Annotated in this window: 34 protein-coding genes (1 of these 34 running past the window's edge); 12 read left to right on the forward strand and 22 right to left on the reverse strand. The window is 38.4% G+C overall.

From position 1 onward, the window contains the following. The 3 genes from AO843_RS10260 to AO843_RS10270 form a co-directional block, all read right to left on the reverse strand. On the reverse strand, positions 1-1,162 hold the 5' portion of the coding sequence (locus AO843_RS10260) for a pyridoxal phosphate-dependent aminotransferase (RefSeq protein WP_054611027.1). The gene continues 32 nt to the left of window position 1, outside the view; the window shows 1,162 of its 1,194 coding nt (coding positions 1-1,162); the start codon lies at positions 1,160-1,162; its stop codon lies beyond the left edge, outside the window. A gap of 16 nt (positions 1,163-1,178) precedes the next feature. Beyond that, on the reverse strand, positions 1,179-1,661 hold the full coding sequence (locus AO843_RS10265; RefSeq protein WP_054611028.1) for a cell wall elongation regulator TseB-like domain-containing protein: 483 nt from the start codon (positions 1,659-1,661) through the stop codon (positions 1,179-1,181). A 501-nt stretch (positions 1,662-2,162) separates the two neighbouring features. Then, complete coding sequence (locus AO843_RS10270) at positions 2,163-3,623, reverse strand: tetratricopeptide repeat-containing diguanylate cyclase (RefSeq protein ID WP_231630116.1); 1,461 nt, start codon at positions 3,621-3,623, stop codon at positions 2,163-2,165. A 252-nt stretch (positions 3,624-3,875) separates the two neighbouring features. Here AO843_RS10270 and AO843_RS10275 point away from each other — a divergent pair, with 252 nt between their 5' ends. Further along, positions 3,876-5,735 carry a multicopper oxidase family protein gene (locus tag AO843_RS10275; RefSeq protein WP_054611029.1) on the forward strand — a complete coding sequence of 620 codons (1,860 nt, stop codon included), beginning with the start codon at positions 3,876-3,878 and terminating at the stop codon, positions 5,733-5,735. Positions 5,736-5,782: 47 nt separating this feature from the next. On the opposite strand, the gene AO843_RS10280 is transcribed toward AO843_RS10275, so the two are convergent. Both AO843_RS10280 and AO843_RS10285 read right to left on the reverse strand, forming a co-directional pair. Beyond that, complete coding sequence (locus AO843_RS10280; protein ID WP_054611030.1) at positions 5,783-7,030, reverse strand: MFS transporter; 1,248 nt, start codon at positions 7,028-7,030, stop codon at positions 5,783-5,785. Between the two features lie 188 nt (positions 7,031-7,218). Further along, positions 7,219-8,106: a LysR family transcriptional regulator gene (locus tag AO843_RS10285; RefSeq protein ID WP_054611031.1), complete on the reverse strand. Its 888-nt coding sequence runs from the start codon at positions 8,104-8,106 to the stop codon at positions 7,219-7,221. 127 nt (positions 8,107-8,233) lie between these two features. On the opposite strand from AO843_RS10285, the gene AO843_RS10290 reads away from it, so the two are divergent. After that, entirely contained in the window at positions 8,234-9,415 is a 1,182-nt protein-coding gene (locus AO843_RS10290) for an MFS transporter (protein WP_054611032.1), read from the forward strand. Between the two features lie 37 nt (positions 9,416-9,452). Here AO843_RS10290 and AO843_RS10295 read toward each other — a convergent pair whose 3' ends face one another. The 10 genes from AO843_RS10295 to AO843_RS10340 all read right to left on the reverse strand — a co-directional run bounded on the left by AO843_RS10295 (position 9,453) and on the right by AO843_RS10340 (position 21,076). Next, positions 9,453-10,916: a DHA2 family efflux MFS transporter permease subunit gene (locus AO843_RS10295; RefSeq protein WP_054611033.1), complete on the reverse strand. Its 1,464-nt coding sequence runs from the start codon at positions 10,914-10,916 to the stop codon at positions 9,453-9,455. A 295-nt stretch (positions 10,917-11,211) separates the two neighbouring features. Beyond that, positions 11,212-12,150 carry a hypothetical protein gene (locus AO843_RS10300; protein WP_054611034.1) on the reverse strand — a complete coding sequence of 313 codons (939 nt, stop codon included), beginning with the start codon at positions 12,148-12,150 and terminating at the stop codon, positions 11,212-11,214. 51 nt (positions 12,151-12,201) lie between these two features. Beyond that, the gene (locus AO843_RS10305) at positions 12,202-13,437 is read right to left on the reverse strand and encodes a Zn-dependent hydrolase (RefSeq protein WP_054611035.1); all 1,236 of its coding nucleotides are present in this window, start codon (positions 13,435-13,437) and stop codon (positions 12,202-12,204) included. A gap of 204 nt (positions 13,438-13,641) precedes the next feature. Beyond that, positions 13,642-14,100 (reverse strand): nucleoside deaminase, encoded by a 459-nt coding sequence (locus AO843_RS10310; protein ID WP_054611036.1) that lies wholly within the window; start codon positions 14,098-14,100, stop codon positions 13,642-13,644. Positions 14,101-14,118: 18 nt separating this feature from the next. Then, a complete protein-coding gene (arcC, locus tag AO843_RS10315) occupies positions 14,119-15,069 on the reverse strand; it encodes a carbamate kinase (protein ID WP_054611037.1) in 951 nt (316 codons plus the stop codon). A 2-nt stretch (positions 15,070-15,071) separates the two neighbouring features. Beyond that, positions 15,072-16,550 carry a cytosine permease gene (locus tag AO843_RS10320; RefSeq protein WP_054611038.1) on the reverse strand — a complete coding sequence of 493 codons (1,479 nt, stop codon included), beginning with the start codon at positions 16,548-16,550 and terminating at the stop codon, positions 15,072-15,074. 31 nt (positions 16,551-16,581) lie between these two features. Then, complete coding sequence (locus tag AO843_RS10325) at positions 16,582-18,009, reverse strand: YlbE family protein (RefSeq protein ID WP_054611039.1); 1,428 nt, start codon at positions 18,007-18,009, stop codon at positions 16,582-16,584. Continuing rightward, complete coding sequence (fdrA, locus tag AO843_RS10330) at positions 18,002-19,555, reverse strand: acyl-CoA synthetase FdrA (protein WP_054611040.1); 1,554 nt, start codon at positions 19,553-19,555, stop codon at positions 18,002-18,004. The genes AO843_RS10325 and fdrA overlap by 8 nt, the downstream gene beginning before the upstream one ends. A 2-nt stretch (positions 19,556-19,557) precedes the next feature. Then, positions 19,558-20,436, reverse strand: a complete 879-nt coding sequence (locus AO843_RS10335; RefSeq protein WP_054611041.1) for an oxamate carbamoyltransferase subunit AllH family protein — start codon at positions 20,434-20,436, stop codon at positions 19,558-19,560. 31 nt (positions 20,437-20,467) lie between these two features. Then, a complete protein-coding gene (locus tag AO843_RS10340; RefSeq protein WP_054611042.1) occupies positions 20,468-21,076 on the reverse strand; it encodes an ankyrin repeat domain-containing protein in 609 nt (202 codons plus the stop codon). Positions 21,077-21,294: 218 nt separating this feature from the next. Between AO843_RS10340 and AO843_RS10345 the strand changes: the two genes are divergently transcribed. From AO843_RS10345 to AO843_RS10360, 4 genes are all read left to right on the forward strand, one after another. Continuing rightward, complete coding sequence (locus AO843_RS10345) at positions 21,295-23,013, forward strand: PucR family transcriptional regulator (protein WP_054611043.1); 1,719 nt, start codon at positions 21,295-21,297, stop codon at positions 23,011-23,013. A 143-nt stretch (positions 23,014-23,156) separates the two neighbouring features. Beyond that, complete coding sequence (locus AO843_RS10350) at positions 23,157-24,911, forward strand: ABC transporter ATP-binding protein (protein ID WP_054611044.1); 1,755 nt, start codon at positions 23,157-23,159, stop codon at positions 24,909-24,911. A 17-nt stretch (positions 24,912-24,928) separates the two neighbouring features. Then, a complete protein-coding gene (locus tag AO843_RS10355; protein WP_054611045.1) occupies positions 24,929-25,606 on the forward strand; it encodes a response regulator transcription factor in 678 nt (225 codons plus the stop codon). Then, positions 25,603-26,679 (forward strand): sensor histidine kinase, encoded by a 1,077-nt coding sequence (locus AO843_RS10360; protein WP_054611046.1) that lies wholly within the window; start codon positions 25,603-25,605, stop codon positions 26,677-26,679. The genes AO843_RS10355 and AO843_RS10360 overlap by 4 nt, the downstream gene beginning before the upstream one ends. A 21-nt stretch (positions 26,680-26,700) precedes the next feature. On the opposite strand, the gene AO843_RS10365 is transcribed toward AO843_RS10360, so the two are convergent. Further along, positions 26,701-27,288: an NAD(P)H-dependent oxidoreductase gene (locus tag AO843_RS10365; protein WP_054611047.1), complete on the reverse strand. Its 588-nt coding sequence runs from the start codon at positions 27,286-27,288 to the stop codon at positions 26,701-26,703. A 120-nt stretch (positions 27,289-27,408) separates the two neighbouring features. On the opposite strand from AO843_RS10365, the gene AO843_RS10370 reads away from it, so the two are divergent. Both AO843_RS10370 and AO843_RS10375 read left to right on the forward strand, forming a co-directional pair. Continuing rightward, complete coding sequence (locus AO843_RS10370; protein WP_054611048.1) at positions 27,409-27,846, forward strand: MarR family winged helix-turn-helix transcriptional regulator; 438 nt, start codon at positions 27,409-27,411, stop codon at positions 27,844-27,846. A 269-nt stretch (positions 27,847-28,115) separates the two neighbouring features. Further along, positions 28,116-28,862: a YqcI/YcgG family protein gene (locus tag AO843_RS10375; RefSeq protein ID WP_054611049.1), complete on the forward strand. Its 747-nt coding sequence runs from the start codon at positions 28,116-28,118 to the stop codon at positions 28,860-28,862. Positions 28,863-28,869: 7 nt separating this feature from the next. Here the strand turns inward: AO843_RS10375 and AO843_RS10380 are convergent, their stop codons facing one another. Beyond that, the gene (locus tag AO843_RS10380) at positions 28,870-30,183 is read right to left on the reverse strand and encodes an amino acid permease (RefSeq protein ID WP_054611050.1); all 1,314 of its coding nucleotides are present in this window, start codon (positions 30,181-30,183) and stop codon (positions 28,870-28,872) included. Between the two features lie 15 nt (positions 30,184-30,198). Beyond that, positions 30,199-31,134, reverse strand: a complete 936-nt coding sequence (locus AO843_RS10385) for an arginine deiminase family protein (RefSeq protein WP_054611051.1) — start codon at positions 31,132-31,134, stop codon at positions 30,199-30,201. Positions 31,135-31,271: 137 nt separating this feature from the next. On the opposite strand from AO843_RS10385, the gene AO843_RS10390 reads away from it, so the two are divergent. After that, positions 31,272-31,718: an NUDIX hydrolase gene (locus AO843_RS10390; protein WP_054611052.1), complete on the forward strand. Its 447-nt coding sequence runs from the start codon at positions 31,272-31,274 to the stop codon at positions 31,716-31,718. 24 nt (positions 31,719-31,742) lie between these two features. Here the strand turns inward: AO843_RS10390 and splB are convergent, their stop codons facing one another. Beyond that, entirely contained in the window at positions 31,743-32,771 is a 1,029-nt protein-coding gene (gene splB, locus AO843_RS10395; protein ID WP_054611053.1) for a spore photoproduct lyase, read from the reverse strand. A 12-nt stretch (positions 32,772-32,783) separates the two neighbouring features. Next, positions 32,784-33,008 carry a transcriptional regulator SplA domain-containing protein gene (locus AO843_RS10400; protein ID WP_054611054.1) on the reverse strand — a complete coding sequence of 75 codons (225 nt, stop codon included), beginning with the start codon at positions 33,006-33,008 and terminating at the stop codon, positions 32,784-32,786. A gap of 177 nt (positions 33,009-33,185) precedes the next feature. Here AO843_RS10400 and AO843_RS10405 point away from each other — a divergent pair, with 177 nt between their 5' ends. The 3 genes from AO843_RS10405 to AO843_RS10415 all read left to right on the forward strand — a co-directional run bounded on the left by AO843_RS10405 (position 33,186) and on the right by AO843_RS10415 (position 39,487). Beyond that, a complete protein-coding gene (locus AO843_RS10405) occupies positions 33,186-34,574 on the forward strand; it encodes a TldD/PmbA family protein (RefSeq protein ID WP_054611055.1) in 1,389 nt (462 codons plus the stop codon). Between the two features lie 3 nt (positions 34,575-34,577). Then, complete coding sequence (locus AO843_RS10410) at positions 34,578-35,921, forward strand: TldD/PmbA family protein (RefSeq protein WP_054611056.1); 1,344 nt, start codon at positions 34,578-34,580, stop codon at positions 35,919-35,921. A gap of 458 nt (positions 35,922-36,379) precedes the next feature. Then, positions 36,380-39,487 carry a copper amine oxidase N-terminal domain-containing protein gene (locus AO843_RS10415; RefSeq protein WP_054611057.1) on the forward strand — a complete coding sequence of 1,036 codons (3,108 nt, stop codon included), beginning with the start codon at positions 36,380-36,382 and terminating at the stop codon, positions 39,485-39,487. A gap of 108 nt (positions 39,488-39,595) precedes the next feature. Here AO843_RS10415 and AO843_RS10420 read toward each other — a convergent pair whose 3' ends face one another. Both AO843_RS10420 and AO843_RS10425 read right to left on the reverse strand, forming a co-directional pair. Next, positions 39,596-40,438 carry a GNAT family N-acetyltransferase gene (locus tag AO843_RS10420; protein ID WP_054611058.1) on the reverse strand — a complete coding sequence of 281 codons (843 nt, stop codon included), beginning with the start codon at positions 40,436-40,438 and terminating at the stop codon, positions 39,596-39,598. Positions 40,439-40,451: 13 nt separating this feature from the next. Beyond that, positions 40,452-41,000: a histidine phosphatase family protein gene (locus AO843_RS10425; protein WP_054611059.1), complete on the reverse strand. Its 549-nt coding sequence runs from the start codon at positions 40,998-41,000 to the stop codon at positions 40,452-40,454. Positions 41,001-41,176: the final 176 nt, after the last annotated feature.

Consider the following 41,176-nt stretch of genomic DNA (forward strand, 5'->3'; position numbering starts at 1 on the left):
CAATACGACGGACTGCCTCTTCTAGTAAGTCTAAAGATGTAGCATAAGATAATCGCATAGTAGTTGGTGTACCAAAGCCAGAGCCTGGAATTACAGCTACGTTTGCTTCTGTTAAAATATCCGCAGCAAATGCGTCTACTGAATCATAGCCAGTGTGAGCCATAGCTTCTGCCACATCTGGTAATAAGTAAAAAGCACCCTGTGGTTTTAATACATGGAAGCCAGGAATTGCACTTACCTGTGGGTAAATCTTCTCAAGACGTGATTCAAATGCTTGGCGCATTTCTTCTACTGCGTCCTGCGATCCATTATACGCCTCTACAGTTGCATATTGTGCAGTTGTTGTCGCATTAGATGTTGAGTGTGATGCAAGGTCAGTCATTGCTGTAACTATGTCCACATCACCTGCAGCATACCCGATACGCCAGCCTGTCATAGAGTGAGATTTTGCCACACCATTTACAACGATTGTACGTGCTTTCACTGCATCAGAAAGTTGTGCAATTGAAAAATGCTCAATACCATTGTATACAAGCTTCTCATAAATTTCATCTGACACGATTAAAATATCTTTTTCTTCAGCAACAGCAGCAAGTTCTGCTAGCTCTTCACGAGAATATATCATACCAGATGGGTTGCTAGGTGAGTTAATAATCACTGCTTTTGTTTTATCAGTCACAGCAGCTCTTAATTGATCTGCAGTAATTTTATAGTTTTGTTCACGTGTACCTTCAACATATACAGGTACTCCGCCCGCTAATTTTACTTGCTCAGGATAAGACACCCAATAAGGGATTGGAATAATAACCTCATCGCCCTCGTTTAAAATCACTTGGAATAACGTATATAAAATATGCTTTGCTCCTACACCAACAATCACTTCATTAGGCTGATAGGCAAGGTTATTATCACGTTGTAGTTTATCAATTATGGCTTTTTTTAGAACTGGAAGTCCGCCAGCAGGTGTGTATTTTGTATAACCTTTTTCCATTGAATCAATGGCAGCATTTAAAATGTTCTGAGGTGTATTAAAGTCTGGTTCACCAGCTCCAAGGCCAATGACATCAATACCTTGCTCTTTTAATGCTTTCGCTTTCGCAGTAATAGCTAATGTTGAAGATGGTGTTAAAGTTTTTACACGTGTTGCTAATAAGTTTTTCATCCGGGATCTACTCCTCTTATAAATTCGTAATGCGCTTCCACCAGTCGCCATCCTTAAACATGATATAGACATAGTTGAGTTGGTCGTGGTCGTTTAGATACGTAATCTCCCAAACTGCGCCAGGCTCCTCATAGCCCAATTTCATGTGAAGGACCTTTTGTACATTTCCTTCATTTTTAAAAACCGATAATGCTTGCTTTTCCGTAATACCATCTTCTAATAACACTTCCTGAATGGAATCCTTGTCTAGATTCGTCGGAACAAAGACAGCTTTTTTATCACCGTATTCGTCTACCCCGAACACAGTAACATACGAATGTTTGCCATTATATGTGTAGGACTCCGAGACAATTGCGAGGGCTTTGGCATCGAGTGCCAACTGTTCAGCCTTCTCTTCAATTGAACGAAACGGAGCCTCGGCTTTCCAGAGTACTAAAATGCTAATGACAAGTGACAACGAAACAATAAAGACAGAAATGAAAATCAACCAGTTTTTCATCTACTCACCTTATGTTTCACATCGAGCTGTTTTGGCATGACACATAGCTGAGGCTTGTGCATGTCTATCACTGTGTAACCATTCATTTTGCTTTCCATTTTGTCAACCTGCTTTCTTTCCTCATACCACAACATTATACAACAATTTTGTGCTGTCGTGTTTCTTAATTTCATATATTGTACGTTGCTAGAATAACGTTTTCAAATGATTGGAACAGTAAATTTCATTCTATATCTATTCCACCTCTGCGTAATTGTATCCAGATTTCTCCTAGCTAATTCAAAAAGTCCTTCTTCAAGATCTATGACATCTATAGTCTTAAGCTATATATTGATTCAATGAACGTTTGAACAGCCACTATAAAAATCGAAACAAGCATTCATCTTCTCCCTATAAAAGAAGTAATCTTCTGATCTGATGTATCATCGTTTTCGGTAAAAAAACATTTGTTTAATCAAAATAAAGATTCCTATTCAACACTGTAAATAGGAATCTCTCAAGTTATGATAGTTCATATATAACATAGCTGGCACGGCCATTATCTTTCGCTTGATACAAACAGCTATCAGCCTGCTCAAATAAATCTTTATAATGGTAATTTATCCGATCGTTAATACAAGCTCCCATACTGACCTTTAATGGATAGATTTGCTGATTTTTTTCCAATGTTAACGTTAGCAAATGAGCGTGTGTGTGTTTGACAAGTGCCTTGATATATTCCATTTGTTGATGGCGAATACATACAATAAATTCATCCCCGCCATAACGGATAATTTTCACATCTTCCCCACGTAAAAAGTCCTTTAAACCATCAGCTAATAGCTGTAAAACCATATCGCCAAATAAATGACCATGCACATCGTTAAATAGTTTAAAATGATCAATATCAAGAACTGTGATACACACATAGGATTGCGTCATTTTGGCTGCATTTAACCACTCATGTAGCTCATGATCCAGGAAATGTCGATTCAAGACACCTGTTAATGGATCATAATGTGCTTTTCTCTCTAGTTTCTCCTTTTGACGCTTAAAATCTAAATTCATCACTTGCTGTAGTAAATTATCAACACTCATTTGTTCTGAAAGATCAATATATTCTCGTTGGACATCAAAAATTTCATCTCGCCAATCCAATTGGTACAGGACATTTAACAATAAGCGCATCACTTTTTTTGTAATGGGCTTATCACCATAGGATTTGGCAAGCTCTATGGCTTGTTGGTAATACGGCACTGCTTCCTCAAGCTTGTGCTGTTTTTCATATAAAAAGCCATAACCAAACAATGCTGCCACTTTTTCGCGTTTATGGTGTGGAATGATGTCAGACGTTAATGAACCATCAAGCAATGCCTTACCCGTCACAAAATCCCCTTCTAAAACATACACATCTGCTAAATTATTATTTATGCGAATATCTTGTAATATGGCTAAATCTGGTTGTGTTTCATATAACGTCTTATTGAATTCTCTTGCTAACAACCCTGCTCGAAGCGCTTCCTTCGTACAGCCCTTCTCCACCTCTAGATAACATAAATTATTATGACAACGAACAAGCATCATTACATCCTGTAGTTCTTGAGCATAAACAATTGACTTTTTCGTCATCTCTACTGTTTTTTCACGGACTCCCACCAAATCATAGATTAATGACATGACCAAATAGTAATGCATCAAATCTTTGCTAGTACCATATTTTTCACAAATAGCCTCATAATCATAAATAAGGCTGACAATGCTTATAGTATCCCCCAAAGAATGATGTACTAAAATTTTCTGATAGTACAAATCCAAGACATATGCATAGTTATTACTCTCTAATGCTAGTAAAAGACCTTGATCAGCCAGTTTCAGCGCTTCTGTTAAATACCCCTTTGTGCGCATTTCCATAATTGTTTTATTTAATTCCTCTAATGTTAATTCCAACGTCTCACCACTTCTCCATGCCCCAATATCATCCATTTTCTCTTCGTGCTTTAACAATTATAAGGCATATTTATTCACTTCGTCCGCCTTTTTAGAAATTTACCAACTATTCCCTCTATTTCAAAAATATCTTGTAAGACAGTTATATGATGTTATATCGGCTTACCCTTCAATAAAATTTTTATGCCTTTACACATTTTTCTCCATTTTTGTCCCAGTCAACTGTTGTTTTTACCCATATGATGTGCTAACTAGGCATTTTAAGTAATTGAAAAGGGATGTGATGTTTTGAGTTTGCCAATTAACCCTTCTGATCCAGCTACAATTACAAAATTTGTAGATGCACTACAGAAGCCAGTAACAGCGAAACCAAAATACTGTAGAGGACAACAAAAACATGATTATTACGAATTGGTCATGATGGAGGGCGAGCATCGTTTTCACAAGCATTTTCCAACTACATTAATATGGGGATACAACGGGCTTTATCCAGGACCTACAATAGAAGCCACGAAAGATAAGACCATTTACGTGAAATACAAAAATCAATTACCTTTACAGCACTTCTTACCAGTAGATTTTACACTTCATGCTGCCAACGATTCCCAAGAGGTAAGAACCGTCACTCACTTACACGGGGCCAATGTGGATTGGGAGAGCGATGGCCATCCTGAAGCATGGTACACAAGAGATTATCGACATACAGGGCCAAAATTTCATAAGGAAATCCATGAATATACCAACCATCAACCTGGTACTACCCTGTGGTACCATGACCATGCCATGGCTTTAACACGTCTAAATGTCTATGCAGGCTTAGCAGGCTTTTATTTACTGAGAGATGCCCTGGAGGAACGTTCTAATTTACCATGTGGAGACTACGAATATCCCATTTTAATTCAAGATAAATCGTTTAATGAGGATGGCTCACTATTTTATCCTGATGAACCACCCTTTCCAGTTTCCGTCCATCCTTCGATTACTCCTGGCTTCGTAGGAAATACGATTGTTGTAAATGGAAAGCTATGGCCCTATTTAGATGTCGAGCCACGCAAATATAGATTTCGTTTCCTCAATGGCTCCAATCGAAGAGGTTATGTCATCAGCCTATCAAATGAGCAGTCCATGATGCAAATAGGCACGGATGGTGGTTTTTTATCAGCCCCACAAGCGATTCAATCTGTAGAGTTACTACCTGCTGAACGCACAGATGTCATCATCGATTTTTCAGCCTGTGAGGGGCAGGAAATCACCTTACTCAACACGGATACAGATTTTAGCGATGAGCATACAAATGTCATTATGCAATTCAGAGTATCACTTCCCTTAAAATGTGAAGATACAAGTGAGATTCCAGAAAGACTGGCTGTTACGATGGATTTACACGCCCATCATGCACATATTGAAAGACAATTACCACTGACAGCGACAACGGATGAATTTGGAAGACCTATGTTATTATTGAACAACCGTATGTATCATGATCCAACGACGGAAAAACCTGCTTTAGATAGTATTGAAGTTTGGAGTTTTATTAATACGACCCCTTTTATTCATCCTATTCATCTGCATCTCATTCAATTTAAAATTCTTGAACGTAGGCCATTTGATTTGGAACTCTATCAAAATGAAGGCATATTAGCATTTACAGGACCACCTGAGGAACCACGTGACTATGAGCGTGGCTGGAAAGATACGGTGAAAGTGGATGCTGGCAAAGTTACGAAAATTATTATGCATTGGAAGGACTATGCTGGAAATTACATGTGGCATTGTCACTTCCTTGAGCATGAGGACCATGATATGATGCGGCCTATTCTTGTCATGAAAGACGTCCATGCTGTTCAACAGCCACATGCCGAAATAGAACAACCAACCCAACATCAAGTAACTGCAACAACTACAAATGCGACTCCTACGACAAACACTACTAGTACGACACATCATAATGAATCACCCGCACCACTATTAAATCCGTCTCAACTTCTTTTGACAGAGGAAGAGGAAGCAGTGGCATCAATAACAGAAGAATCAGTTTCTGTTCATGTAGGAAATAATGGCCAACACATGCCAACACTGCTCTTCCCTACTAAGTCAACGCATGCCGATATTAATATGCCAAGACAACGCAGAACTAGAAGATTTTAATAAAAAATTACAAAAAAACTACCGTTCTAGTGGTAGTTTTTTTGTGATCAAGCCTGCACACGCCAAAATCTATTCGTGAGTACCGCTAAAAGCAGCATCACAACACAGATAATTAGAATCGGAATAAAGATGTTGACCTGAAAGACCTCAAATAACAAGCCATATACCATTTGCCCAATTGGTGCCATACATTGTGAAACAGCCATAATTATAGCCATGACCTTCCCTAAATTTTCATTAGGTGTTTCCTTTTGGACAAGTGTCATCACGTAAATAGAGATGATTGTCATCATCATTGCAATCACAAGAGCACAACTGATAAATAATAAGTATGAAGCATAATAGCCTACATTTAGCATTGGTGGCAGCACGGCAATAGCCATAGGAAGCACCAAAATGGCAGATAGCAGAACCCAAACATATAGCTTGTCGACTTGGAGCTTTTTAGCAAAATAGCCCATCGTTAAAGCGCCAAGGATGGTTGCCAAATCAATGATGCCCATTCCTACCCCATATAATGAATCACTGCTGTCCATTGTGACACGAAGGATGATCGGCACACCTACGATAAATAACGGTGTAAATAATAAATTTAATAATGCAGCCAGTAGCGTACATTTTAAAATAAAGGTTTGCTTCACGACATACTTAAACCCTTCTTTCATATCCTTGCATAATGTTAGAACGAATTGTCCATCGGAATCACGTTTTACAAATGGAATGGTCATATACATTTCTACGATTGCTGTCAAGAAAAATAAAACACCACTTACCAGGACAAGATTTTTGATACCAAGCATGCTGTAAAGGATTCCTCCAAGTACTGGTGCAGCCACACCAGCCAGTGCTTGCACACCATTAACGATCCCATTTGCCTGCTCAAGGTGCTGTTCTCTTACTAATAACGGAATACTAGCTAGTACGGCTGGTGAGTACATAGCGCTAATGATGGATAGTAGCACCATAACCACACCAATCCCTATCACTGAATGATGATCTGTCATCAACGTAATATAGAAAACAAATACAATGGCACTACTAATGACATCAAATAACACCATTAGATGGCGTCGATTAAATCGATCCGCAATGGCGCCACCAAAGGGCGCAAGAAGAACAGGTATGCTTGAAATAGCAAAAAGCACAGCGAAAAGATCTGCCCGTCCCGTCATATCTAATACAAAAAGAGACAGCGCAAATCTTAATAAGGCAGAACCTAATATAGAAATAATCTGCCCAAATACTAGAATTCTAAAGTCTTTTGAAAATCCCTTTTCTTTTACGAATGTTTCCATGTACTAACTCCTCCCTTGAATTAGACCGACTGTCGGTCATTTAGAGTATAAAAAAGAAGTGTAGTGCAAAGTTTAGATGTTTGTTGGGGCTAAAACTTGCACTACACTTTTTAGACCGACTGTCGGTTTAAGAATAGTATATGGGAATTCTCCAAAAAAAGGAACGCATTTTTGCGATTTATTCCAAATTATTCATAATCGCCTTTAAAATGTGCTTTTATTTGTTCAATAAAAGCTGTGGACGCTTGGCTTACATAGCGGTCTACACGGTAAATAATAGACAAGCTACGGCTAGGAATATCATCTGTAATTCGAATAACACGAAGATCTGGATCATTCATTTGCTGAATTAATGGATATGGTTGCACCGTTGCTCCGATATTAGCGCGTACGAGATTCATAATTGAAGTGACGGAGCTTGTTTCAAGAATAGAATGGAGTTGGAAACCATGTTTTTTGACCTTCTCCTCCACTATCTCTCTTCCTAAAAAGCCTTCTGGATACATCACCATGGGAAGGTCTTTTAATTGTGCTATGGTGATAGCTGTTCGATTCGCCCATGGATGTTCCTTTGAAACCGTTACAACGTACTCTTCTTTTCGTAAAGGTATAATGACCAATCGATCATGTGGTTCTACATTTGTCCCAATCCCAATATCCACTTCGTTTTCAAGAACCTGCCGCATTATATCAATAGATGCAAGGATTTTAAGCTTTACCTTAGGAAATTTTTGATGAAAATCAATGACAAGTTGTGTAATTCTATAATCTAAATCAGATGGCATAATACCAACACTTATTTGGCCACCTTGAAGTTCTTGTAAATCTTTAATCGCATCTTTGACATTTTGTAATGTATTAAGCATAGCAGTAGCATAGTTAAACAATAATGAGCCAGCCTCAGTCACCACTATTTTTTTGCCAATTCGATCAAATAACGGCATTCCTAGTTCATCCTCAAGCACACGGATTTGCTGGCTTAATGTTGGCTGAGAAATTCCTAGCTTCTCAGCAGCCTTTGTAAAATGTAGCTCCTCACAGACTGCCATAAAATAATGTAGATGACGTATTTCCATATGGATCACAACCAATCATAGTTTGTATCTATTATTGTAATAGTAATAATAGTATTGTCCAATCATTTATGTTGTTATAGACTTCAATTTGGGATTAATTTATTTAAACATACGGAGTTGATAGAGAATGAATGTAAAACGCACAATCCTACCTATAATAGCCATTATTTTAGCCTCTTTTAATTTAAGACCTGTAATTACTTCCGTTTCACCTTTGCTAGGAACTATCCGAGAATCATTGCATATGAGTGCATCTAGTGCCAGTTTGTTAACGTCACTAGCTGTCTTATGTATGGGCTTATTTGCACCTATCGCAATCAAGCTCGCCAATCGTTGGAGTATTGAACGAGCGATCGCATGCTCATTAATTCTTATTGGACTTGCAACCGCTGCAAGGTACTTTGCTTACTCTGCCTGGGTCATGCTCGTTACGGCCTTGTTAGCGGGTATAGGTATTGCCATTGTAGGACCATTATTATCGGGTTTTATAAAAGAAAAGTTTGCAAATCCATCTCGTATAGTCGGTATTTACTCGCTAGCACTAGTTGTAGGGGCTGCTTTAGGATCTGGTCTTTCTATTCCATTGAGTAATATTTTCCATTCATGGAAAATATCCACGGCATCTTGGTCTTTACTTGCCATAATCGCTTTGTTTTTTTGGTGGAAACCTATCGTGCAAAAACCCCTCCCTGTTAGGAACACAGATATAGATACTTCAGTGAATGTCAAGAAAATTTTAACAAATCAAAAAGCTTGGTTATTAACTGGATTTTTTGGCTTAATGGCCTTCATGTTTTATACTATTATGGCTTGGTTACCACCAATAGCTGAAAATATGGGCTATAACAAACATGATGCTGGCATGATGCTCACACTATTAACAGTTGCCCAAATGCCTGCAACGTTTTTAGTACCTATTTTAAATAATCGCTTTCAGCATCGAGCTGTTTGGCTAGTAGCTTGTTCATCCTTAGAATTAATTGGTTTACTGATGCTACTATTCTCCATTAATCCTTGGCTAAGCAGTGTGCTAATCGGCATTGGGGCAGGAGGCTTATTCTCGTTAGGATTAACATTACCAATTGATGAAGCCAAAGATATCCAAGAAGCTAGTTTCTTAGCCGCTATGACCCAATCAGTTGGCTTCGTATTTGCTGCGCTAGGCCCCCTATTTGTCGGTCTAGTACGAGATTACACAGGGAACTTTACAGCAGCCATTATTGGCATGATCATTATCGTTATTGTGATGATCTTTATTCAAATAAAAATCGGAAATCAGAAACAACAGCACATAACCATATCCAGATGAAAAAGGCGACTTTCTAGAAAGGAAAGTCGTCTTTTATTTAGTTGATAATAGGTTTTCCCTTATCTATCAACACACGTTTGATTAGTAGTGAACAGATTAACCCGATGATCGCTACAATCGTAGCAAATAGATACGCATGTTGAATACCAAAAACTAATGCCTTCACTTGTAATGCAGATGTAAGAGGCTCCCTTATTTGATTTAAATAAGCATGTTGGTTTGCATTTAAAATGCTAACTGCTATTGCTGTACCAATTGCCCCTGATGTTTGTATGGTTGTATTGATAATCGCAGACCCATCAGGATATAAATTGCGATCCAATTGGTTTAAGCCATTGGTTTGTGAAGGTGTTGTAACCATCGACATGCCAATCATTAACAATGTATAAAAAATAATAATTGTATAGCTATGTGTAGTGCCAGATATATGTGTGAACACAAAAGCTGCAATGACGCCCATCATAAAACCAGGAATTACGAGCCATCGTGGTCCATGCTTATCAAAAATACGTCCATTGATGAAGGCCATGATGCCATTGAGAATACCACCTGGTAATAGTAGAAGGCCTGCTTGAGCAGAACTGAACCCTAGTCCTCCCTGCATATACATGGGTAACATTAAATTACTCGAAAAAATAATCATATTGCTTAGAACCGTTAAGCTTATTCCTAGAATAAACATCGGTTGCTTGAAGACTCTTACATTAAGAATAGGTTCCTTGATAGACAGTTGACGGAACACGAAAAAATTCATTGCCAGAACGCCTATTAATAGTGAACCGAGGACCTCCCAGCTCATCCAACCGACATTCGCTTCACCTGCATGGCTAAACCCAAATACAAGACCACCAAAGCCAATCGATGATAAAACTATTGATAACAAATCAATCTTTGGCTTCATCTCGCTAGATAAGTCCATTAAATGCCTGACACCTAATATAAGTGAGAAAATTAATAAAGGAATAGGCATCCAAAAAATCAATTGCCAATTGAAATATTGGATAACTAAACCTGAAATAATAGGACCTGTCGCTGGAGCAAACATCATCACTAGACTAACAATTCCCATCGCTGTACCACGTTTTTGAGGAGGAAAAATAACAAGTACTGTATTAAAAAGTAATGGTGTTAGCAATCCCGTCCCTGTTGCTTGAATAATTCTTCCTATTAATAAAATCGTAAAAGTAGAAGAGGTAGCAGCAATCACAAGTCCAGTTATAAAAAATGTGATGCCTGTTATAAATATTTTTTTGGTGCTAAACCTTCTAATCAATATGCCAGAAACAGGAATTAAAATGCCTAACACAAGTAGATAACTAGTTGTTACCCATTGCGCGGTGGAGGGTGAGATATTAAATTCTTTCATTAAACCGCTTAAGGCCATATTTAAGGACGTTTCGCTAAACATCCCCATGAAGCCACATATCAGTAATGATGCCATTAACGGTACAACTTTAACTGTTTGACTATTTGATTGTTTTCCTTGAATGTTTTCAGTCATTGTTACTCCTTTGGTTCTTCTTTCATTCTTTGTTTATTTGTGCAAAAGAAATAGAAGCCCCTATAAAGTAATTGATACTTTATAAACGCTTCTACTTTCATGAACTTTTAGGTTTAAATTGTTGCTTAAATTCATTTTAATCTGGATTATTTCAAGGCTTTTATATTGTTCGCTTGGCTCAAGTAACTTTTTACGAGGTACATCCTTCTGTCCAAATGCGATTAGACAAATGATTATAGAACTCAATAAGTATTGTTGAATTAATCGTAAACCAATAAAGAATTAAGCCCTATTGTTAATTGTCTTGTGTACCAAAATGAGCGGTACTTCGGTATTGATTATGGAAAACTACTAATCGTAATTCAATCGCTTGATTTTGAATGATTTTTTCTAGCGTATGTTGAATACTATTAGCTTCGTTACTAGCTGATTTAGCAATTAACACTGCGTCTTCATTGGAAAATTGTTGGGCTAGCCATGTATCCTCTTGCTGTAATAGTTGGAGGATATTTTGCTTCGAAGCGTTGTCTACTGCATAGCCAGAGATTGTTGATAGCTGAAGCTTGTTCATAAGGTAAACAGTTCGATAATTGTCTTGATAGGCGATAGTGATGGCTTTCGTCTGTTGATGTTGATCAGCTTGTGTTTGGGTGGATGAAGCTGTTGTGGCACTTCCATCATGATCCGTTTCATCACCTGTATGATTGTTGTTATTGTTTGTGCCAAAATGAGCCGTTTGACGATATTGACTATGATAAACGACTAATTGTAAATCAGTCGCTTGATTTTGTAATATTTTCTCGAGCGTATGATGAATACTTTTAGCTTCGTTCATGGCTGCATTAGCAATTAAAATGGCATCATCATTAGAAAATTGTTGCGCTAACCATGTGTCTTCTTGCTGAAATGACTGAATGATGTTCTGGATGGATGCATTGTCTATCACATATCCAGATAATGCTGATAGTTGGAGTTTGTTCATTTGATACACAGTTCGATAATTGTCCTGATACACTACAGAAAATGCTGTTGTATGCTGGTTACCCTCAACTTGCGTATTATGCGATACTGTAGGATTATCTGCAGCATTTTTTCCTTTAACCGAATTCGTGCTATCATTGGTTGTCACCGCATTTTTCTCTTCTGTTTGTGCTTGGGTAGTAGCTTGTGTATTACATGCCTGCAAGACAAACATGAATAGTAATGCTCCAGTTAAAGAAAAAACTCTTTTCATGACTTAAACCCCCAAAAATGATTACTAAAAAAATATTAAAACTGAATGATACTAGTTGTTTAAGGCTGACCTTAAAACAACTTCTTCTAAAACATCAATGCCTAATAATATATCTTCAAGATCTGTATGTTCATCAGGATGGTGACTTAAGCCGTCTACCGATGGGATGAATAGAAGGCCAACTGGTCCGAGTCTTGTCATATTCATGGAATCGTGTCCTGCACCACTTTGCATATATTGATAGGAGAGATTTTTTTCTAGACAAATATTCTCTAACTCTTTCATTAAGTTTGGCGAAAGTAGGGCAGGCTCCTCAGAGCTAATGACATTATAGTCAATCGTAAGCAGTCGGTTTTGTTGAACATTTGCAATCGCTGCATAGAGATGCTGAAGGACACGATCTCTTGATTCTACTGAAGATGAACGAATATCCACAGTCAGCTCCACTTGTCCTGGTACAACGTTCATGGATCCAGCGACAACGTCTAAAATACCTACTGTTGCCACTGTTCCAAACTCTTGCTCAGCTATCGCTGCTTTTTCCAATTCCAATGCCAATTCTGATGCACCTAAAAGAGCGTCTTTCCTCATATTCATCGGTGTCGTACCTGAATGAGAAGCTTTCCCGTTTAATGTCATTAATAAGCGAACTGGTGCTGCCACTCCTGTGACAATCCCTATTTTTTTCTCATAGTTAATAAGCATTGGGCCTTGCTCGATATGTAACTCAAAAAAGGCATGGAAACCTTCCTCTACCCTATTTGCCTGATCCACACTACTAAAATCTAGCCCACAATGTGCAAAGGCCTGTTCCATTGAAATACCATCACGATCTACGAGATGACGATATTTTTCTTTATCAATTAGTCCCGCCATTGCTTTACTGCCGACCGTTGAAACGCCAAATCGAGATGACTCCTCACAGGCAAAAGCAATAATTTCAATTGGATGTTTTGTCATGATCGACTTGTCGTTTAATCGCTTGATTACTTCAAGGGCAGCCGTTACGCCAACAACGCCATCATACTTCCCACCCTGATACACTGTATCTAAATGAGAGCCCATGACAACAGGCTGTAATCCTGGTACACTACCTTCTCTTCGCGCAATAAGATTTCCGCAATGGTCAATAAGAATTTGAAGATTTTCATCCTTACATAAACGAATGAAGGCATGTAAACAAGCCTGTTCTTCATTTGTATAGGCAACTCTCGTAATTCCTTTCTCGCCTGAATTATATTGATTCATTTTATCTAGTAATTGTTGATAACGTTCCTTATAAACCATGTAAACAGCTCCTTCTTAAGAATTACGAAGATGAAAATCAGCCCAAATTTGCCCTTTAATAGCATCTTATTTCATTGTACCAATTATTTCACACCTTTTTGGGTGAAAATTAGAAAAGGGATTCTCCATTACGAGATCCCTACTCTAATTGACGCTGGAAAGACTTAAGTAGTGCATCACTACTCTAATCTAGATAACAGATTATTATTTACTATTAGCCATTTTGTCATTGAAATGGTTGAACAATGCATCACATTCTTCTCTAGTTTCAATTTTTTGCATGTTCAGAACACTCGTATCTTTACCTGTTAAGTAATCACGAATATGCATATCAGAGAAACCATGTACATGAGCATCTTCTGCTGTATTGCAATAGTGCACTTCTTTAATACCTGACCAAATAATTGCCGAAACACACATTGGACATGGTTCACATGTAGCATAGATCACACAATCTGATAAATCCATTGTGCCAAGCTTTTTAGAAGCCTCACGAATGGCCACTATTTCTGCATGTGCAGTTATATCTGTATCACGCATCATTGTATTTCCTACAACAGCGATGATTTCGTCTCCTCTTACAATTGTTGCACCAAATGGTCCACCAATATTTTGATTGATACCATCTTTTGTTTTATCAACTGCTAATTGAATATAATCCATACAGTGATTCCCCCTATGTTATTGAATAATATGAGTTCCTGCTTGATTATTGATTGCCTCTTTTAAACTCTCAGGATTTGTAATAATCACTCGGTGACCACCATTTTCTAAAAAGCTCAAACTTGCTTCAATTTTTGGTAGCATACTTCCTGGTGGGAACTGATTGTCTAGAACATGTTTCTTTGTTTCTGCAATCGTAATTTCTTCAAGTGCTTGTTGTTCAGGTTTTCCAAAGTTAATAAATACACGAGGAACGCCCGTTGTAATAATTAATGAATCAGCATTTACTTGAGCTGCTAACAGACTTGTTGCAAAGTCTTTGTCGATAACAGCATCTACGCCTTCATAGATATTATTTTCTTTTTTAATAACAGGGATGCCGCCTCCGCCTACTGCAATGACTATATAATCATTGTCAATAAGAGATTTAATTGCATCTTTTTCTACAATATCAATTGGTTTTGGTGAAGGCACCACGCGACGATAACCACGACCAGAATCTTCTACCATTTTCCAATCTGGATGTTCAACTAACATAGCATCAGCTTGCTCTTTCGTAAAGAATGAACCCACTGGCTTAGTAGGATTGACAAAGTTTGGATCATTTTCATTGATTTCCACTTGTGTAATAACACTTACTACTTTTTTATCAACTTGACGTTTCGCCAGTTCATTAATTAATGCTTGTTGAATTAAATAGCCAATACCACCCTGTGTATCAGCAACACAGTTCACTAAAGGTACTGCTGGCATGCCAGATATCTCATTAGCAATTTCACTTCTTTGTAGTGTAAAGCCTACCTGAGGACCATTACCATGCGTGACAACCACCTTATAACCTTCTTGAATCATATCTGCAATATGTTCGACAGTTTGAGCAACCGCTTCCTGCTGACTTTGAATAGATTCACTTCCGCTATCTTTTACCAACGAGTTGCCTCCGATAGCTACAATTACTAATTTACTCACAACTACACCCCTACTTTACTTTCCGCATTATTTTGAATTTTTTGGTGATTCAATCGATAAAACACCGTATATAAAATGAACGATACGATTAGTCCGCTAAAGAAGGCAAAGTCGTTTAACTTCACTAGGAAAGGCACACTCTTAAGGAAAGCACCTGACATTGGTAACATAAAACTAATCAACAGAACGACACATGCTACGATGTTATAGCCAGATTTATAAGCCCCATTGTTTCCTTCTTCCACATAAATCGTTGATAACTCGATGCGACGTTTACGCTCGATATAAAAACTAGACAACATAATACCTGCTATTGGACCAAACATAGAGCCTATAAAACTATAGAAGAAAAATAGTGTTTCTGTACTAGATACTAGTTTCCAAGGCAAAATCAATGTTCCAATAATGGCTGTTAAAATTCCTGCTGTTTTTACTGTAAATACTTTAGGGAATAGCGTTGTCATTTGTAATCCAGATGGTAATAAATTACCGAATACTACAAAGGCTGTTGCCCCTACATTTAAAGCTAAAATTAACACAATAACAGAAAATGGATTTTGGATTTTATCAATAGCATCAACAATATTAAAAATTGGTTGTCCGAAAGCAATTTCTGTCCCAGCTATTAAACTAATACATGTAATTGCAAACAGTAGATAAGAACCGATCATACCAATGGATAAACCGTAAATCATAGCTTTTGGTGATTTAGCTCTATTTGTAAAGTCTGCAATATTAACGATTGGTCCAGCCCAATTGGATACCAATGCGCTGACACAAGCAATAAATACTAGTGGACTTTCCATTTTTGTGGCAGGTGCATAATCTAAAATTGGCCCTATACCACCAGCTATATTGATTGCCCAAATCGCTGCTCCAATGATGAAGATATAAACGATCGGTGATGAATATTTACCAAAAACAGTGAGCATATCCATGCCGCCCAAGAATAGTAAAACTGTAACTACCCATAAAATAAGATAAGAGATCATTGTCGGAACATCTAAGCCAAAAAGAGAGAAGTCTCCACCAATAGACATATAGTTCGGAATGAATCTAGCAAATAACACATTTAATGATTGTGCGCCCACCACAGTGGTTGTACCAAAGAAAACAACCCCAGCAACTAATCCACGACATAATGCTGGAATAATGGAACCCTTTACGCCGAATGCATCTCTAAGTAATATAGCGAATGGAATACCATATTTAGAGGCAGAATATCCATTTAAGGCGTAGCCTGCAGAAACTATCACTGCTGATAGCATGATGGCTAAGAAAACTTGATTGACAGATAATCCTAAGACAAAAAATCCTGCAACTGTCATATAAGACATAATATTGTGAACTGCGCCCATCCAAACTGTGATGTAATTAAAGATCCCCCAGTCTCTTTCCTGAGGACCTTTTGGTAATAGTTCTTCCGAATAGCCTAGTGCTCTATAGTCTTGATAGGACTGTTCAATTTTTGCATGTTCCATCTAAAGCTCCTCCTACTTATAGGAAGTGGGCTTAAGCCCACTTCTCACTAATTGTGATTAATGCTTTTTCAAAAGCTTCCATTGGAGGGTGAGTAATACCAGCACCAATCATACCAATACCTGCTTCTTTGTGTGCGATCGCTGTATTGATGATTGGAAGAATACCAGTTTGAATTACTTTACGAATATCAATACCAGTAGCAATTCCCATGAAGTTTAATAATGGAATAGTAATGTTTTGGTTTTCAGTTGTAGTAATTTCTTTCATTTGACGTGAATAACCAATTGCTTCATCCACTGTTCCACCTACTAAGGCAACGATTGCTGGTGCAGTAGCCATAGCGAAACCACCGATACCATATGTTTCAGTAATAGCACTATCCCCAATATCAAGACCTGAATCTTCTGGTTTATATCCAGCAAACATCGGTCCGATAACTTGCTGTGCAGGACCTGTGAACCATGTGTTACCTGCCATACCACTAATACGAACACCAAATTCTACACCGTTACGTGCCATTGTTGTCACAACTGTACTGTGCTCGATACCGTGTGCAGCATCTAATGCACATTTACAACAAGCCATCCATGTAGGACCTGAGAAGTACTCACTGCTTGCAACGAAGTCAAATACTTCACGTTTTTGTTCAACAGGGTAATTTGTTTCTAAAATATAAGGTGTTAAAGATTGAATGAATAAGGCCGTACCTGCATTGTTACGGTTATGACACTCATCACCCATATGAAGTGCTTGTGCAAGCATTAAACGAAGGTCAATGCCCTCTTTATTTAGCTGCATAGCGTCACGTAAAATTGGTCCTAATACATCACGCATCCATACTAAACGATCAATAACACTGTCATCGTTCGCACCCATACGTAAAACTTTTGCCATTTGCTCACTTAAGTTTGTAAACGCACGATTGCCGTATGTTTTATTTTCAACAATGTGTACAAACATAGAGGCAGATGTTACACCAGCCATAGATCCAACAGAATTATGTTCATGACATGGTGCGAATGTAATTTCTCCAGATGCTGCAACTTCCGCTGCTTCCTCCAGGTCCTTTGCTAATCCTTCGAATACTAGAGCCCCCATAACGGCACCTTTCATAGGGCCATTCATGTTTTCCCATGTAATTGGTGGGCCAGCATGTAAAATTGTTTTCTTCGTCATGCCTGGTACTACATTAATCGCTTGGTCAAAACCAATTAGTACTGGTTGAGAGTTTACAATTTTTTCAACGGCAAGACGGTTCGCTGCTTCAATTTTTTCCGCTAGTTCAGCTTTGTCGATTTTGTTTAGTGCTGCAATAATTTCCGGTTTACCTCCACCTGGTGGTGACCACTCTAGGTGTGTAGCACTTGCATTTTGTGCTAAAATATCATCTTTAAAAAGTTCAATACCTACGTTAATTACGTTAATTTTACTTGTAAAAAGTTCATTAATCTTACTCATGATGATCTCCTTTCAAAACCATTTCTCTAGCAAGTAAGCCCGCATTCGTACTGCTGCTTGCATGTGTCACACCTGCGTCGATTAATTTTTTCACTTGATCTTCTAGATTTGGTTTATCTATATCTGTTCCTAGCACATAACCAATAATCTCTAAGTGTCGGCCTTCTTTTTCTGCTAATTGTTTAGCCTCAATAATAGCTGGAAGCATAACACCAACTGGATCTTCATGTGAGCCGAAGCCTAAAACAAAGTCCATCACAATGACACCAACAGATGGATCTTTTGCTTCTTGTAAGAAACGCTCAATACGAGAAGATGGGTCAATCATTGGGTGTGGTTTACCATTTGTAAAGTCATCATCACCGAAGTCAATGAAAGTATGTTCTTGGCTCACATTGATATTTTTTAATAAGAAATCAGGATTTTTTTGAATATTACTATAAACGTTATTGAATTTTTCCATAGCTAGATACATAGATTCATCACAAAGTGTTCCGCCACAGAATAAGCCACGAATATATTTTTGCTCTGGCGACAATTTCGCACGAACCTCTTCAATTAATGGCAGGTTAAGTGCACGTTTGTTAATGCCTGCATCATCAATACCTGCTAGTAATACCGCTTTTAATGCCGCTTCTTTAGACGTTTTAGCAAACTGTCCACCAGCTGCCACTACTGCCTCTTCATTACCACCGATAAAGTAAACAACAACAGGTTTGCTGCACTCTTTAATTTGTGCTAGCACTTTTTTCTCCACGCTAGCTTCAGGTGGCTTCGATACTAGAACGATTACTTTTGTCGCTTCATCTGCATCAAGGGCTTTGATGCCATCAAGCATCATAATGCCGCCTACTTCTTTACTTAAATCACGACCACCAGTACCGATTAGTTGAGTAATCCCTCCACCGAAATCATGAACACGAACACTTACTTCTTGGCTACCAGTACCAGATGCTGCAACAATACCGATACTGCCTTTTCTTACAGCGTTTGCAAAACAAAGTCCTGTATTACCAATGATTGCTGTACCACAGTCTGGCCCCATCATTAATAAGCCTTTGTTATGTGCTAATGTTTTTAATTCCACTTCGTCTTCAACGCTTACATTATCGCTGAATAACATAACGTGTAAGTCATTTTCAAGAGCTTTGCGTGCTTCGCGAACAGCAAAAGCACCGTTCACAGAAATTACAGCAAAGTTTGCATCAGGAATACCTTGTGCAGCTGAATCAATCGTTGCGTATTTAATATCACTTTTTGCTTGTGCTGAATTTTTATTTGTTAATAATTCTTCAACCGCTAAGTAAGCGCTTTCCGTTTCATCCGCATTAGCAGTTTTTACAATAATCATTAAGTCACCAGCTGTTGCTTCCTCCACTTCTGGCGTCATCAAACCAACGTTGCGAATGACTCCTTTATTCATTTCTGTACCCATACCAATAATTGCTTGCTCAACGCCTTCAATTTGATTCGCTTTTGTTGATAGTGACATCAATGATACTGAATCAAAATATGTGTTTCGCTTAATTACAACTTTAATACTCATTTTTATCCTCCTAATTTTATATTGGCTTCTAAGCCACTTATAAGCCCTAAGGCGATATCTGTCCCTGATGAAGAGCCAATTGCTAGCACCTTTTTCAGTGCCTGAATCGATTCCGTTTCTGTACCAGATAGCATTGCACATACAAGCGAATGAATAGATTCCCTAACTTGTCCATATGCGGCCTTTTTCAATGTTGTATAGCTAATATCATTCGTTAAAGGCTTCATCATTTTGATGACGCTTTCACACAATGGCTGATAAATCGAACATGGACTGCCTTCTAAACGGATAATGGTGAATAATCCAACTAAAAAGTCATCCCCTGATGGCGTTAGCCCTGGTCCCAAGCCTACTAAATCAAGTGCATATTGCTGAAAGCTGTCTAAACGACGATTGCAAAGACCATCATGGAGTAAAGTTGTGCGCTGCTTTAGCAATCTCGATGTTTCTGCCTCAAACTCACTAACTGGGGAATCGCTACGTTTCATTCCTCCACTTTTTCCATATAAATCAATAAATCGTTTCACTTGGACTACATTATTTTTTAACTTTGTTGTGTCTGATGGGTAAATAGGTAAATGACACTGCCAACAAGTGGCTGTTTCAATCGCTATTTGTAATTTATCTTCTATTAATAGCTGGTCACGTTTCATCCTTACACTGTCATTTTGTTTAATGTGCAAGTTGTCTAAAATATCGAGATCGATGACAAGCGTATTCGGCGCATTATCCATAGCAGTCGTTGCAAGTGTAAAAATCTCACCATCTGCTACACTGCGAATGTTTAATGCATGTTTAAAAACACTATGAACCGTCCCCGTAAACTCCGTGTCAACTAATTGCTGAAGGAAATAGTTATCACCAGATTTAGCGTGTATCATATGTACACCTCTTTAAGTCGTAGGAGTACTACTATTTTGCCCCTGCTTCTAGTAGAATTTTTTCAATTTCAGTAAATCCTTTTTCTCTAGCGATTGCTAATGGTGTCACGCCATATTGATCCACTAATTGTGTATCTGCACCATGTTCTACTAGTAAACGAACAATCTCTTGTTGCTTTTCGCCACCATCATTTAAAAGGATTGCTTCAATTAATGGTGTCCAACCACAAATATTCGTATGGTTGACATTAATATCTGTAGTCGTTACAAGTTCACGAACTACCTCAACAAATCCCTTCTCACTTGCTGGATGCACACCCACACCACCAAAACGTGTTAGACGATCTAAATCGGTGTTTGCTTGGAGCATTATTTTCACAAGTTCTAATTTCCCGTTAATACATCCATATAAAAATGGATTTAAACAAATTTGATCTTGGAGGTTAATATCCGCCCCTTCTTGTATTAGAAATTTCACTGTTTCTAATTGATCGTTCATGGCAGCAAGTAAAATTGCTGTACGCTTTTGCTTATTGCGAACATTAATATCTACACCTTGTTGTAAATAACTTTGCAAAGTATCGATATTTCCTGCTTCAGCAGCAGCTAAAAATTCTGAGACGTTAGTTGTATCTTCCACTTTCTTTCATACCTCCATTTTCCCGACCTATTGTTCATTTCATCTAAAGGGAAATGAACCGCGAGAATGTTAGTATTCTCACATTCCCGTCTTACATGCTTTATTTTATTACCTTGTGCGGTTTATATCATTGTTTAGCAAAACCAAAAAGAATGCAGATGATTTGGGCAATATGTACAATGTTTTGTGATAAGATTATGGCAAAGGAGTGAAATCATTTGCTAACAATTAAAGATATATTGGAAATAAAAGCGTTGGAGGGAATTAAAATTGTTGCGGGAGAGCAAGGCATTCACAATGAAATCGCACTTGTGAATATTATCGAAAATCCCGATGCATTTGATTGGCTGACACCGAATGAATTATTATTAACAACCGGTTATATCTTCCAAGATGATGAAGAGCTACAAAATAGAATTATTCAAGAAATTTCTAAAATCAATTGTGCTGGCCTCGTTATTAAAATGAGACGGTATTTACAAAAAACGCCTCAAAACATGATCGATATTGCCAATCAATATGGATTGCCATTATTGGAGTTACCTTATAACTACACCTTGTCTAAGGTCATTTCGATCATCAATGAAAAGGCATCGGGTCGCTATGATTTATTAAATCGAAAGTCGTTGGATATGCACAATACATTGTTTCAGGTAGCGCTAGAAGGAGGAGGCATTGAATCCATTTCCTCTAAGTTAGCTGAAACCATTAATAATCCTATTATCTTTTTAGATCAAGATTGGAATTTACTGCATTTTACTGATCTCGATGCCAATCCAGTGCCACTTGCCTATGGCATCAACCTGAAAAAAAATCGTCCTACTTTTTCAAAGGAGTTTATCGATTCCATTCCTAAGGACCTGAATGAAATGCAAAAATCCATTACAAGAAATTATCATCTAGAAGATCTAGCTGTAAAATGTAGAATTCTTCCTGTAGCAGTAGCCAATTATATATATGGCTATATAGTGATTTGGCAAACCGTTCGTGATCTAAATGAATTTGATTACATTGTTCTGGAGCAAGCCTCCACGATTGTGGCATTAGAGAGGATTAAACAGAAAGAAATTGAGGACGTGCGACTAAAAATTAAACAAGAATTTTTTGATGATTTATTGACTGGAAAAATCACATCTAGCGAGACGCTCCAAACACTTTGTGATCTCCATGGCTTAAATATCAATTACAAATATTATTGCATCGTGATCTCAATCATCCGAGAAAATCTGCATGACCATCATGATTTAATTTCTCGAAAGTACGAATCCGATAATATTGCAAAAAAATGTATGAACTTAATTTATAAACACTCAAGTACCATCAATGGTGAAATTACATGCCTTTATCGAAACCATCAAATTATCGTATTGGTGGGACAACAAGAAAGCAAGCAAGATATGACCATCAATGAAACAAAACAATACGCTGAGGATATCCTGCAATTATTAGTTCAGCATCAAGCAGAAACTTCATTCTTAATTGGTATTGGAAAAGAATATAAACATATTCGATACGTTCATAAGAGCTTTGCAGAGGCACACGAAGCACTTCGTCTGATGCACCGATTCGAAGAACGTGGAGCAGTGGCTCATTTCGCGGATCACTCTATCTATCACTTTTTGGATTCAAATATTAATGAAGTTCAATTAAAGGACTTTTTCCTAGAAAGTTTAGGGGCTGTCTTTGAGCATGATCTTTTACATGGGACAAGCTATCTTCTTACATTAGAAAATTATTTTATTAATCATATGAACATTAGTGAAACCGCTAAAGAAATGTTTATTCATCGCAACACATTAATTTACCGTATCGAAAAAATTAAAGAGATATTAAAGACCGATTTAAAAAGCTATGAAGAACTCTTACAAATTCAATTAGCCTTAAGAATTTATCGATTACTCGGTAAAACTTTATACCACGATGAGTTTGCAGACTAACATATTTAGAAGGTGATGATAGCTTGCGCATCACCTTTTATTTCATGTCCATTCATTTCATATTCAGTTCATAAACGCATGCTATAGTAAAAGCCATAGGAACGACATACGTTGTTTGACAACAATGAAGGAGGCTTATTTTTTTGCAAAAGACATCAAAAGAAACTACTAAAAAACCAGATTGGCGACGTTTTATACAATTAGTAAAACAAGCTGAACCCCCTATTTGGCTCCTAGTGATCGCTTTAATTATGAGTTTAGCAACTACGGGCGTGGGTTTTATCGTCCCATTATTTACAAAACAATTAGTGGACGGCTTTTCATTAGAATCGCTTAATTATTGGCAAATCATTTTGCTTGGTATTGCTTTTATCGCTCAAGCTATTGCTAGTGGATTATCTATCTATTATTTAAATCGTGTTGGTCACCATGTTGTGGCAAAATTACGGGACCAACTTTGGCGCAAGCTTCTACATTTACCAATCCCCTATTATGATGAAAACGATACTGGTGAAACATTGAGTCGTGTAACAAATGACACAGCAGTCGTGAAGGAGCTCATCACAGAGCATCTAGCAAACTGTTTATCGGGTGTTATTTCTATCATCGGTTCCATCATCATTCTCTTATTTTTAGATTGGAAAATGACGTTGGTGATGTTAATCGCTGTTCCATTAGCGATGGTTATCTTAATGCTGCTTGGAAAACGCATGTTTGTGATTTCTAAGGGTATGCAAGACGAAACAGCTAAGTTTACTTCGGTATTAAACCAGGTTTTACCTGAAACGCGCTTAGTAAAGGCTTCTAATGCGGAGCAAATTGAATATGAGCGTGGGAAAAAGGGCATTACGAATCTCTTTACCTTTGGCTTAAAAGAAGCAAAAATCCACGCGCTTATTTCACCATTAATTTCATTCGTTCTCATGTCAGTTCTGGTAACTATTATTGGCTATGGTGGTGTTCGCGTTTCCTCTGGTGAACTGACTGCTGGCGATATGGTGGCATTTATTTTATATTTAATCCAAATCATCATGCCGATGACACAATTGACAATGTTCTTTACTCAACTTCAAAAAGCAATGGGTGCCACTGAACGTATTAGTGCATTACTTGAACACGAAGAGGAGCATATTGAAGAAGGCTTAATTGTTGAAAAAATAGATCAACCGATTTATGTCAAAAATGTTGACTTTTCATATGGCGAAGAACCGATTTTATCAGATATTAACTTCACAATAGAGCCAGGCAAAGTAACTGCCATTGTAGGTCCAAGTGGTGGCGGTAAAACGACCACATTCTCTCTGTTAGAACGTTACTACCAACCAACTAGCGGTAGTATTACACTAGGCGAAACACCAATCGAGACATTTTCTCTTCACTCTTGGCGTAGTCAAATCGGCTATGTGGCTCAAGAAAGTGCCCTGCTTTCAGGAACGATTCGAGAAAATATTTGCTATGGTGTTGACCGTGAAGTGCAGGATGATGAGCTGGAAAGAGTGGCTAAAATGGCTTATGCTGATCAATTTATTAACGATCTTCCAGATAAGTTTGACACTGAAGTAGGCGAAAGAGGCATCAAGCTTTCAGGGGGGCAACGTCAGCGTATCTCCATCGCAAGAGCGTTATTACGGAACCCACAAATTTTAATGTTGGATGAAGCCACATCGAGTTTAGATAGTAAATCAGAAATTTATGTACAAAAAGCATTAGATAATTTAATGCAAGGTCGCACAACATTAGTGATCGCTCACCGCCTATCAACGGTAGTAGATGCCGACCAAATACTATTTGTAGAAAAAGGACATATTACAGGTTGTGGCACACATGAAACTCTCTTTGAGACACATGCCATGTATCGCGAGTTTGCGATGCAGCAATTACGAATTAAAGAGAACTAACGAAGGGATTTGTTTAGATGACCAAACTATTAGTGGTAGATGATGATGCCCATATTCGTGAATTAGTAAAAGTATTTCTACAAAATGAAGGTTTAGAGATTATTGAGGCAACGGACGGTGTCGATGCACTGTCCAAGCTAGCTTATGAAAAAGTAGATATGGTTATCATGGATATCATGATGCCCAACATGGATGGTTGGGCATTATGTGAGGAAATTCGGTCATTCAATACTGATCTCCCAATTCTCATGCTCACCGCTAAGGGAGAAACCTCTCAAAAGGTCAAGGGTTTCCATTTAGGTACAGATGATTATCTGGTGAAACCTTTCGAACCCGCCGAGTTAATTGTTCGTGTAAAATCGATATTAAAACGGTATCGCATTTCCCTCTCCCAAGTTGTAGAAGTTGGCAACGTCAAACTCAATCGCCATACACATGAGGTTGATCTAAATGGAGAAATTATTATCCTTCGTTTAAAGGAGTTCGAACTATTATTTACGTTAGCCAGCTATGTTGGTAAAACCTTTTCACGTGAACAATTAATCGAAGAAATTTGGGGCTTTGACTATGAGGGAGATGAACGAACAGTGGATGTCCATATTAAAAGAATACGCGAACGTTTTCCACAGGAAGTTAGTGGCTTTGTCATTCGTACCATTCGTGGCCTTGGCTACCGCTTGGAACTAGCTTCATGAGAAAACGAAAATTCTTTGTAAGAATTCTACTGGTACTCGTCCTCTTTCTTACTGCAAACACACTATTTGCTTTCATTTCTTATCATGTAACAGGATGGCTTTATGATCAGTTAGGGACAGAACCACACGATTTTTGGCAACAATTAGGCACTGTCATTGGTGTCTTTGTACTCTTTGCCTGTTCGGCCGCTATTACCTTCTTAATCGGACTCAATCGACAACGCAATTACTGGGATACCATTGTCGAAGCATTAAGACAAATGGCCAAAGGGGACTTTAATATCCAATTAGATGTAAAAGGCAATGAAGAAGATCAATTCGGCCAATTAATACATGGTATCAATCATATGGCTGTTGAATTAGGAGAGCTTGAAAGAATGCGCCAAGAATTTATTTCAAACGTCTCCCATGAAATCCAATCACCTTTAACGTCTATTAATGGCTTTGCGAAGGCACTTAAGAACATCAATCTACCTGAAGAAAAGCGTCAACATTACTTAGAAATTATTGAATTGGAAAGTAATCGGTTATCAAAAATTAGTGATAATTTACTCAAGCTGACTTCTTTAGAATCACAGCACCATCCATTTGAGACCAAAACATATCGACTGGATAAACAATTGCGCAATGTTGTTCTTGCCCTTGAACCGAATTGGGTAGCGAAACAACTCGACTTTGATCTTCAACTGGACAATATAAACATAACCGCAGATGAGGATTTAATGAATCAAGTTTGGATGAATTTGCTAACGAATAGCATTAAATTCACACCCGACAAAGGTACAATCACTTTGTCTATGACGCAGGACATAGATACCATTACTATCATTGTGCAAGATACTGGCATTGGTCTATCTGAAGAACAACAAATGCATATTTTTGAACGATTTTATAAGGCCGACCACTCACGAACTACCGCAAATGGCGGGAGTGGCCTTGGTTTAGCCATCGTCAAAAAAATTATCGATATGCACCACGGAACTATTGCCGTAGAAAGCAAGCTTGCTGAATTTACTACCTTTTCACTTACATTGCCCATTGATACTACACAAACTCGTGCAAACGACCAATGATGTCTGCACGAGTTATTTTTATTAGTAAGCTACCTTTCTAAAATATTGATAGATTTTGTTCAGTTTTCGCTGTTGCTGCCCTTTTTTACTTTCCATGTTTCCAAACTCAAAGAACTTCACTTTTTTCATGCCTACAAACTTAAACAAAGCTCTTTTCATCAAAATTTTATGAGCATTATTCAACCATAAAAGTGGGTAATTTGTTGGTCCCTTCATCGTAGACACACAAACCACTGATTTCCCTTTTAAGAGTCCTTCTGGAAATAAACCCTTTGTATCCCGATAAGCAAAATTCGATGCAAACAATTGATCTATATAACCTAACAGCATAGCTGGCGGCCTTCCCCACCAAATTGGATAGACAAATACGATTTGATCTGCCCATGAAAGCTGTTGGCGATATTTTTCCAAATGCGGATCACGATACATATCTCGACGTCGTTTATGCTCATGGAAAATTAACCGAGGATCGAAATCTTCTTCATATAAATCTAGCAGCTGCATCTCTTCAATAGCAGGATTCTCTTGACACCCCTTGATCACTTCCTGCAAAAAAGCATAATTTAAACTTTTATGGTTTGGATATGTATAGACAATTAACGTTTTCATTATGTGCCTCCTATTACTTATCATTTGATAACTAAATAATAATCCATTCTTTTTTTGTTGTCAAATGATAATTGTTTTAAGACAAGTTATTTGTTATCTTGACAATAAGAGGTGATCCAATTGGATAAAAGCAGTTTATTTCATCAATTTGTGACGTTTACAGCCACCGTCCATCAAGTGACACACGAGCTTACTCAAAACGTGACCGTTGCCAATATAACACCGCTTCAATATAAAATTCTTGAATATATTAAAGTAAGCCAACCTGTCACGCCGACAGAAATAAGCGAATGTCAGCACATGTCCTTACCCAATACAAGTCGTGAATTACGAAAATTACAAGAACAACATCTCATTGAAAAATATAACGACACAGAGGACCGAAGAAAGCAGTATATTCGCTTGTCCAATGAAGGAGATAAAATGATGGAGGAAGCCTTTGCATGTGTTGAAGAACGCTTTTTACAACTTATTCAACATGCCACACAGGAAGACTTAAAGGACATTCAACATGCCCTATCCATCCTTGAACAAAAAGTCTTTCACCAACAAGATTAAGAATGTGCTGCTTCAATGGTTCCTTTTAGGTGAGCCTTTGAAGCAGCGATGGTTTGAATAAAAGTGATTGTTTTGTTCAAAGTACCCTATTACTAAAAATTCACGCTCCACTTCCTTAAAGTGACCCAGTCTTAGCAAAATTCTACTATTCGAACCTTCTATTGAATGATTAATAATCGTTCAAAGTATAGTTACATATTCATTATGATTTCGTAACCCATTAGCTTTTTCTTTAATAGAATAAAGGTGTATAGAAGGAGGAGACTCAAGTGGAAGTAGGAATATTTGACAGGAAGTGGATTGAGGAACATTTGGAGACACTTCCATTTTGGCAACAGTCTACTTATTCGGATTTTGCTGCCACGATTGCCGATGAAGCGAATACTTTTCCGTGTGTACCTGCAAGGATGGGATTTTTATCGAACCATTTGCGCTATAGTTTTATTGGGGATCCACGGGAGGAGCAATCGATTAAGGAGCTAGCACAATGTTTAAAGGAATTTGCAAAATCCTCGCAAACTTTTGGTAAATATACGACACTCGCTGTTTTCTTTCATATCCCTAATGATATGCTTGCAAGTTATGAAGTCGAGGATTATCAGCATTTATTTTGGACCATTCTAAACCATTTAACGAAAGTGGACGATATCGATTGGCCAGAGGAGATTCCAACTGATCCCGCACACAATGAATGGGAGTTTTGTTTTAACGGTGAGCCCTATTTTATTTCCTGTGCAACACCCGCACACAAAATGCGTAGAAGTCGTCATTTTTCTACTTTGCTAATGGCCATTCAACCTCGTTGGATATTTGAAGAAATAAACGATTCTACTGCATTTGGTCGAAAATTAAAAAAGCTAATCCGTCAACGTATTGCCAATTATGATGCGCTCCCAGGGCATCCCGATTTAAAATGGTACGGACAAGAAGATAGTTATGAATGGAAGCAATACTTTTTAAGTGATGACAATAATAGTCCGTCCAAATGTCCTTTCCTACGGATGTCACAAAAATAACGTCTAATTAGGCATTACTGTTTTGCCTTTTGACAACAATCCAAGTTGCAATCCCTATGAGGACAATAAAGAGCAGGCTCACGAAAAAACCGAGTCTGCTTGTTTTTTCTCCTAACGTGCCAGACACTGTGACAGCAATGAGCAGCATTCCCAAACAATTTTTCACATGCTCCCATTTGGATAACTCCATGAGTTTCATATATGTTACTAAAATAAAGAGCCAGTTATAGATCAGCATTAAACCCGCTGCGGTCATCAAATATTCAAAGATTTTTTCAGGCATGAGAAAGCCAATAACAATTGTTATCACTAAGCCACAAGTTAAAAATATAAAAGCAGCAAAGGGTACTTTCCTCTTCCCTTTCTTAGCCAGTATTTTGGGGGCATCATGATCTTCTGCAAGCGTAATTAGAATCGTAATGACTGCATAGAGCGAAGCTACCATTGTTGAAAAGCCAGCAATGATTAAAACGCCATTAATAATATCCGCCACAAAGGGAATATGATGACCCTGTAGAGCTGTAATAAAGGGACTCTCATCAATATTAAAGTCTTTCCAAGAGACAAGCGCTAAAGCCAGTGCAATGGCCATTATAAAAATGATTGTGATAACAATCAGCATAATTCGTCCTGCTTTTGGTGCCTCTTTGGGATTTTTTAAATCGATGACCATTAATCCCATTACTTCAATACCTCCATATGCATAAAAAGCATACAATAGCCCGAGCCAAATCCCTTTTATCCCTTGTGAGAAAAATTCTTCATAATTCGAATACAGTGAATCAAGTGTCGCTGTCTGTGTGCCTTTCATGATGATCACCACAGCAACGATAATAAACATTACAACTGCTGCCGCCTTCAATGCCCCAAAGACGTTTTGGAAGTTTTCAAAACCTTTCATTCCTGTGAGAATCACAACCAGCCCTAGAGCAGCATATATAGACGCTGCAACCCATAATGGCAGTGCAGGAAACCAAAACTTTGTAAAAATTCCAAGCGCCATCAGCTGACTCCCCATGATGAGAATCTCAGAAATTAAATAGACCCAACCATTACTAAATCCTGCCCACCTGCCAAATGCTTGTTTAGCATAGGTACGAAACGAACCTTTATCAGGATTCTCAACAGACATTTTGACAAGTGCATCATAAACAATATAGGTACAAATGGCAGCTAATAAAAAAGGAATTAAAACAGCTGGCCCACTTTTATGAATGGCCATACTTGTCCCAAGAAAAAAACCAGTTCCTAATGTACAGCCTATACCGAGAAGTGAAAGTTGCCACCAGGACAACCGACCTTTACTTGTATTTGTTGTCATGTTATCAACCCTTCACTACTTTCTTACCAAAGGCAATGTCATACATCGAATGCCTCCACCGCCTTTTTCAAGCTCTGTGACGTCCACTTCAAGTAATTTCTTTTTCTGTAATAACGGATGCTTCAACAACTGCTCTTTTGTGGCCTGCTTACTAATTACTAATGTTTCTGGGTCAAGATTGATCAAGTTAATGTCTGGTATTGTCTTATACTTTTCAAGCCAGTAAACATCGAGACCATGTCGCTTTAAAAATGGTTCTAGCATATCAAAACGATTGCCCTGGGCTGTGAACACCTGTACAGGAAAGTAACGCACAAAGCTTTTCGCCATCATCAAGTTACTATTTACTACATTACAATTCATATCTAAATGCAGCGTATCATTCCCTTTCGGTAAATCAATGACAGCAATTTCAGAAAACCCTTGTTGAAAGATACGCTCTTTCATGCTTTCGACAGCCTCTAATGTTGTCCTCATACCAAGATTAATCAGTACAGCATTCTTATTTAATAGCATCACATCTCCACATTCGAGTGATTGAGAAGGTTGCGTATTGCTTGTAATTTGGTCCGGAAACCATTTAGCTAAAATAGAATGAGCATGTGGATACTCAGGGCGCCTTAACGGACTTCCTGCATTGCCCGGTAAAAGTTGATGGCCAATAACACAAGCCAGATCACGGACAAAATAACGATTAATGAGCTGTTCACTTAGCAGCTGTTGTTCATTTGATAGCTCTTTGGCATAATCTATCACTCTTACCCCAGCGTCTTCGAGCGTTGTCTTTAGTGCCATAAAATTTTCCATAGCCTTTTGATGGTCAACAGGTTCACTCCATCCAACCTGCTCTGCTATTTTTGAATCTGTTACGTCTACTGCCGAAGGTGCACAAAGCATGACAACCTTTAGCTCTTCATGCTCCGACCAACAATTTACTTGAAAAGAGTTCATCCTTTATTCTCCCCTTCTGCATTTCGATCTCTGTTAGCGTTACCATTGATAGGGGGATTATACAAATACAAAAAAGGACATTTCTGATCTATAGCTAATTTAGAGAAGTAACAACAATTTTAGAAATGGGTGTCATTATGGAATACTATAAATTTTTAAGGCAATATGTTGGTCATCAACCTATCATTTTACCTGGCGCAGTAGTCATCATCCTTAATAGTGCAAATGAAGTGTTATTACAAAAAAGATACGATGGAGGGTGGGGACTTCCTGGTGGCTTGATGGAGATGGGAGAAAGCTTAGAAGATACCGCCAAAAGAGAGGTTCTTGAAGAAACAGGACTAGTTGTTACAGACTTGCAGCTACTGGGTGTTTTTTCTGGGCCAGATTATTATTTGAAAGTTTCAAATGGAGATGAATTATACTCTGTAACAGCCGTTTATTATACAAGAAATGTTCAAGGCGGCTTAGTCATTGACTATCATGAATCAGAGACAATGCTTTACTGTCCCCTAGCTAACTTGCCACATGATTTAACAGATCGTCGTCTCATTGAACCATATGTAGCACAGATAATACTATAGAGAGAACATAAATGTTCTCTCTAATCACGTAAAATATTCCAATTTAGCTTGTGGGAAGAATTTTTGCATATAGCCATACAAATGTTCCTTAATGTCTTCCTCCTCATCTTTTTGGTAAATGTATTTGCCTATTCCATATTTCCCCCATTTATATCTTCTCACGGTTTCGTCTAATTCAAGCTTTGTCATGGGATAGTTCTTTTCAATCACGCGTTTAGCAGGCTTTGTAAAACGATGCTGGATAAACTCAAACGTAATATCTTCTCGCACATCCTTTGGCAATTCTGCATCCAATTGCTCAAACATTTGATAATAGCCCTCCTGCCACCCATCATGTAGATAAATGGGAGCGACGATAAAGCCAAGCGGATAGCCAGCTCTTGCCACTTTTCCCGCTGCCTCAATTCGTTTCACTAACGGTGAAGTACCTGGTTCAAAATGTTTAATAACATAATCGGCATTGACACTAAAACGGAACCTTGTCTTGCCGTTATGATTGGCGTCCAATAGATGGTCCACGTGATGGAATTTCGTCACAAATCGTAATTGACCTAACTCACTTTGTCCAAAATGCTCAATGGCACGTTTCAATGTATGTGTAAGATGGTCAATTCCTACAATATCGGAAGTGCAAGATGCCTCAAAACGTGTGATGTCAGGAGCCCGCTCAGCCATATATTGATCAGCCTGCTCCAAAATTTCATTAACATTGACATAAGTACGAATATAAGGTTTACTTCCCATCGTTGTTTGTAAATAGCAATAGTGACAATGACCCATACAGCCTGTTGCGAATGGAATCGCATATTCAGCTGAGGGTTTGGAGGTATCAAATTTTAACGTTTTCCGAATGCCAACTACTAATGTCGATTTCGCTACACGGTACTTTTGAAAATCGTTGTCTCCTGGAAGATTTCTTACTTGGTTGTGTGAAGTTGTATAGCGAATGTCGATTCCCATTTGCTCAAATTTTTCTTTTAGTTCCTGACCTAGTGGGTATTGGAGTGCATCTGGTTCAAAATAGACGAGCTGAGGAATAAATGGCTTCTTCATAATCCCCCTCCCTCAATGAAAGTATTGATGATAGGCTTGCTCAGCCGCCATCTCGCTTGAAAAAATCACCATGTCATTCGTGATGGGATAATAGGTTTCAAATAGAAATATGGCAAGCTCATCCTGTTGCTCTGGATGATTGACCACCGCCGCTTCCTGTATATTCGCTACATCCTGAATATGAGGATTGCGATAAAAAATATAAACGATATCACCGACATTATAATGTTGCTGCATCTCTTCACCTTCCTCTGTCTTTCCGTTAGTTTGGTGAAAAGGCTAGAGAAATATGTCATAAAAATTTTTTATGAGCAATATATATGAATTTATGTGAACTTCTCTACAAATCTAGGAAAATAGGATAATGCAGAATTTTTGAACTATTTGGTATAATCAAGAAAAGGAGGAAGATATATGATCAAACAATCCATTATTGAAAATGTGCTTGAAGCAGCACTAGCAACTGGTGGGGACTTTTCTGAAATCTTCATTGAAGATAAATATGTGAACGAATATGTTTTACAAAGCGGCAAGATTGAACAAAGTATTGCGGGACGAGATTTCGGTATAGGCATTCGTATTTTTTCAGGTCTTCAAAGCATCTATACCTACACAAATGATTTTTCTGAGGAAGGATTATTAGCAGCGGCAAAACGGGCAGCCCTAGCCATCGAAGGTGGTGGATCAGGTACCATTCACCCTCTTCACAGAGAGATTATTACACCTATTCATCAAATCCTCCATTTGCCTCATACAGTGGAGCACGCAAGAAAAACTGCTGTCATGCGCCAAGCAGACTCTATTGCAAGAAATTATGATTCACGAATTAACCAGGTTAAAGTTCGCTATTTAGATGAACAGCAAAATGTACTAATTGCCAATTCCGAGGGTAAATTTGTAGAGGATACTCGTGTTTACAGTAGACTTAGCATGCAAGCGACGGCAACGGAAGGTACTGAAGTACAAACAGGCTTCTATGGTCCAGGTGCGCATGCAGGTTTTGAATTTATTGAAAAGCTAGATCTGAACCATTACGCAGGAGAAGCTGCACGTATCGCTGTCACGATGCTTCACGCTGATGAATGTCCAAGCGGTAAATTCCCTGTCATTATTGATAATGAATTTGGTGGTGTCATTTTCCATGAAGCTTGTGGACACGGCTTAGAAGCTACAGCTGTTGCTAAAAATAATTCGGTCTTTGCCAATCGTATCGGCGAAAGAGTTGCCCCAGAAATTGTTACATATATTGATGATGGCACACTTCCGAACGAGTGGGGCTCATTAAATATTGATGATGAGGGAGAAAAAACTCGGAAGAACGTTTTAATTGAAAATGGCATTTTAAAGGGGTACTTAATTGACAAATTTAATGCCCGCCGCATGGATGCACAGCCAACTGGTTCTTCTCGTCGACAGTCCTACCGATTTAACCCTACATCACGTATGACGAATACGTATATAGCACCGGGCACATCTGAACCAGCGGATATTATCGCATCGACAGAGTACGGTATATACGCAAAATATATGGGAGGTGGACAAGTATCCCCTTCTACTGGCGATTATAATTTTGCAGTTATGGAGGCCTATATCCTCAAAGATGGAAAAATTGAACGCCCTGTACGTGGCGCAACGCTCATTGGCAATGGCGCAAAAACATTGCAGCTAGTGGATCGAGTGGGGAATAATCTCGCACATGGTGCAGGTATGTGTGGATCACTTAGTGGTAGCCTTCCTGTCAATGTGGGTCAGCCGATGATTCGCGTAAGTGAAATAACTGTTGGTGGAACAAAGGGGGAATAATTGATGAACATTTCTAGGTACCAAGAAAAATTATTAGACAAGGCGCTAGAAGCCGGTTTTATAGAAGCTGAGGTTTATTATGAACAAAAAAAATCTTTTCAATGCATGCTCTATAAAGGAGAGATCGATAGTTATGAAACATCTGAAGACGGAGGTCTAAGCCTACGAGGACTTTACAACGGAAAAATGGGCTATTCCTATACGGAAAAGTTAGACGATGATTCTATTTCCTTTTTAATCAATAGTGCAAAAGCAAATGCAAACATTCTCGATGAAGATGAGGGCATCGATATTTTTGGTGGTAGCACTAAATACACATCTTATGATTATTACAATGAAGAATTAGAGACTATCGGAATTCCAGAAAAAATAGAGTTGCTTCGTTCCATCGAACAAAAAATTCGTGCATACGATTCACGCATTGTCACTCTTGATTATTGTTTACTTCAAGAATATACGGCCGAACGTTCATTAGCAAATAGTAAAAATCTTGCCTTATCCCATAAGGAGAACGGCTTAGTGCTTTTCCTCTCCACAGTTGTAAAAGATGGTGAAGAAATGAAATCAGGCAGTTATTTGAAAATGACACGTGATTTCCATTCACTTCATGCTGATGATATTGCAAAAGAAGCAGCTGAGGAAGCTCTTGCGAATCTAGGTGAAAAATCGATTCCGGGTGGAAAATATCCAATCGTTCTTCGCTCTGATGCATCAGCATCTTTATTGAGTACTTTTATGCCGATTCTGTCAGCTGAAAATGCTCAAAAAGATCAATCTCTACTAAAAGGGAAGGTCGGACATAAAGTGGCATCAGAGGCATTTACATTGCTGAGTACTCCATTCCATCCTGCCGCATTGTCTGGAGCAAGCTTTGATGGTGAGGGTGTTGCAACAAAAGAGCAGGCAATTATTTTAGAGGGTACACTCCAAACACTTCTGCATAATAGAAAAACGGCCAAAAAGGATAACTGTGAAACAACTGGGCATGCCCATAAAGATTCCTACAAAGGAGCCTTATCTATTGCGCCCCAAAATTTATATATTTCAACTGGTGAAAAATCTCTAGACGAGTTAATTCACACAGTTACTAACGGTGTATTTATTACAGAATTATCTGGGCTTCACTCTGGTACGAATACGGTTTCTGGTGATTTTTCAGTCGCTGCAAAAGGATTCCATATTCAGGATGGCAAAATTGCCTCCCCTGTCAAGCAGATGACAATAGCCGGAAACTTCTTCGAGTTCTTAAATGATATCAAAGGAGCTAGCTCTGAGCTTTACTTCCTACCAAATGGATATGGCTCCTCATCGCTACTTGTAAAGGAACTATCTGTGACAGTGGAATAAAATCAAAAAGCAGGCACCTTTTATAGTTCAAGCCATATTATTTGGTATTTCTCGGCAATTCTTTTGTCCATAGTCAAGACAAACTCCTTTGATGAGGATATCAATCCCCTTCTGATTCAGTTAAAAATAGCAAGCTGAAGATAGATCCACTTCTTTAATTGGAAACGACTATGTGCAAGAGAGTTGCCTACTGCTATTGTTTCAAAAAGTCCTTCAGTATAATCCTCGATATTTTCCAATTCTTCTGCACAGAATAGTTGGCACTTCCCCCTTCAAATGCTATTTCTGTTCAGCCTGCTTGTCCGGGAAGTGAACCAGAAGATGGCATCGATATAGCTTCTTATGGTTAAATTTTCATTGTGAGGTAAAAGAATGAAACTTTTAACCTTCTGATACGTTTACTTAGATGATAATTATCATGCTAATGCAATCAAATGGCATGAGGGAAGGTGGAAAATATGAAAAAAATATGTACCTTATTTCTTGCAGCGATACTTTTTGTACCGTTAATGCTGCAGCCGGCGACCGCACAAGCGGCAAAAGCCATCACGATTTATGTGGACGGGGTTCAATTGAAGACCGACCAGCCGCCAGTGATGATTCAAGGGCGTGCTATGTTGCCACTTAGAGCAATCTTTGAGGCATTGGATGCTAGAGTGTATTGGGATCAAAAGAGTCAAACAGTAACAGGGATTAAAGGAGATACAACGGTAGTCCTCAAGATTAAATCGAAGGTAGCTACTATTAATGACCAGAAAGTTACGCTTGATGTACCAGCACAGATATTAAGAGGTAGAACATTGGTGCCAGTCCGCTTCGTTAGTGAGGCGCTTGGTCAGGATGTTGACTGGAACTCGAGAGATCAGATCGTAAATATTAAATCTGACACTCCGAGTAATATCAGTATTTCTCCTGTGAACAATGTTTCGGTTCGAGATGTTGATGATCAGGGAGATGGACGTGACTTGGAGGTTAGCTTCTCCAAATCTTCTACGGAGTCATACGTCGATCATTATCGAGTTATGGTTTTAAAGGCTTCAAAAAGTTTCAATTTGGCGTCTGCTTTGAAAGTCTCCGCTTCTAATTATACGGTAGTATCGACTTCAAATTCGAATCGTGCTGTAACATTATCACAGAGTTCGAGAGATGTAGACGGGGATTTCATTAAAAATGATCAGCAATATGTGGTTTATGTACTTGCTGTTGGGAAAAGTTCTTATTCTAGCGTATTATCGACTTCTTCTTCGAAGATTACTTTAACAAATTTATCGTCTGTTCCTGCAGTAACAAATGTGAAGATTAGCGATATTAATGATTTTGGGGATGGACGCGATGTTTCAGTTAGCTTCACTCGTCCGCAGAATGATAACAATATTTCCAATTACCGTGTGTATATCGTAAAGACAAAGGATGCTAACAACTTTAGTCTTACTACTGCGAATAATTTATCCAGCAGCTACTATACAACAGTGGATAAATCGGGGAGCAATGGCAGTACGTTGGTAGGAACTCTGTCTTCCTCTTCACGTGATACCTCTGGTGACTTCATTAAGAATAGCGAAACTTACACAGCGTTCGTTCTGTCTGTGAGTAACACGAACGCAGTTAGTAATAAGTTGTCGTCTGCTTCATCGTCAGTAGCACTTAGTCCAAATACAGTGTCTACTCCGATTATTACACAAGTGGACGATTTCAATGACTTTGGGGATGGACGCGATCTAAGAGTGAACTTCAACAAAGTGTCCGATGAATCTACGATTAACTCTTACCGGATTTTTGTTGTAAGAACTAACAACTCTTCGAACTTCACATTGACGAAAGCGAACAGTTTATCTAACACTTATTACACACAAGTGAACAAGACGGGCAACAATATTACACAGGCACTCTCTTCAGGAGCACGAGATACTGACGGTTATGCCATTCAAAATGGCGTTAGCTATCGTGTATTTGTGATGGCCGTAGCGAATAACTCTGCGAATAACGTGTTATCTTCAGCATCCAATGCGATTTCGCTATTAAGCAACAATGTAGGTGCTGTATCAAATATCAATACTAGCGATGTGAGCGATTATAACAACGGTCGTGACCTCCTTGTCTCTTTCAATAAAGCTGTGGATGAGTCAACTATTAATCACTATCGAATTTTGGTTGTACCAACAGCAAATTACAGTAACTTTAGTCTGACGGATGCTAATAGCGTATCCAGTAACAATTACACGACTGTAAACAAGTCTGGAAGATCTATGTATGAGCAAGCGTTATCTGAAAATACTCGGGATGTACGAGGCAATCTTATCAGAGAAGGTACTAACTACCGTGTCTATGTATTGACTGTAGCGAATGGAAATTCTTTAGGAAACAATGCGCTAACTGCTCAGACGTCTACGATTACACTAAATAAGAACTTCAGTGTGCAAGCTGTAACCAATCTGAATGTTGCAGATATAGATGATATTGGTGATGGCCGTGATGTGCAGGTAACGTTCACGAAGCCTTCGGATGAATCGAATGTCAATCATTATCGAATTCTAATCGTACCGACAGCTTACAGCGGCTTTAATCTTTCACAAGCCACTAGTAGCACTTATTACATCGCAGAAAGCAAAGGTGGAAATATAACTCCAACTAGAACGTTGGATGGGGTTAGGGACGTACGTGGTAATTTTATTACGGAAGGAACTAGCTATCGCGTCTATGTACTGACTGTAGCTAATGGTAACTCTTCAAATACCTATGCCCTATCTTCTCCTTCGTCTGTGATTACACTTAGTAAAAGCAAAGTTGTTCAGGCGGTAAGCAATGTTAATGGAAAAGATATTGGTGATTATGGAGATGGTCGAGATTTAGATATATCATTTACTAAACCTTCTGATGAATCAAATATAGGTAGTTACCGTATTCTTGTTGTACCTGCATCAAAGGCAAATGGCTTTGATCTGAATACAGCTATTAGAGTCACTAACTCTAACTATACTGAAATAATGAAAGGACAGTATAGTATGAAATTGGGAGCGGTTAGTAGAGATACAGATGGAAGACTAATAACTAATGGCGAAGAATATCGCGTATATATACTGTCCATAGGTAGTGAAAATTCGAAGGCAATGTATAGCTTATCTTACTCATCGAATCCCATTACTTTAGAGGATCTTTCAGCGCCTGCAGCGGTGGAGAAAGTGACACTTAAAGGGGAAGGATATAAATTTTCTGATATTAACATTAGCTTCGATGTCAAGAATGGACAAAACGTAACGGAGTATAGAGTGTTTATGTTACCTAAAGATGTAGCAGATGGTTTCAGAGTAGAGGATGCTATAAACAATGCAAATAATAGTACAATAATTTATCCAAATAAGATTTCCCCTATTAGCCAAGCGCTAAGCTCACCATTGGATGCATTTGGTAGACTACCCAATTCCTCTACAGAATATGTTGCTAAGGTATATACTGTAGTAAAAGGAAAGTATGTGCTATCGAACACGTCGATTAATTCGGTTAAGCTTCTGGCAAATCCAGATAACACTAAGTCTGAGACGTCCCAAGACCCTCAAAATAATAAATAGGTCCACGTTATTTCTTCATAAAAAGGACACCCTTTGGTTCATGAACCAAAGGGTGTCCCTTTTTGTTGTGTGCTGCACAACACTTCACTAGCGGGTTAACAGCCTTGTTTAGAATCGCTTTTTCATCTGTACCTGCTCTGTTGTCACCTTAAGTCCATTTGCTACTAAATAGCTAGTTACTGGATTGCTAACTAAGAAATTCACAGCTGTAAGATTGACTTTATGGGGTATCACACTAGCTAGGAAATGCGGCAGTAAATCGACATTATCTTTTAATACCTCTAATTGGTAAAGAAGGACACGCTCCAACTCCCCCTGTTTACACCATACTGTTTTATATAACATGTAGCCCAGCACTTCATTTGTTTCGCTATAGAAAATCTTAGCTTCTCCCTGCTTAACACTATGCCAGCTACACTGCCAAGGAACATCCCCCTGATAATAAGGTACATGTTGTAGCTGCTCTGGGCGAATTGTTTCTGCGCGAATAGACGTTGTATGTTCGACCTTCGCTTCATATTCCCCACTTAAAAACTGTAGTTGATTGGCTATCACATAGCCGTTTTTCTCATACAAAGCAATCGCTACTAGATTTTCTTTTATCGCTTCCAGTGTGGCGATTTCTACATTTTCTCGTTCATAGATGGCTAGGGTTTCCTCCATTAATAATCGTGAAACGCCTTTCCCACGATAAGCGGGTGAAATGCCAGTGCCCCCATTCCATGCTATTTTCCTTCCATCAATGTCACGAAAACCGTTCATCACAATGCCAATCGGTTCATCATGGTCAAAAATGACAATGGAATGCTCTGATGACAGTCCCTCCCCAACAAGTCGCTGTAAAAACACTTCTGCCGTCATGTCGATTGGCACAAAATAACCTTCAAAGCCTTTGTTCCACGCCTTCAATACTTCCTCTAATGTACATTGTGAAACTGTTTTGATTTTCATAGTTCCCCTCTTCTCAAATTGTATCTAATTTTGCTAAATCCTCTAAGGTCAGTTTCCCCAAAATTTCATAGCCCTGACCTAAGCCTTTGGGCTTTATAACAACCGTGCCCATACTCGAAATCGGTCCAAGCCCTACATCTCTTGGAAAACTATGGCCAATGATGAGTCTATTTATTCCTTGTGGCGGTTTCATTTCCACCATGGATTGAAAGGCTGTTAGGATTGTATTTTGTTGAACCGTAGAAAGATTTCCTCCTAACATAAAAATCTCAAACAAAAAAGGGTCAATCTGTACCTGAATATTTGGAAATGCCAACTGAGCTGTTTCAATCGTTCGACAGAAAGGACTAGCTATGATCGGCGATAGGACGGGAATTTGCCAATAACGTAACATCTGGCCATAATATACAGCCTCCTGACGTCCTTGTTCTGATAAGTTTCTTTGATATTGACAACTTTGAAACGTACCATTTGCTTGATCTACACCAACTGTTGCTGTCCCATGTCTAGCATATAAAATGAGCCCTCCCTCTCTTAATAAAGTCAGGAGATCTTTTGCCATTTTTTACATCCCCTTCATTTTATCACTTTATTCTCTGTAATGTATGTCTTACAAATAGAAAAAAGCTCCCTACATTTCGCACTGACCTAGAAAAGTGAGACAAATAAAAACACCTTTCGTTGAAAAACGGGTATAAGCATACCAAACAATCAACGGAGGTGTTTTTCTATGGGAAC

Origin of the sequence: Lysinibacillus sp. ZYM-1, from assembly GCF_001308875.1 — a bacterium.
Classification (GTDB): Bacteria; Bacillota; Bacilli; order Bacillales_A; family Planococcaceae; genus Lysinibacillus.

Coding starts and splice junctions, on each gene's coding strand:
- AO843_RS10265 (WP_054611028.1), bottom strand. CDS start 1,661: ATGAAAAACTGGTTGATTTTCATTTCTGTCTTTATTGTTTCGTTGTCA.
- AO843_RS10270 (WP_231630116.1), bottom strand. CDS start 3,623: ATGGATGATATTGGGGCATGGAGAAGTGGTGAGACGTTGGAATTAACA.
- AO843_RS10280 (WP_054611030.1), bottom strand. CDS start 7,030: ATGGAAACATTCGTAAAAGAAAAGGGATTTTCAAAAGACTTTAGAATT.
- AO843_RS10285 (WP_054611031.1), bottom strand. CDS start 8,106: ATGGAAATACGTCATCTACATTATTTTATGGCAGTCTGTGAGGAGCTA.
- AO843_RS10290 (WP_054611032.1), top strand. CDS start 8,234: ATGAATGTAAAACGCACAATCCTACCTATAATAGCCATTATTTTAGCC.
- AO843_RS10295 (WP_054611033.1), bottom strand. CDS start 10,916: ATGACTGAAAACATTCAAGGAAAACAATCAAATAGTCAAACAGTTAAA.
- AO843_RS10300 (WP_054611034.1), bottom strand. CDS start 12,150: ATGAAAAGAGTTTTTTCTTTAACTGGAGCATTACTATTCATGTTTGTC.
- AO843_RS10305 (WP_054611035.1), bottom strand. CDS start 13,437: ATGGTTTATAAGGAACGTTATCAACAATTACTAGATAAAATGAATCAA.
- AO843_RS10310 (WP_054611036.1), bottom strand. CDS start 14,100: ATGGATTATATTCAATTAGCAGTTGATAAAACAAAAGATGGTATCAAT.
- AO843_RS10320 (WP_054611038.1), bottom strand. CDS start 16,550: ATGGAACATGCAAAAATTGAACAGTCCTATCAAGACTATAGAGCACTA.
- AO843_RS10325 (WP_054611039.1), bottom strand. CDS start 18,009: ATGAGTAAGATTAATGAACTTTTTACAAGTAAAATTAACGTAATTAAC.
- fdrA (WP_054611040.1), bottom strand. CDS start 19,555: ATGAGTATTAAAGTTGTAATTAAGCGAAACACATATTTTGATTCAGTA.
- AO843_RS10335 (WP_054611041.1), bottom strand. CDS start 20,436: ATGATACACGCTAAATCTGGTGATAACTATTTCCTTCAGCAATTAGTT.
- AO843_RS10355 (WP_054611045.1), top strand. CDS start 24,929: ATGACCAAACTATTAGTGGTAGATGATGATGCCCATATTCGTGAATTA.
- AO843_RS10360 (WP_054611046.1), top strand. CDS start 25,603: ATGAGAAAACGAAAATTCTTTGTAAGAATTCTACTGGTACTCGTCCTC.
- AO843_RS10365 (WP_054611047.1), bottom strand. CDS start 27,288: ATGAAAACGTTAATTGTCTATACATATCCAAACCATAAAAGTTTAAAT.
- AO843_RS10380 (WP_054611050.1), bottom strand. CDS start 30,183: ATGACAACAAATACAAGTAAAGGTCGGTTGTCCTGGTGGCAACTTTCA.
- AO843_RS10385 (WP_054611051.1), bottom strand. CDS start 31,134: ATGAACTCTTTTCAAGTAAATTGTTGGTCGGAGCATGAAGAGCTAAAG.
- AO843_RS10390 (WP_054611052.1), top strand. CDS start 31,272: ATGGAATACTATAAATTTTTAAGGCAATATGTTGGTCATCAACCTATC.
- splB (WP_054611053.1), bottom strand. CDS start 32,771: ATGAAGAAGCCATTTATTCCTCAGCTCGTCTATTTTGAACCAGATGCA.
- AO843_RS10400 (WP_054611054.1), bottom strand. CDS start 33,008: ATGCAGCAACATTATAATGTCGGTGATATCGTTTATATTTTTTATCGC.
- AO843_RS10405 (WP_054611055.1), top strand. CDS start 33,186: ATGATCAAACAATCCATTATTGAAAATGTGCTTGAAGCAGCACTAGCA.
- AO843_RS10410 (WP_054611056.1), top strand. CDS start 34,578: ATGAACATTTCTAGGTACCAAGAAAAATTATTAGACAAGGCGCTAGAA.
- AO843_RS10415 (WP_054611057.1), top strand. CDS start 36,380: ATGAAAAAAATATGTACCTTATTTCTTGCAGCGATACTTTTTGTACCG.
- AO843_RS10420 (WP_054611058.1), bottom strand. CDS start 40,438: ATGAAAATCAAAACAGTTTCACAATGTACATTAGAGGAAGTATTGAAG.
- AO843_RS10425 (WP_054611059.1), bottom strand. CDS start 41,000: ATGGCAAAAGATCTCCTGACTTTATTAAGAGAGGGAGGGCTCATTTTA.